This is a genomic window from Pseudomonas sp. TE4620 (assembly GCF_056279045.1).
This window is the reverse complement of the sequence record NZ_JBWBQO010000001.1, coordinates 3,910,182-3,966,860: the sequence shown is the minus strand read 5'-3', so window position 1 is coordinate 3,966,860 and position 56,679 is coordinate 3,910,182. Positions and strand designations below refer to the sequence as shown.

Here is a 56,679-nt window from a genome sequence, read left to right as displayed (position 1 = left end):
GTTGTTACAGCAGCTCGAAGCTCTGTTGTTGCACGGCCTGCGAATCGAGGCCGACCTGGACCCGGAACTCGCCCGGTTCCGCCGCCCATTGCAGCTGGCCGTTGTAGAACTTCAGGTCGTCGGCTTTGATGGTGAAGCGCAGGGTGCGTTCTTCGCCAGCCTTGAGCATGACTTTCTGGAAGTTCTTCAGCTCCTTGACCGGGCGGCTCATGGACGCGGTGACGTCCTGCAGGTACAGCTGCACCACGGTTTCGCCATCACGCTTGCCGGTGTTCTTGACCACGATGCTGGCTTCCAGGTCCTGGCCCTGTTTGACCGTCTTGCTCGAAAGCTTCAGGTTCGCCAGGCTGAAGTCGCTGTAGCTCAGGCCGTAGCCGAAGGGGTACAGCGGGCCGTTTGGCTCTTCAAAGTACTGCGAGGTGTAGTTGCCTGGCTTGCCTGGGGTGAACGGGCGGCCGATGCTCAGGTGGTTGTAGTACATCGGGATCTGCCCGACCGAGCGCGGGAAGGTGATCGCCAGCTTGCCCGACGGGTTGTAGTCGCCGAACAGCACGTCGGCAATGGCGTTGCCGCCTTCGGTGCCGCTGAACCAGGTTTCCAGAATCGCATCGGCCTGCTCGCGTTCCCAGGCCAGCGACAGCGGCCGGCCGTTCATCAGCACCAGCACCAGCGGTTTGCCGGTGGCTTTCAGGGCCTTGATCAGCTCGCGCTGGGCGGCGGGGATTTCCAGGGTGGTGCGGCTGGACGATTCGTGGGACATGCCACGGGACTCGCCCACCACCGCCACCACCACGTCGGACTGCCTGGCAGCCTTGACCGCTTCATCGATCAGCACCGCGGCAGGGCGCGGATCGTCGATGATTTCCGGGGCATCGAAGTTGAGGAAGTTCAGGTAGTCGAGGATGGCCTTGTCGTGGGTGACGTTGGAGCCTTTGGCGTAGATCACCTTGGCCTTGTCACCGAGCGCCTGGCGCATGCCTTCGCGCACAGTGATCGATTGCTGCGGGCGGCCGGCGGCGGCCCAGCTGCCCATCATGTCGATCGGGGCATCGGCCAGCGGGCCGACCAGGGCGATGGTGCCGGCTTTTGCCAGCGGCAGGGTCTGCTGGCGGTTTTCCAGCAAGACCAGGCTGCGGCGCGCGACGTCACGGGCCTCGGCGCGGTGCAGGCGGCTGTCGGCATAGGTGTCGGCCGGGTCGTCGCTGGCCTTGCCGATGCGCCGGTAGGGGTCTTCGAACAGGCCCATGTCGTACTTGGCGCCGAGCACTTCGCGCACGGCGTTGTCGATATCGGCCTGCTGGATTTCACCGGCCTTGAGCAGGCTGGCCAGCTCTTCGCCGTACAGCGAGTCGTTCATGCTCAGGTCGATGCCGGCCTTGATCGCCAGCTTGGCGGCTTCGCGGCCATCGCGGGCGACACCGTGACGCACCAGTTCGGTGATCGCCCCGTGGTCGCTGACGGTCACGCCTTTGAAGCCCCAGTCCTTGCGCAGCAGGTCGTTCATCAACCAGGTGTTGGAGGTCGCCGGTACGCCGTTGATCGAGTTCAGCGCCACCATGACCCCACCGGCGCCGGCATCGATGGCGGCGCGGTAGGGTGGCAGGTAGTCGTTGAACATCTTGGTCGGGCTCATGTCGACCGTGTTGTAGTCGCGCCCGCCTTCCACCGCGCCGTACAGGGCGAAGTGCTTGACCGCGGCCATCAGGCTGGTTGCCGCCGCCGGGCTCGGGCCCTGGAAGGATTCGACCATCACCTTGGAGATGCGCGAGACCAGGTAGGTGTCTTCGCCGAAGCCTTCACTGGTACGGCCCCAGCGCGGGTCGCGGGCGATGTCGACCATCGGTGCGAAGGTCATGTCGATGCCGTCGGAGGCGGCCTCGGCGGCGGACACCCGGCCAACCTTGGCGATCGCTTCCATGTCCCAGCTGGCGGCCAGGCCCAGGCTGATCGGGAAGATCGTGCGGTGGCCGTGGATCACGTCGTAGGCGAAGAACATCGGGATTTTCAGCCGGCTCTTGGCGGCGGCATCCTGCATCGGCCGGTTTTCTGCGCGGGTGATCGAGTTGAAGGTCCCGCCGATGCGGCCGGCAGCGATTTCCTTGCGGATCATCTCGCGGGGCATTTCCGGGCCGATGCTGATCAGGCGCAACTGGCCGATCTTTTCATCCAGGGTCATCTGCTTGATCAGGTTGGCGATGAACGCCTGTTTGTCCTGCAGCGGGGCGGCAGAGGTGTCGGCAAAGGCCGATTGACTGGCCAGGCTGACAACCAGACCCAGCAAACACAGCTTGTTCATGAATTCTGTTCTCAAGGCTTGCGGCAGTATTCACGGTGATACTGCCCAGCCGAAGTTGGGGAAGCGGCTATTGTTGTAGTTTGCTGGGGCATCTTTTAGCCGATTGGGCGATCCCGATCCAGCGGCGATGACGGATTATGCCTCAAGTCCGGTGAATCACGGCGATCAAGGAGCGTAGCGACATGCAGGTAATTCAATTCAAGGGCGTACGCCTGTGGCTGCTGCTGATGCTTGGCAGCCTGCTGGCCGGTTGCGGGATCAACAACATCCCCAACTACGACGAGCAGGTAAAGGCCGCCTGGGCTCAGGTGCAGAACCAGTACCAGCGCCGCGCCGACCTGATTCCCAACCTGGTCGAAACGGTCAAAGGCTACGCCAGGCAGGAGCAGGAAACCCTGACCGCGGTCATAGAAGCCCGGGCCAAGGCGACCTCGATCCAGGTCGATGCCAGTACGCTGGACGATCCACAAAAGTTGCAACAATTTCAGCAGGCGCAGTCGCAGCTGACCGGGGCCTTGAGCCGCTTGATGGTGGTGTCCGAGCGTTACCCGGACCTCAAGTCGAACCAGAACTTCCTGGCCTTGCAGTCGCAACTGGAAGGCACCGAGAACCGCATCGCCGTGGCGCGCAAGGATTTCATCGCCGCCGTGCAGCGCTACAACACCGAGATTCGCACCTTTCCCGGGCGACTCTGGCACAGCGTGATGTACAGCGACCTGCCGATCCGCGAGAACTTCGAGGCCACCAGCGCCGATGCCGAAAAAGCGCCTGAAGTGAAATTCTGATGCGCCTGTTCAAGCTTGCGCTGCTGCTAGCGCTGCTGATCGCTACGCCGCTGCGCGCCGAGCTCAGCTTCCCGGCGCTGAGCGGGCGGGTGGTGGACAACGCCGGCCTGCTCGACGGTGCCAGCCGCAGCCAGCTCGACAACATGCTCAAGGCCCATGAGCAGGGCACCGGCGAACAGGTCGTGGTGGTGACCCTGGCCGACCTGCAGGGGCAGAGCATCGAAGACTACGGCTACCAGCTCGGCCGTCACTGGGGCATTGGCCAGAAAGGCAAGGACAACGGCGCGCTGTTGATCGTCGCCCCCCAGGAGCGCAAGCTGCGCATCGAAGTCGGCTATGGCCTGGAAGAGCGCCTGACCGATGCGCAGTCGTCGGTGATCATCAACCGCATCATCACCCCGGCGTTTCGTCGTGGCGAGTACAGTCAGGGCATCGTCCAGGGCACGGCGGCGATACTCCAGGTGCTGGGCGGCAACCCCTTGGCCGAGCCTTCGCGGGCGCTGGGCAACGATGGCCAGGACGGTGCGCCGGCCTGGGGCATCGGTTTGTTCATCCTGCTGATCCTGGTGGTGTTCGCCCTGCAGTCGCTGGGCCTTGGCGGCAGCGGGCGCGGCGGCATGGGCGGCGGTTTCGGCGGTGGCTACGGCGGCGGTGGTTTTGGCGGCGGCGGTGGCGGAGGGGGCTTCAGCGGTGGCGGGGGCAGCTTCGGCGGCGGTGGGTCGTCGGGGGGCTGGTAAATGAACAACAACGGGTAGCGCAGCGCATGACTTTGCTCACTGAACAACAACAGCGCCAGGTCGCTGAAGCCATTGCCCGGGTCGAGCGGCATACCGATGCCGAACTGGTCACGGTGCTGGCCAGCCGCGCCGACGACTATGCCTATATCCCCTTGCTGTGGGCCAGCCTGCTGGCCCTGGTGGTGCCGGGCGTCGTCCATTACCTCAGCGGCTGGATGAGCGTGCACAGTTTGCTGATCGTGCAGTGGCTGACCTTTATTGCCTTGTGCCTGCTGTTTCGCATCCCGTCGCTGACCACCCGCCTGATTCCGCGCTCGGTGCGCCACTGGCGCGCGGCGAACCTGGCCCGCCGGCAGTTTCTCGAACAGAACCTGCACCACACCGTGGGTGGCACCGGCATGCTGATCTTTGTCAGCGAGGCCGAGCGCTATGTCGAGATTCTCGTCGATGAAGGCATCTCCCGGCACCTGGACAACAAGGTCTGGGACGCGATCGTCAAGCGCTTTACCGCACAGGTGCGCCAGGGCCAGACGCTGCAGGGGTTCGTCAGTTGCATCGAGGCCTGCGGCGAGCTGCTGCGCACCCATGTGCCGCAGACTCACGAGCGCAACGAGCTGCCCAACCGCCTGGTGGTGCTCGGTTAGCCGCGGCGGCATCGGTCGACAAAAGCTGTGCAGGGAAAGCGCATCCACGTAAAATTCCCGGCACTGCGCATCCCTGCGCCCCCTCCGCAACCCGAGGCACCCTTTCCCGATGTCCGATTCCCCCACCGCCCAGGCCGCGCCGGATGCGCGTGCGCAGTTTCTGAGCCTGCTCGCCACCAGCCTGGAACAGAACGCCCTGATCAAGCTGGTGCTGGCGCGCCATGTCGGCAACGAAGAAACCCTGCAGCGCATCATCGCCAAGCCGCTGACAGTCAAGGGCCAGGCTTGCGTGTCGTTCGTCTACCGCTACAAGACCCGCGACATCACCCGCAACCTGGGCAACGATGAAGCCCTGGCGCTGGTCGATGAGCTGCTGCCGGCGTCGTTTCGCAACGCCCATCTGCTCAGCCTCAGCGACGAAGCGCAGCTGGAATTCAGCAAGAAGGGCAAGCCGATGCTCCATCGCAGCGCCGTGCAGCAGGCGCGCCAGGCGCCGGCCGGGGAGCATGACCGCGAGAAAAAGCGCTACCTGGAGCTGAGCCGGCCGTTCTTGCACGACCTGGGCGTGACCGACAAGCAGCAGGCGCTGATCCCGGCGATGTCGCGCAAGTGGAAGCAGATCAACAAGTTCATCGAAGTGTTTTCCCATGCCCTGAATTCGGCGCCGCTGGCCGCCGACCAGACGCTGCGGGTGGCCGACTTCGGCTCGGGCAAGGGCTACCTGACTTTCGCCATCCACGATTACCTGCGCAATACCCTGCAGCGCGAGGCGCAGGTTACCGGCGTCGAACTGCGCGCGGACATGGTCGAGCTGTGCAACGCCGCGGCCTCGCGCCTGGAGCACCCGGGCCTGGTGTTCGAATGCGGTGACGTGCGCAGTGTGGTGCCCAGCGCCATCGAGGTGATGATCGCCTTGCATGCCTGCGATATCGCCACCGATTACGCGATTCATACCGGCATTCGTTGCGGCGCGGCGATCATCATGTGCTCGCCGTGCTGCCACAAGCAGATCCGCCCGCAACTGCACAGCCCAGGCTTGCTCAAGCCGATGCTGCAGTACGGATTGCACTTGGGCCAGCAGGCCGAGATGCTCACCGACAGCTTGCGCGCCTTGTACCTGGAAGCCTGCGGTTACGAAACCAAGGTTTTCGAGTTCATTTCCCTGGAGCACACCAACAAGAACAAGATGATCCTGGCGGTCAAGCGCCAGGCACCGGTTGAGGCTTCAGCATTGTTGGAGAAGATCCAGCAGCTCAAGGACTTCTACGGGGTCAAGGAGCATTGCCTGGAGACCTTGTTGCGCGCCGATGGCTTGATTCCTGCCTGAATCATCGCGGGGCAAGTCGAGGCGTCAGCCCAGGCCCCGCACAGGCGCAGGCTGCACCCGGGTCTTGCGCCCCAGCACCACCGTGGCAATCACCCCGGCGGCAAACAGCCAGGTAATCGGCTCGACCTGCTCGCCAAAGAACAGCGCCGAAAAGGCGATGGTGAAGAAGATCTGCAGCAGCTGGATCTGGCTTACCCGGGCAATGCCGCCCAAGGCCAGCCCGGCGTACCAGGCAAAGAAGCCGATGAACTGCGAGAACAGCGACACATAGCCGAACGCCCACCAGGCCTTGGCACTTACCGGCCCCTGGTGCTGCAGGGCCAGGTAGATCACCGGTCCGAGCAACAGCGGCGCCGACAGCACCAGCGCCCAGCAGATCACCTGCCAACCGCCCATTTCCCGCGCCAGCCGGCCGCCTTCGGCATACCCCAGGCCGCCCACGGCAATCGCCGCGAGCATCAGCAGGTCGCCGGCCTGGATCTGCCCGGCGCCCATGATCATCGCGTAGGCCAGCACCAGCGCACTGCCCAGCGCGGCGCAGGCCCAGAAGGCTTTCGATGGCCGCTCATGGGACAACCAGGCGGCGTACACCGCCACGCATAAAGGCTGCAGGCCGTTGACCAGTGCTCCGTGGGACGCCGGCACGCTTTGCATGGCCCAGGCCGAGAACACCGGAAAGCCGAGGATCACCCCCAGCGCCACCAGGCTCAGGCCCTTGATCTGCGCCCAGGTTGGCCATTTTTCCCGGCGCCAGAGCAGCAGCGCCGCAGCCGGGATCGCCGCCAGCAAGGCCCGCCCCAGGCCGTTGAGCAAGGGGTGTAGCTCCTGTACGACGATGCGCGTCATGGGCAGGGTCAGGCTGAAAATAATCACACCGAGAAGGCCAAGGGCCATCCCGGTGTTTTCGCGGCTGGACATACGGAGCGCCTGTGGCAGATAAGTGCTTTCATTGAGCCACAGGGCGGACGGATGATCTTGTTACAGTTGCTGACAAGTTCATCCGTACAGTTGCCTCAGAAGAAGCGGGTGATGCTGACCTTGGCGTTCCGGCCCTGGCTGTAGGCGTACTCGCCACTGAGCTCGGAGCGGTAGTCCTTGTTGAACAGGTTGTCCACCGTCAGGTTCACCTCGGTGCCTTTCAGGTAAGGCTGCTGCGGCTTCCAGTTGGCGAACAGGCCATGGATCTGATAGTCGTCGTTGGCATAGTGGTCGTAATAGCGATCACCCAGGGCGCTGGCCGGGCCTTCGCGGTAGTTGTCGCTCGGCAGGCGGTCGGTCTTGCGCACGAACTGCGCCTGCCAGCCGACCTTGGCGTCCCAGCTGGGGATCTTCACACCCAGGGTGGTGATCCATTTCGGTGCCGGAATGTCCTTGGCCCAGACGTCCGGCCCCCAAGGGTTGGTGTAGGCGCCTTCATGGCGGCCGGTCATCCACGAGTAGGACACCGAACCGAACAGGTAGGTCGAGTCGTAGAAGCTTTCGACCTCGAAGCCCTTGATGGTCACACCCTTGAGGTTGCGGTAGTTGGACATCAGGCCTTTACCGCAGGCGTCGGAGATGCTTTCGCCCTTGGCCAGCTGTGCTTCGCAGCCGATGCCGGTGGCCTTGAAGATCTCGTCCTTGATCTCGTTACGAAACAGCGTGGTGCGGATCTGCATGCTGTCGTCAGCGGTGAAGACGTTAGCAAAGTCGGTGACGTTACCGGCACGCAGGGCGGTGATGCGTTCCGGGTCGAGGTTGCGGCTGCTGGCGGTGCGGCTGCCGATGCCCTGGACTTCGTATTGCTCATCAAGCACCGGAGCGCGCCAGGTCTTGCTGTAGTCGGCAAAGAAGGCGGTGTTGGCGGTGGCTTTCCAGAACACTGACAGGCGTGGCGACCAACCGGTGTAGGTTTTTTCGCTGTAGTCGTGGCCATTCTCGGCAACGTTGTAGTACGGCGCCTGGTTCGGCTTGCCCTTGTTGGCAACATGGTCGTAGCGCAGCGACGGGGTGATGGTCACGTCACCGAGGGTGATGGCGTCCTGGATGAAATAGCCCTGGCTGTCGACGGTGCCGCTGGGCATGAAGTACGGCTGGTAGTGGCCGTTGTTGTACTTGGGAATCTCGTAGCTTTTGCCGGGCATCCACATCTGTGTGTCACGGTCGTGGTGGCGGATCTGAAAGCCGCTGGTGAAGGCGTGCTCCAGCGGGCCGGTGGTAAACAGGCTGGTGTTGCGCACATCGAGCATCTGGTCCTGGTATTCGGTGTCCATCTTGCGCCCGCCGGTGGACGGCTGGAAGAACGCCGTGGCATCGCGCTCATCGGTCTGCTTGGTGTCGGACTCGGAGTATTTGACCTGCAGGTCGATCAGCGGGTTGTTCACCGGCTGGTACTTGTAGGTGGTCGACCAGGTGGTGTCGGTGGTCGTGCGATTGGCCAGGAAGCGCTTGAGGGCATCCTTGTAGCCGAACCTGTTGATGTCCGACTGGGTCGGCGGCGTCGGGTAGGCGGTGGAAGAGAACGGCGCCCAGCGCTCACTTTCCGAGCGCGACCAGGAGAAGCCCAGGCTGTGCTCGTCGGTAAAGTGCATGTTGGCCTTGAGCAGCGCGCCGTCCAGGTCCAGGGCACTGTTGGGCAGGCGCTGGGGGTTGATCGGGTAGCGGCCCTCGGGGTCGGGCAGGGTACCGGCCAGTTTCATGTCATCGCCGTCACGCTTGGTCAGGTACACCAGGGCGTCCATGCGGCCATCGTCGGTGCGACCGAACAATGCCGAGCTGTAGACCTGCTGATGGTCGTTGCTGGCATAACCATACTTGAGCATGGCGCCGCTGTTGCGACCTTCCTGGAGCAGGTCGGGGGCGTCCTTGGTGGTCATGTTGACGCTGCCGCCGAAGCCGCCGTTGCCGGTGTAGATCGAGTGCGGGCCCTTTTCTACTTCGATGTTCTTGATCAGCTCCGGCTCGATGAAGATGGTGCCTTGCTGATAGCGCTCAAAGCCGCTCTTGGTCGCGCCGTCGACGGTCATCGGCACGTCTTCGGCATCGCCCAGGCCCCAGATGTTGATGGTCTGGCCGCCGGGCTTGGCCGAACCGCCCATGTTCACCCCGGGCAGGGTCGCGAGCACGCTGGGGATGTTGCTCGGCTGATAGCGGTCGATGTCTTCCTGGGTCAGGGTCGAGCGGCCGACGGTGCTCGGGTCGACCTGCTGGCCGTTACCCACCACGCTCACCGCGCCAAGCTGGATGCTGTTGTCGGCGGTAGCATCGTTGTCTTCACGCAGGCGCACCACATAGGTGTTGCCGACCTTGACCAGGGCAAAGCGGCTGTTGTGCAGCAACTGGCTGATTGCTTCGAGCGGTTCGTAAGCACCTTGCAGCGCCGGGGCCTGGACGCTGTTGAGCAAGGATTCGTCAAACAGCAGCTGCAGCTTGGCCTGCTGCGCCAGCTGGCTCAGCGACGTCGCCAGCGGCTGCGCCGGCAGGTTCAGTTGCACCGGTGCGGCCTGGGCCTGCAGGCTCAGGGCCAGGCACGCGGCCAGCAGCGAAGGACGAACAGACAACGGCTTGAAAGGAGCAAACGCACGCAAGATAAAACCCCCCAATACGGCAACAAAGGCCAGAAAAGGCCTGCAGTGATTACGCAGACGGGAGGAAGACGCAGGGCTGCGGAAAACCCTCACATGCGAATGAAAAATATTCTCAAATTACTGTTTGCGTTCGATCCGCACCCGACCGTCGGCAAGGTTCACCGCCTTGATCGGCAGCAGCACTGGCAGCGCAGTGAGCAGGGCGTCAGGGTCGTTGACGTCGAGATTGCCCGAGACCTTGTAGCGGCCCAACGAGGGATCGGCGAGCAGCACCGGTGCAGTACGGTAGAGCGATAATTCGTCGATCAGGCTGGCCAGTTCGCGGTTGCGAAAACTCACGTGGCCGCTGCGCCAGTCGGCGATTTCTGCTGCGCTCAGGTTGTGCACGTTGAGGCTGCCGCGGGCCAGGTCATAAACCGCTCGCTGGCCGGCGCTCAGTAGCAGCGGCGGGCGATTCTCGCCGGGGGTTTCCAGCGCTACCTGGCCGTGGGCGACGCTGAGCACCAGCTCCTGCTGGCCGCGGCGCAGGTCGAAACCGGTACCCACCACGCGTACCCGGGCGTTGCCGGCATCGACGAACAGCGGCCGCTCCATGTCGGGCGCCACTTCGATGTACAGCTGGCCCTGGTCGAGGCGAATCAGCCGGCGTTCGTTGTCAAAACTCAGGCTCAGCCGGGTGCGGGCGTTGACGTCCAGCTGGCTGCCATCGGGCAGGGCCAGGTGTTGTGGGCGTTCGCTCTGCGCGGCCAGTTGTTGCTGGTGATGGCGGTTCGGCAGGCCGAGGTTGGCCGCCAGCAGCGCACACACCAGCCCGGCGGCGATGGCCAGGGCCGGGCGCCAGCGCAACGGTTGGCGGCTGGGCAGGGCGACCGGTTTGTTCAGGCTCTTGAGCGCAGCCAGGTCGTCCCAGAGCTGTTCGAACTGGGCATAGGCGCGGGCATGCTCGGGGTTTTGCAGCCACTGAGCGAAGGCCTTGCGGGCTGTGCGCGAGTTGTCGTTGCGGTTACGGGTAAACCAGCTGGCCGCCTGGGCATCGATGCTGCGCTTATCGACTTCAGGAGTGGGGGTCATTCTGGCTGCTCCATGCCGTTGTCACTGTCCAGGCGATGCTTGCAATGCAGCAGGGCCGCGGCGATGTGCTTTTCCACCATGCTTACGGAAATGCCCATGCGCGTGCTGATCTGCGCCTGCGTCAAACCTTCGAAGCGGTGCAGCATAAGGGCTTCGCGGCGGCGCGGCGAGAGTTCGGCGAGGACAAGTTTCAATTGTTCCAGGCGTTGTTGCTGCTGGGCATGCTTGAGCGGGTCGCTGGCGGTGCCGGCCGGTGTCTGTTCGCTGGCCTGGGCATCCTCGTCGAGCACGCTGTGGCGCACCTTCTGCCGACGCCAGTGATCGCTGAGCAGGTTGCGCGCCATCTGGAACAGAAACGCCCGTGGTTGCTCGACCCGCGCCCGGTCGCGATAGCCCAGCCACTGGGTGAACACGTCCTGGGTCATGTCTGCCGCATCGTTGGCATTGTCCATGCGCTTGCGCAAAAAATGCAGGATGTCGGCATAGAACCCGCGGCAGGTGTCGTGGGCAAAAGGGTCGGGTTTGGGGCGCGGCATGCAAGCTTTCCAGGACGGACCGGAGAGAAAGGTTGCGAATGGTATCGAGAATAATTGTTATTTACCATGCCTGTTTTTGTCGCCGCTCAATGCCGCTTGCGGATCGGCACCGGCACCGGCACTTCCAGCCCGGGCGCTCCCAGCGGGTGGCTGCTGGCATCGAAGAAGTGCAATTGCAGCGTGGGCATATCGGCAAAGCGCTGCACGTAGTGCTGCTTCTGGCTGATGATCGAGGCTGCGCTTAACGGCCGGATGGCGATGGTCAGGTGCGCCGGGCGTGCTTGCTTGATCGCCTCCAGCAGGTGGCGGTCGGTGCTGTCCAGGTGCTGGCCGAAAATGCACAGGCCGCCTTGATGGCCGGCCAGTTCACCAAGCGCCCAGCTTAAGTAATCGGAACTGCGGATGGCCTTGAGCTTGTCGTCGCTGCTGCTTTCGTTGACGAACAGCGGCACATCACCGGGGGTGTTGACGGCAAAGCCGTCGAGCAACTGGCCGTCGCTGGCGCTGCGCTGGCGGGTGCTGCCGTCCTGCTGCTTGAGCAGGTGCAGGCCGCCGTGCAGGTACAGCAGGCGCGTGCCCGGGCCGCGAGTGCGGCGGATATCGAAGTTGCCGTCTTCGTCGAACAACTGCTGGAAACCTTCCGGCTTCTGGCTGGCGGCCCAATGGCAGATCAGGTCGTAGTTGCTGGAGTAGACGCTCTGGTAGTTGCCCAGCTCGCGGTTGATCTGTTGCAAGGTCTGGCTTGGCAGCATGCGCCAGGGGATGTGCACGCTGCGGATGGCGTGGATCAGCGCTTCCTTGATCGCGTAGTAGCGGTTCAGCGGCGCCGAGGAACTGATCGCCAGCGCGGCGTTGATCCGCACCGTGGTGTTCAGGGCACTGAGCACCGGTTCGAACAGCTCGCTGCCCAGCGACTTGAACAGCGCCTGATCGCTCAGGTTCAGGGGCTTGTGCCGCACCCGCTGGGCCTCCTCGAACAGCGAGAAGTAGCTGAACGGCCGCCACAGTGCACGGCTGGCGCCATTGCCCAGCAGCAGGCCGCTGCAGGGGTGACTGGCGTTCAGGTCTGGCCAGTGGTTGAGGCTGGCGTCGAGGTCGGCGTGGGGCATCGGGCATCTCTGTGGCAGGGCAGGCAATCGCCGGCGACTTTAGCATGCAACCGGTCTGTCATCAGCGTTGGCGACTATGCTGGATTCGCTGCGCAGCAAAGGAAGCCTGAAGATGTTCAAAACCGTTAAACATGTATGTTGCCTGGCGCTATTGCCGCTGGCGGCGCTGGCCGAGGCCGGGCCGGGCACTGAATTGGCCAGGGCGCAGGGCATTGCCTACCCGGCGGTGATCGCCCATCGCGGCGCCTCGTATGATGCACCGGAGTCCACGGCGCCGGCCTACCGGCTGGCACGGGAGCTGGGCGCCGATTACCTGGAGCTGGACCTGCAACGCTCCAGCGACGGCGTGCTGGTTGCTGTGCATGACGATAACCTGCTGCGCACCAGCGACGTGGCCGAGCGCTTTCCCGAACGCCAGGACCAGCCGGTGAGTGCCTTCACCCTGGCCGAGCTGAAATCCCTGGACGTCGGCAGCTGGTTCAACAAGGCCTACCCCGAACGTGCCCGGGCAAGCTTCAAGGGTTTGAAAATCCAGACCCTCGATGAAGTCATGGGCATCGCCGCGGCCAATCCGCAGCGCCAGCCCGGCTTGTACATCGAAACCAAGGTGCCGAACCTGTTTCCCGGTATCGAAGCCGACCTGAACAAAGCCCTGCAGGCCCGTGGCTGGCTCGAGCGGCCGGGCAGGGTGGTGCTGCAGAGCTTTGACCGCAACAGCCTGGCGCTGCTGCACCAGCACATGCCCCAGGTGCCCAAGGTGCTGTTGCTGTGGATCGGCAAGGGCAGCATCGAGCCCGCCTCGCAGCAGACCTTCGCCGAATCCGGTGAAACCGACAAGGCCGCCTTCTATGCCCGTCAGCAACCCCGGGACAAGGCCGAGTTCGTGCGCTGGCTGGATTACGCCAAGGCCGCCGGCGCCATCGGCACCGGACCTTCGGCGGCGCTGGCCGGGGGCGGCGCGCAGAGTTACGCCGACCTGGTGCAGCCGTGGATGAACCAGCTCAGCCACGACAAGGGCCTGCTGGTGCACGTGTACACCGTCGATGAACCGGTGGATTTTCGCCAGGTGCTGGAGGCGGGTGTGGACGGCATCTTCAGCAACCGCAGCGGCCAGCTGCTGCGCTATCTGGGCCGCCCCAGTGCCCGCAGCGAGGCGCAGATCCTGCGTGCCGAGGGCTACTGAGAGGCTGGCTGGCGCCGCGCGGCTGCCGTAGACTTCGCGCCTTGCACGGACTTTCAGGACACTGCCCCGATGACCTTTTCGCTGCTGCTCGCGGTAATCGCTTCCGGTTTTATCTACGGTATTACCCCGGGCCCCGGCGTGCTGGCGGTGCTCGGCATTGGCGCCACCCGCGGGCGCCGCGCCGGCGCGGGGTTTCTTTGCGGGCACTTGCTCGGCGATGTGCTGTGGTGCAGTACCGCATTGGTGGCGATCGTCGGTGCCCGGCAAATCGGCAGTTCGGTGTTCGACATCCTCGGTGTGATCAGCGGCCTGTACCTGTTCTGGCTGGGCATGCGCGCCTTGCGCAGCCGCCCGGGCAGTGGCGACGGCGAGCAGGGGCCGGTGCGCAAGCCGTTCTGGCATGGCGTGGTATTTGGCCTGACCAACCCCAAGGCCTACCCGGTGGCGGTGGCGACGTTCACCGCCTTGCTCTCGAGCCGCGCCGAAGCGCTGGACTGGTCGATGCTGCCAGCCTTGATCGCCCTGAGCTTTGTTGGCGGCTTGCTGGCCTACCTGATTCTGATCGGCGTGGTCGGTGCCCGTCATGTGCGCACCCTGTACACCCGCTACGAGCTGTGGATCACCCGCGCCTGCGGGGTGATGTTCATTGGCTTTGCCGTCAATGCCCTGGCCCACGCCTTGCCGGGGCTGCTGCCGCGCAACAGCTGAGGGCTGGCAGAAGGCCGCACAGGTATGTGAGAATGATATGAATTCCTATTCATGTTCATCTTCCACGCCGGACCTTCATGACTTCGCTCTCCATGCCCTGGACCGCCGCTGCTCCGGCCCTGCAGGCGGTCGTCGACGATCTGCTGGCCAATTACAGCGACCTGCGCCGTTACCTGTGCGGCCGTCTGCGCAACCCGGATGATGCCGCCGACATTGCCCAGTCAAGCTTTGCCCAGGCTTACGCCCATGCTCTGAACGCGCCAGTGGTCAACGCCCGGGCGTTACTGTTCCAGGCCGCGCGCAATCTGTGCATTGATCAGTACCGGCGGCGCAGCAACGAGCTGGCGGCGCTGGAAGACTGGCTGACCCGCGTCGATGTGCTGAGCCCCAGCGTCGAAGACATCATCATCGCCCGCGAGCAGCTGCAGCAATTGATCGAGCGTATCGAGCGCATGCCGCGCCTGCGCCGCGAGGTGTTCGTCCGTGTGCGTCTGCACGGCCAGCCCCATCGCCAGGTATGTGCTGAACTTGAGCTGTCGGCCAAGGCCGTAGAGCTGCACATCGCCCGGGCGGTGTTCGATTTGTCCGAGCTGAGCCTGGCGGCACGGCATGTCTGAGTCGTCGCCGGTTTCTCCACGCAAGGTGCAGCAAGCCCTGACCTACCTGGCCGCGCTGAACAGCGACGACCCGCAGCGGGTGCAGCAGACACGTGGCCAGCTGGAGCGTTGGCGCGGCAAAAGCAGTGAGCACGAACGGGCCTGGCAAGAGGCCGAACAACGCTGGCAACTGGTGCATCGGCTGACCCCGCAACTGCGCACGGCAGTAACCCCGGAGCCGGTTAATCTCAGTCGTCGGCGTCTGCTGCGCCAGGGCGGCGGCTTGCTGGTGGCGGTGGCCGGGGCCAGTTGGCTGGGCTGGTTGTGGCGGCGTGCGCCGCAGTTCGATCGCCTGCTGCAAACCGTGCATGCCGAGCCGCCGCGGCAGGAGATTCTGCCCGATGGCAGCCAATTGTTGCTGGCGGCCGAAACCAGCTTGCGCATCGAGTACAGCAACGGCTTGCGCCAGGTGCGCCTGCTGCAGGGCAATGTCTATTTCGATGTGGCGCGCGAGCGCTTGCGACCGTTTCTGATCAGCACCCGCCTGGGCGAGGTGGAAGTGCTGGGCACGGCCTTCAGCGTCAGCGATCGCGGTGGCGAGATTCAGGTCGCGGTGGCTCGCGGGCGGGTCGAGGTGCGTGGCCTGCGTGAGGGCTCGCAGGTGTTGCAGGCGGGTGAGCGCATCAACCTCGACGCATACGGGCGCCTGCTCGCGCGCAGGGCTGATGCGCATGCTGCAGCGAGTCTTGAGCATTGGCAGCGGGGCTGGTGGTCGTTTACCGATACGCCGCTGGCCGAGGTAATCGCCGAGGTCAACGCCTATGCCCTGCAACCGGTGACCCTCGCGGCTAGCGCCGCCCAGTTGCACCTGACCGGTAGCTTCCCCAGCAACCAGCCGGAAATGCTCCTGCAGGCGCTGCCGAAAATCCTCCCGGTGAGCCTGGTCAACCAGGGGCAGCAGCGCACCCTGCAACGGCGCTGAAAATAATTTTGAGGGGTAACGCCGAGGTGGCCCGTCTTCATCGCTGAACCCACCTCTGCAAGGACAGATCATGTCGCTTCCCCATGCCCGCCCGGCACACCCTGTGGCTTTTCCCGGCACCCTGCGTCGATTGGCGCTGGCCTGTGCCCTGGGCAGCGCCAGCCTGTTGCCGTTGAGCGCGGCCCATGCCGGCGCTCTGGCCGCCGATGCGCAGGCCTTGAGCCTGAACCTGCCGGGCCAGTCCCTGGAAGCCGCGGTGCATGCCCTGGCCCGCGAAGCCGGGGTGGCCATCGCCGCCGACAGCCAGTTGCTGGCTGGCCGTAGTGCCCCGGCCTTGCAGGGTCGGTTCACCTTGCAGCAGGCCTTGCAGCGCTTGCTGGCCAACAGTGGCCTGGTGGCCAGCGAAGAGAACGGCGTGATCATTCTGCGCAGCCTCGACAGCGATGGCGCCCTGACCCTTGGCGAGCTGAACATCAACGCCAACAGCAACGCCAACGGCATCCCCGAGACCTACAGCGGTGGCCAGGTCGCCCGTGGCGCGCGGCTGGGCATGCTGGGCAATCGCGAGGTGATGGAGACGCCGTTCAACGTCACCGCCTACACCGCCCAGCACATGGAAAACCAGCAAAGCGGCACGGTTGGCGCGGTGCTGCGCAACGACCCGTCGATCCGCTTCAGTACCGGCGAAGGCCACGCCTACGAGAACTTCATGATTCGTGGCTACTCCCTCGATTCCACCGAGCTTGCGCTGAACGGCCTGTACGGCCTGGCCCCGGACGGCCACGTGGCGACCGAGTTTCTGGAACGTGTCGAGGTGCTCAAGGGCCCCGGCGCCTTGCTCAACGGCATGGCGCCCAACGGCGGTGTCGGCGGGGTGATCAACCTGGTGCCCAAGCGCGCCGGCGAAGCACCGCTGACGCGCCTGACCAGCAGCTACGTGTCCGACGCTTATATCGCCAACCATATCGACCTGGGCCGGCGCCTGGGCGATGAGCAGCGTTTCGGCATCCGCTTCAACGGCGTCTACGGCAGCGGCGAAACCGGTGTCGACCAGCAGTCCAAGGACCGCACCCTGGCGTCGCTGGGCATGGACTATCGCGGCGATGGCTGGAAGCTCGAGCTGGACGCTTACGAAAGCCATGAAAAGCTCGAAGACGGCAGCCCGATGATGGCCGGCTTCAGCAAGCTGGGGCATGTCACCAAGGCGCCGAAACCGGACACCAACATCCTCGACGGCATCTACGCCAAGCAAGTCAGCAAGGCCGTGGTGCTGCGCGGCGAATACGACCTCAACGATGACTGGACCGCCTACGCCAGCGTCGGCAGCGCCCGCACCCGCTACAAGGGCTTTCTCAATGGCACCCGGGTGATCGTCACCGGCGCCAACGGCGATGCCAGCGGCGAGACCTACAACCAGGCCGGCTACACCCACAGCCTGTCCACCGAAGCCGGGGTACGTGGCAACTTCGTCACCGGCCCGGTGAACCACCAGGTGGTGTTGAGCACCACCTTGCTGCACCAGGACATCGGCCGCGCCGCCACCGTCACCAGCAAGAAATACGTGACCAACATCTACCACCCGGGCAAGCCGATCATTGCCGGCGATATCGGCTCCAGCGACAAGACCGGCGACAACACCCTGTCCAGCTTCGCCGTCGCCGACACCCTGGGCTTTATCGACGACAAGGTGCTGCTGACCCTGGGCGTGCGTTCGCAACGGGTGCGGCAGAAGATGAGCAACCCGGCCTACGACGAACGCGCCCTGACCCCGGCCCTGGGCCTGGTGCTCAAGCCCTGGGACGCGCCGGTGTCGCTGTACGCCAACTACATCGAAGGCCTGACCCAGGGCGGCATGGTCACCGACCTTGCCGCTGCCAACTACGGCGAGCAGTTCGCCCCGTACAAGGCCAAGCAGATGGAGGCCGGGGTCAAGTGGGACCTGGGCGACTTCACCCACACCCTCAGCGTGTTCCAGATCGAGAAGCCGAGCATGCTTCTGGACCGCGCCAGCAACCGTTACACCGACGATGGCGAGCAGCGTAACCGTGGCGTGGAATGGAACCTGTTCGGCTCGCTGACCCCGAGTGTGCGCCTGCTCGGTGGCGTCACCTACACCCGCGCCGAACTGACCCGCACCGCTGGCGGCAGCTTTGACGGCAACACCGCCCGTGGCGTGCCGGCCTGGTCGGCCAACCTCGGCGCCGAGTGGGACACCCCCTGGATCGAGGGCCTGACCCTGACCGCGCTGGGCATCCACAGCAGCTCGCAATACCTCGATAGCGCCAACGACCTGAAGATCCCGCAATGGACCCGCTATGACCTCGGCGGTCGCTACAGCACGCGTATCCTCAGCAAGGACGTGGTGCTGCGCGCAAGCCTGGAGAACGTCGAGAACCGCGCCTACTGGGCCGGAGTGTTCAACGACGGTTACGCCACGGTCAGCGAGCCGCGCACGCTGAAACTCTCCGCCAGCATCGATTTCTGAGGTGACCATGCAAATATTCAATCAATGGCGCTGCGCCCTGGCGCTGGCCCTGTGCATGAGTGGCAGCGCGATGGCCAGTAGCGGCAACCTCCTGCAACCTGGGCAAACCGTCAGCGCCAGCTTTGCCCAGGGCCAGCAACCGGTCTGGACCTTGCAGCTCAAAGCCGGCGACCTGGTTCAGGGGCGGCTGCAGGGCGATGCCAGCCTGCGCCTGCTCGATGCCCAGGGCCAACCTGTACGGCTGCTCATCGATGGCCAGGACCAGCCGCGCGAGTTCATTTTCATCGCCGAGCGCGATGGCGCCTATGGCCTGCGCGCCGAGGCGCTGGCCAGCCGCGCGCAAGCCACTTATGCACTGACCCTGAAGCAAGTAATCGCGGCCAGCGAGCAGAAGCGCACGGCCGCCCCGTTGCCAAGCCCGACCCTGCGCGAGTTGCAGCAACAGCTGGCTCAGGGCGCGAGTACCGAAGCCTTCTGGCAGGCCCGTCAGCAGCAGGGCACGCCGATGGTCGAAAGCGTGGCAGACCAGCCCGGCATGGCCCTGGTGACCTTCCTCTGGCGCGGAGCGCGGGACAACGTGCGGGTGTTCGGCGCGCCCTCGGGCAATCATGATGAACTGCAACGCCTGGGCGACAGCGACGTGTGGTTTCGCAGCTATCTGCTGCCGGCGTCTGCGCGCTTGAGCTACCAGATGGCCCCGGACGTGCCGGCCTCGGATGATCGGCGGATGATCCTCGCCAGCACCCGCCGCGATCCACTCAACCCCAACGGCTTTGCCGATGGCAGCGGCGACCCGTTCCTCTCGCGCTCACGCCTGGAATTGGCGGCAGCGCCTGCGCAACCCTGGGTTGCCGAGCGTCCCGGCATTGCTCGGGGCAGCCTGGAACGCAAGGTGTTGAGCAGTAAATTGCTCGGCAACGAGCGTGACGTTTACCTGTACCGCCCGGCGCAGTGGCAGCCGGGCGCCAAGGGCCAGGGTTTGCTGGTGCTGTTCGATGCCCACGCCTATACCCGCCAGGTGCCGACCCCGACGATTCTCGACAACCTGATCGCCGATGGCCTGATCGCGCCGACCGCGGCGTTGATCATCGCCAACCCCAGTGACCTCAGCCGCCAGCAGGAACTGCCGCCCAACCCGCAGTTCGCCCGCTTCATGGCTGAAGAACTGATGCCCTGGGCGCGCCGGCAAGGTCTTGCGGCAGCGTCAGAACGCACGGTGGTGGCCGGTTCCAGCTACGGCGGCCTGGCGTCGGCCTACCTGGGTCTCAAGCACCCGCAGCTGTTCGGCAATGTCTTGAGCATGTCCGGTTCCTACTGGTGGGGACGTGAGGGCGAAGAGCCGGGCTGGCTCACCCGCGAATACGTCAAGGCGCCCAGGCAAGCGCTGCGCTTTTACCTGCAGTCGGGCCTGTTCGAAGGGCCGAAAATCCTCGACACCAACCGCCATCTGCGTGACGTTCTGCTGGCCAAGGGGTATGCGGTGGAGCAGGTCGAGTACCCGGCCGGGCATGATTATTTGCAGTGGCGGGGCAGCCTGCCGTGTGGCTTGATCAGCTTGATCGGCGAGGTGCAGCAGTTGCCGAAAGCCTGTCAGCCAGGCTGACGGCGGGGCTCAGCGAGAAAGCGCCTCAAGAACATGTTCAGGGTCGTTGTGTATCGCCCTCAGCAAGGCTTTGGCCGGACCTGTGGGCTCCCTGCGGCCCTGTTCCCAATTGCGCAACGTGCCAACTTGGACGTCGATCATGGCGGCAAACTTGGCCTGCGACAGGCCGGTTGCCTTGCGGATGGTTTTGACCTGAACAGCATCGATAGAGAACTCGCGTGACGGCTGGCGTTCGCCGCGGACGATTTCGTCCATCTGCTTTACGCTCTCCATCAGTTCGTCAAAGAATGCACTCACGCTTACCTCCAGTTCTCGATAACGGCCTTCAGTGCTTTTCGTTGGTTCGGGTCGAGGTCCTGTTGTTCGTTCTTGGAGTAGATGAACAGCATTGCAATTTGTGACGCCGAAACAAAGTGGTAGTAGATGACCCGTAGCTATGACTTCATCTTTCGATACCGTCGTGTTTCAGCGTTCACCAGGAGCCCCAAGGCTAATAGCTCCAGGTCGGACACGTCAGAGGCGTGCATCCTGAAAAGATGTGGGACGGATCTTCATTTGTTCTCTTCCTTACGACTGCGATTGCGCCACAACCGATACGCCCGGATCCCCGAGCGTACCGAGCCAAACAACAAGCCGTTCTCCATCTCCCGGGCGATCCCCGAGCGCACCAGCATGCGCAAGAAGCGCCCGCGTGCCCGGGCGATACCGAAGTAGATGCCGCGGGCTGTCAGGGTATCGCGCACTTCGCGCAGGGCAGCAATGCCGCTGACATCGATGGAACTGACCGCTTCGGCATCGAACAGCACCGCGCGCGGCTGCTCCTCGCGCTGCACCGCCTCGAGCAAACGCATCTTGAAGTAGTCGGCATTGAAGAACAGGATCGCATCGTCAAAGCGATACACCACCAGCCCCTGCACCGTGCGCGCATCCTGGTGGCGGCGGATGTCGACCTGGCCCTCGATGCCCGGCACCCAGCCGAGCACCGCATCGGTAGGCTGGTAGATGCTGTAGAGCAAACGCAGGATCGCCAGGGTCACAGCGATGATGATGCCCGGCAGCACACCGACGCCGAGCACGCCGACGGTAGTCAGCACGCACAGCCAGAACTCGAAGCGGCTGAGGCGGTAGATTTTTTTCAGCGACTGCACATCGATCAGCCCCCAGCCGGCCATCAGCAAAACCGCACCGAGGGCAGCCTGGGGAATCCAGGCCATGGGCGTGGTGAAGGCCAGCAGGATCAGGGCGATGACCAGGGCGGCAATAATGCCGACCAACTGGCTTTTGCCGCCGACCATGTCGTTGACCGCGGTGCGCGAGTCGGCGCCGCTGATGGCAAAGCCTTGGGAAACCCCAGCGGCGATATTGGTGACCCCGAGAGCAAGGAACTCATGGTTGGCGTTGATCGCATAGCCATGGCGGGCAGCAAAGCTGCGGGCAGTCAGCATGGCGCTGCAAAAGCTCACGGTGGCGATACCCAGGGCGTCGCGCAACAGGCTTTTCATTTCTTCCAGATTGGTTTGCGGCCAGGCCAGTTCCGGCATGCCGGCCGGCACCGGGCCGAGGATCGCCACGCCAAAGCGGTCGAGGCCAAACAGCCCGACTACCAGGGTGGCCACTGCCACGGTGACCAACGCCGCCGGCAGGCGCGGGTAGCGGCGCGGCAACCAGATCAGCAAACCCAGCCCGGCAACGCCGATCACCAGGGTCAGCCAGTGGATTTCGCCCAGGCGCTGCAGCAGGTTGATCAGGCTGAGGACAAAGCCGTTGCCCTCGATCTGAAAGCCCAGCACCTTGCCCAGTTGCCCGGCCAGCAGGCTCAGGCCGATACCGTTGAGGTAACCGATAAGGATCGGTCGCGAGAAGAAACTGGCAATGAACCCGGCTCGCGCCAGCCCGGCACCGATCAGCATCAGGCCAACGAGGATGGTGACAATCACCGACAACTGCGCCAGCCGCGCCGGGTCGCCCATGGCCAGTGGCGCAATGGCCCCGGCGACCATGGCGCAGGTGGCGGCATCCGGGCCGACCATCAACTGCCGCGAACTGCCGATCAGCGCATAGACCATCATCGGCAGGATGCACGCGTACAGCCCGTACTGCGGTGGCAGGCCGACGATCTGCGCATAGGCGATGGCGATGGGAATCTGGATCGCCGCCACCGACAGGCCGGCCTGCAGGTCATGACGAAACCATTCGCGGCGGTACTGCAACAGATTGGCCAGGCCAGGCAGCCAGCGGGAGAGAAACATGCACGGATCCTTTCGAGTGTTTCGCGGTGGGCTATTAAAGCGCAGCGCGCGGCGCCTGGGCAGGGCGCCAAGTCAAAAACACTGCTGTTAAGTCTGGCTCAAGCCGTGGAGAATGCCGGCCGATTACAGGGACAGTGAATGGATACCGATGGAACGCAGGATCAATCGCTGGAAAAAGCGCGCAATGTTGCTGAGCCTGGCCTGGTGCTGTAGTGCCCAGGGCCAGGGCGACATCTTTGGTAGCGGCGGCGACGTCGATGGCATGTTGACCCTTGGAGCCACGTTTTATCTGCCCTTCATGCTCACTGGCGCAACCACTTATGGACCCACCATGGCCTCTGAGGCCAGTTCCGGCAAAGATGGCAAACGCGTGATGGCGCAGGCTCGCGACGATGCTGCGGCGTTCATTGCCAGCGACGGGGCTTACCGGGGTGTCTATCTGGAATCGGCGTTGAACTGGTTGCGTAGCGAAGGGCGTGCGCCAGGCGCAACGGATCGCGACCTGGCCCAGGGAATACTGGTGCTGGCAGCAGCCGAAGCGAAGGGGATCTAGCGAAACAGCCACCAGGGCGGTGGCCAAGGCCTCAGCGGCGCTGAAACCTGAAGGAAGCTGGAGCGGGTGAAGGGAATCGAACCCTCGTTATCAGCTTGGGAAGCTGGAGTAATGCCATTATACGACACCCGCTTTCAGGGCTGACTTTGTACCAGAACTTCGTCGCGATTTGAAGCCCTATGTTGCTTAAGCGTCATCTGCCGGTGGCCAGTAGCGCGAGGTCGTGCATCTTCTGTTTGGCCTTTTGGGCCGTTGATGCAGGAGGCTGCGCTACCGGCGACCGTGTCGCTCAGATAGCCAGTGCATGATGCTCCTGGGTGTAGCTGTAACGCGGGCGCGATTCCTTCAGGGCAGGTTTGAGAAAACCCAGCAGGGCTTCGCGGGTATCGCGGCAGGCGGCCTTGTGTTCCATGTCGAGGAAGTGGCCGGTGGCGCGGATCTCGCGAAAGTGGCTGTTGCGCACGTGTTGGCCGAACTGGCGGGCATCTTCGGTGGTGGTGTATTCGTCCCACTCGCCATTCATGAACAGCACCGGAATGTCGATCACCCGCGCCGCCCGCAGGGCATTGCCCAGGTCGTGGTCGAGCACCTGGTTGATGTGAAAGTGCATCTGCGCGTATTCGTGGTTGTCCAGGCTGCTGACGTGGCGGTAGTTGAAGCGCTTGAACAGCGACGGCAGGTGCTTGCCGATGGTGTCGTTGACCAGGTTGCCGACCCGGTAACGATCGCAAGCGCTCAGGTACTGGCAGCCGCGTTCGAGGTAGTCGCGCATCGGTTCGTTGATTACCGGCGAGAACGAGCTGACCACCGCCTTTTCGATGCGCCGCGGCTTGTGCGCCAGGGCCAGCAGGGTGCAGGCGCCGCCCCAGGAGAAGGACATGACATGATCGGCGCCAAAGTGGTCGATCAGCTCCAGGAGGATCTGCCCTTCGGTTTCCTTGGTCAGCAAGTGTTCGTTGCGGTTGTGCGCCTTGGACTTGCCGGCGTAGGGCTGGTCATAAAGCACCACGTTGAATTGCGGGTGCAGGTTGCGCACCGTCTGGGCAAACGAGGCCGTCGTGGCCAGCGAGCCATTGATCAGGATGATCGTCTTCTCAGCGGCATCTGCGCGATAGAACTCCGTGTAAACCCGATACTGACCTTGTATATCAAGCACAGCGATTTCTGGCCTCATGTCGTCGACTCCTGGCGCAAAAAGGGTGTTCGCACATGCAAGGATGCGCGTTCTTTATGACAGGTAGGCATACGCCTTGAAGAGAAGCTGAGGGCCCTGGTCGATCCATGTGGCACGTTGGTCGACCGGTATTGTTCTAGGAGGGCAATCTGCCGGACGCCGGGGCTTCGAGGCACTGGTCGCTGGCAAAAAGGTGTCTTGGACTACGATCGTGACTGGCTGGTCACATGCAGACCGACGATTGGATTCAAGCAGGCACCCGGCCAACCCGCAAGTGCCTTTCGGGCAATTGACGAAAATTTTCCGCCAGGCGGTCGCAGGCTCAGATTGCCCGGATTTCTTCAGGGTAGAGCGCGCGGTACTGACCGGGCTGCAGGTCGGGGTCCAGCTGCAACGGGCCCATGCGTTCGCGGTGCAGGCGCACGACCTTGTTGTCGAAGTGGCCGAACATGCGCTTGACCTGGTGGTAGCGGCCTTCGACGATGCTCAGGCGCGCGCTGCGTGGGCCGAGCAAGGTCAATTCGGCGGGCAGGGTGGTGAGGTCTTCAAAGGCGAAGTAGAAACCCTGGCGGAATTTCTCGATGTAGTGCTCGCCGATCTCCTGCTCGGTCTCGACGTAGTAAACCTTGGGCAGCTTGGTCTGCGGCTGGGTCAGGCGCCGCGACCACAGGCCATCGTTGGTCAGCAGCATCAGCCCGGTGGTGTTGAAGTCCAGGCGCCCGGCGATGTGCAAATCTTCGGTGTCGGCTTGGTCGATCAACTCGATCACCGTGGGGTGCTGCGGGTCCTGGGTGGCGCTGACGCAGCCCTGGGGCTTGTGCAGCATCAGGTAGCGCAATGGGCGCCCGGCCTGCAGCAGTTGCTCGTCGACCTCGATGCGGCTGAATTCGCGCACCTCGAAGCGTGGATCGCTGACCTGCTGGCCATCCACGCGCACGCGCCGTTCGACCAGCACCAAACGCACGTGCTGACGGCTGAAGCAGGGCAGGTTGCTGAGGAAGCGATCGAGACGCATACAAAACCAGGTGCAGGGCGCGACAGTTTAACCGGCTGGCGTGGCCTTGGCTGCCTGCAATTGCGCCTCGACCTCGGCGCAGCGCGGGCACAGGCAGGCCTGGTTGCGCAGTTCGGCGGGCAGGGCTTCGAGTACCTTGGGGTCGATGCTCACGCCGTAGCACCAGCAGGCCTGGGCGGCCGTGCGCGGGTCGGCCAGGCTGCAATCGTTGCTGGCGCCGCAGGCGGGGCAGCGGCGGCTGTCATTCATGATCGGGGCTGTTCATGGTCGGTTCGGGGTATCTCGCTGCAGACACGGTTGCGCCCACTTTGTTTGGCCCGGTACAGGGCACGGTCGGCGCGGGCGATCAGGCTGTGCAGGGTATCGTCGGCCTGCAGGTTGCTCAAGCCGATGCTGGCGGTCAGGTGGATCGGCTGCTCGGCATAGGTAAAGGCCAGGGCCTCGGTCTTGCTGCGAATTTTTTCGGCCACCGCCGCGGCGTTCTGGCTGTCGGTGTCCTTGAGCAGCACGATGAATTCCTCACCACCCCAGCGGCAGATGATATCAGCATGGCGCAGGCATTCCTCCAGCACCTGGGCGAACTGGCGTAGCACTTCGTCGCCGGCCAGGTGGCCATGGGTGTCGTTGAGCGCCTTGAAGTGGTCGAGGTCGATCAGCAGGGCGATCAGCGGCTTGGGTTCGCGCTGGGCTTCTTGCAGCGCTTGCGCGGCCAGCAGGTCGAAGCCACGGCGGTTGGGCAGGCCGGTGAGGCTGTCGAGGGTGGCCAGGGCTTCGATGTTGTCCTGATGGCGCTTGACCATGGCATTGAGCAGCGACAACACCACCAGGGTGATCATCGCGCAGATCGCCAGGTTCAGGTACAGCGACTGGCGAATGGCATCCATGGCGCCGTCTTCGCGCTTGTCGACGAACAGGTACCAGTTCAGCTCCGGCACCAGGCGCACGTTGAGGAAATGACTATGGCCATCGCTGCTGTTGTATTCATGGCTGCCGCTGACCGGTTGTGGCATTTGCCCGAGCCCGTCCAGTTCGACCAGCGGCTGCCCGGTCCTGGCGCCATGGGGACCGCCATTGGAGCCGGTAAGTACGATACGCCCCTGCGGATCGACGAAGAACACCTGGCGCTGGTAGCGCTGCTGGTAATCGTCGATCAGGCGGATCACCGCCTCGACCGTCAGGCCGATGCCGGCAACGCCGATGAACTTGCCGTCGTAATCGAACACCCGGTAGTTGATGAACACCGTGAGGCGGTCCTGGTTGGCCATGTCGAGGTCGACGTTGATCTCGTAGGGCGTGTTCATTTTCAGTACCCGCTGGTACCAGGCATCACGGGGTTCTTGCGGGTCGATTTTCTTCAGTACGCCTTTGGTCTGGTAATAGATACCGCTGTTGCTGGAGACGAAGAACGCCGTATAGGCGTGGTGCTGGCGCATGATTTCGTCCAGGTAACGGGTGACCTGGGCGGTGTCGCGCTCGCCGCCCAGGGCCCAGTCGCGCAAGAAAGTGTCGTGAGCCATCATCGACGAGATCAGGATCGGGCGTACCAGGTCTTTCTGGATTTCCGAATAGACCGTATCGGAGGTCAGCGGCAGTTCGGTGTTGACGATGTTGTCGCGAATCGAGCTGCGTGAGGCGAAGTAGCTGAGCAGAGAGGTCGCCAAGAAGCCGCAGGCGAGCAACAGCAGTAATGTCAGGATCAGCGAGCGCTGCGAAAACAGGGCGGAACGAGGCGGCATGACATTCCCGGTCTGTAGGCCAATGGCCTTCATTCTAGTGGTGTGGCAGAAAAATAACTTTACGATTTTTAAGGGTATCGGCCTTGTATCAATTTATTGCAGCAATGGCACCGGACCTGGTTTTGACAGTCTTATTCAATGTCGATGAACACTTGCCGATCGACGCCGACCAGCGCCGCTGGGATGGGCAGTTTCGCGGTCCGGGAGGCCGCCATGTATCGCCGACTTTTGCTGCTTGCAGTGTTGGGTTTGCTGACCACCGCCTGTGTCCCCTATGGAGGTAACGGTTACTACCGCACCGAGGTCTACACCGCCGATCGCTATGGCTATCCGGGTTACTACCGGCCGTCGTATCCCTACAGCCGCGGCTACTACGTAGCGCCGCAGCCGCGCTACTACGTGGCACCACCGCCGCGTTACTACGCGCCGCCACCGCATTACTACCGTCCGGCGCCCCACGGCTATTACCGGGAAACGCCGCATAACTACTACAAGCCTTACCCGGGGCGCGGCCATGACCGCTACCGCCAGGGATCGTCACGTCACGAGCGCAGCCGTGACGGCTGGCCGGATCGCAACTGGCGTCGCTGAGGCGCCATTCAGGCCAGGTCCGCCAAGGGGTGACGACCTTCCCACGCCTTGCTGAAATGCGCTTCAACCACCGCCGTTGGCACCTGGGCGATATCTGCCCAGTGCCAGCGCGGTTTTTGGTCCTTGTCGATCAGCCGCGCGCGCACCCCTTCGCTGAACTCCGGATGCTGGCAGCAATTGAGGCTCAGGGTGTATTCCATCTGGAACACCTGGGCCAGCGACAGGTACTTGGCACGCTGGATTTGCTCCCAGACCAGGTGCGCGGTCAGCGGGCAGCCTTCGAGCATGGTCTGCGCGGCCTTGGCCAGCAGCGGGTCGGCGTGGTTGCGCAGCTGGGCGATGGCACGCCAGGCGCACACCGGGTCGGCGACATCCAGCAACGCGTCGATCTGCTGGCGCCTGGGCAGCCACTGGGCTTCGGGCCTTTGCGCCTGGGCGCCGTTCTGCTGGGCCTTGAGCAGGCTGTTGAGCTGCAGGGCGGTCTGCTCCTGCCAGTTCAATTGCAGCAGGTCGTCGAGCAACTCTTCCTGCTGGCTTTCGCCCAGCAGACGGTCGGCCAGGCCCAGGTCGAGGGCATCGCTGGCGTTGATCGGCGCGCCGGTAAGGCCGAGGAACAAGCCCAGCTTGCCGGGCAGGCGCGACAAGAACCAACTGCCGCCGACATCCGGATACAGGCCGATGCTGATCTCCGGCATGGCCAGGCGGCTGCTGGGGGTGACCACGCGTACACTGGCCCCCTGCAACAAACCCATGCCGCCACCCAGCACATGGCCGTGGCCCCAGCAGATCAGCGGCTTGGGGTAGGTATGCAGGCGGTAGTCGAAGCGGTATTCGGCGGCAAAGAACTGCGCCGCCAGGGGCGGTACCCGGCCGGGGTGGTCAAGGCAAGCCTGGGCCAGGCTGCGCACCTCGCCACCGGCGCAGAAGGCCTTGGCGCCTTCGCCGCGCAGCAGCACGCAGACCACATCCGGGTCATCGGCCCAGGCCTTGAGCTGTTCGTCGAGTACCTCGATCATCGGCAGCGACAAGGCATTGAGGGTTTGCGGCGTATTGAGGGTGGCAACGCCGATGCGCGCGCCGTCGACGCCGGTGAGTTCTTCGCACTGTACTGCAGCCATGGGCGACCTCGTGGTTGATCCGCACAAGTATGGCCGCTGCTGGCGATTTCGGCGGTCGCCGGTCGGATCGATTGACAAGCGCAGGCAGCTTTCCTAGTGTCGCGCCATTGTTTTACGGACCCGACCATGACTGACGACGATCGCATCAAACTTGAACCGAGCTGGAAAGAGGCCCTGCGCGCCGAATTCGACCAGCCCTACATGCACCAGTTGCGCGAGTTCCTGCGCGAAGAGCACGCTGCCGGCAAAGAGATCTACCCACCTGGCCCGCTGATCTTCAACGCCCTCAACTCCACCCCGCTGGACCAGGTCAAGGTGGTGATCCTCGGTCAGGACCCGTACCACGGCCCCGGCCAGGCCCATGGCCTGTGCTTCTCGGTGCAACCGGGGGTGGCAACGCCGCCGTCGCTGGTGAACATCTACAAAGAGCTGCAGCGTGACCTCAACATCGAAATCCCCAAGCACGGCTGCCTGCAGTCCTGGGCCGAGCAGGGCGTATTACTGCTAAACACCACCATGACCGTCGAGCGCGCCAACGCCGCGTCTCATGCCAACAAGGGCTGGCAGTTCTTCACCGACCGCATCATCGAAGTGGTCAGCGAGCACCAGCCCAACAGCGTGTTCCTGCTTTGGGGCGCCCATGCCCAGAGCAAGCAGAAACTGATCGATGCCACCAAGCACCTGGTGCTCAAGTCGGTGCATCCATCGCCGTTGTCGGCCTACCGTGGCTTTCTCGGCTGCGGCCATTTCAGCCAGGCCAACCGCTTCCTAAAGCAGTGCGGACTGACCCCGATCGACTGGCGTTTGCCACCGGTTTAACGCCGGGTACCTAGCATTTTTGTCAGTTTCGGCCGATTTGAAATAGGCATCTAATACTTCCAGGTTTTCCACGGCAGCCAGCTACAGGCTCGCTGCCAGGGTGCTCTTCGCTGGAAGGAACTGTCGCCATGGGCTCGGACGATTCTGATGCTACTGATGAACCGGTAAATCCCCGGGAGCGCTACGCCGCGCCGTTCGTTCCGGCCGCTATGGAGTTGACGGAAGATGACGTGCTGGGGCATTTGGTCCGCAGGGAAGACCAGTTACGCCCATTGGAAATCAGCATCAGGGAGATCTGGGCGGATTACAATGCCGCTCCTCCGGGCGTGGATACAAAAGTTGAATTTCTCTGGCGAAACGACGTAGTTGAAACATTTACCTTTTCTCAGCCAGTGATCCCGGATGATGTGATCCCGGTTGTCTGCAAGATGCCCTCGGAGTACATGGCGGCGCCTGGCCCCGCCCGGGTCGAGTACCGCGTTACGGTATCGTTGAACCCGTCCACTTCGCACGCAACGCACCTGTTCATCGATAAGCAGGCGCCCAATGGCGACGAAGAAGGTACACCCCTGCAGTTTGACCAGGAAGTCCTGATCAGCGGCGTTACCGAGGATTATCTCAGCCGGCACGACACGGTCGATGCCCGGGTCGAGCCTTGGCCAGATATCAGGGTGGGCGACCTGCTGACCTACTACTGGGAAAAGTTGCCCGTTATCGATACGGATGAGCAACCACGCGAACTGCCCTATGCCGGTGAGTTGCGCATCACCGATGTCAATGCGCCGATCATTGTGCGATACGATGCGATGCTGGTCCGAGAGAGCGGTTCAGGCCCGCATAACGCCTACTATCGCCTGGAAGATCGAACCGGTAATCGCGGGCCAACGTCCGAGGTCCAGCCAATTGAGGTAGTGCTGGATGAATTGCCGGGCGACCTGCCTGACCCTCGGGTGCCCAGGTTCGATGTCGATGGGCTGATTGACCTGGAAGATGCCCGTGCAGGTGTCGAGGTTCACATCGACGTCATCAGCGACGCACAGCAAGGCGATCAGGTTCAGGTCTACTGGCGCGGGCTGGCGCTTCGCCTCATCACCATTGCCGAGAACCAGCAATGGCCTTTAAAGGCCCCGGTCAGTTGGGCAATTCTAGCGGCAGGAGGTTTTGCTGCACCTTTTGTTGATCGGGTGCACTACACCTGGCGACGCGGTGGGGCTTCGCTCACCTCTTCGACCTTATGGGTAGACATCGACCTGACGGTGGCCGGTCCGCCTCCCGGCCCGGATCCGGTCAACCCCTTGTTGCTACCGGCTGTAGTCAAGGGCACGACAGCCGATAATGTGCTCACAGGCGCCGATGCCGGGCAGGACGCGCGCGTCGAGATCCTTCTGTATGACAACCCGCAATTCGGTCAGGTGCTGGAACTGTTCTGGGGCAGTCATCCGCAGGCGGTGGATCGCTACGAGGTGAAGGCTGAGGATGTTGGCGGGCAATTGAGCGTGCTGAGGGTTCCTTGGGCGATTATCCATAGTGTCGGCAATTCACCTGCCTTGCCGATGCAGTACACCACGTTCAATGGGGTTAACCGGCAACGGTCACCCGTAACATCCGTGCGTGTCGAGGTGCGAGTCATCGAAGGCCTGGCGCCCGCCACCTTTCCAGATGCCAAGACCAATCAATGGATACGTTGCGAAGAACAGCCATGGTTGGGCGTTCGGGTAGAGATCCCCAAAGACCCGCAACTGCAGGTGGATGACAAGCTCATCCTGCTTTGGGAGGGCGACTACAACCAATCGGGCAATAACCCGATCCCTGGAACCCAGGGACGTTTCGAGCATGTTCTGACCCGCGAAGACCTCGAAGCCGAGCATGGCTACAGGTTCACCGTATTGCCCTACGACCCGCTGATCAAGTTGGCGGCTCGAAGTGCGCCGGGTGGGGGGGGCGGTAATGTCCGTTATCGGCTGGAGAAAGGCGACGGTAGTGGTGTGGGGGAGTCGGGGTTGGCCCGTGCGAGGTTGTCAGTCATCGATCTGAGTACGGGCCTGTATTGTGATCTAGAGGCGTGAATACTGTGTTCAAGGATGTTGACTCAATACGCTGAAGTGATTGCGCAGTTGCAATAAACAAGACGACGTTTTGCTCTGAAAAAAGGTTTGGCTTCGCCCCCGCAATGCCGTTGCTTGGCAGGACGGCGGCTGGGTCGACTGAGGTGCTGATGGTGTTCCAAGCCTATTTCTATTTGCAGGAGATACCAAGATGACCAAGTTTGAAGCGACAACCAAGGCGTCAGCCGAAAAAGCCAAAACACGGGCCCCACAGCCTAGAAGTTTTCGAAACTTGTATAATCCGCCGGTGCCTACTAACACAGAACCGAATATCCCCGGGGGGCAAATTAATTTACTACGAACACCGAAAATTCCAGAAGGGCTCAAGGTGGATATTCCGGCTTTCTCTACCGTGGGGCCGCCAAATTCGATCGATACGGTAACCGTTTATATTAACGAAAGGCCGGTTTATTCCTTTGAGAAACCTGTGCCCCATGCAGACTCGAACCCCACTCCCGTGCTGCTACAAGACCCGGTGCTTGAGTCGCACGGTGAGAAAATTGTCTATTTTGAAGTCGTCAACTCCAGAAACCCCAATAAGGGGACTTCGCAGAGTCTTAGGGTAACAGTAGACAGGCTCAATCCGACTCATGGTGGTTTCCCGGACGCCATCATTCTTCCGCTGGATCTGGAGGAGGCTACGGTGACGCCCGAGTATCTGGAAGCTCACGACAATAAGTTAGTGTTGCAGATTCCAGACTACCTTGACCCGCAAGTGGGTGATTATTGGGCAATCCTCTTTGGCGATGAGCAGTCCCAACCCAATAAGGGCGGGGTGGTCAGCGAAAGACCTATCATTGTAGAGATGACAAAGGACGAGCTGCTCCTTGCCGGGCCTGGCCTCAAACGGGTGACCTATATACTGGAGGACCGGGCCGGCAATCCGACTAGCCTGGCGTACCGCCAGCCAGTGTTCGTCATCCTTGAGCCAACACCCATCGACTTGCTGGCACCCAGGGTGGATGCTGCGCCCATTGATATTGTCGAAGCACGTGAGGGGGTGCTGATCGAGGTGGATGAGTATACCAATGCGGCGTCGAATGACGAAGTGCGCGTTTACTGGAATGAAATTTATGTGGGTCGGGTCTTGCTGCCGCCCACGCCTAACTGGCCTTTACCGTTCACCGCACCGTGGGCAGTTATCTCCAGTGGCGTCGAAGGGACCGCGCATACGGCCCAGGTGCGCTATGAAGTCATCCGTAGCAAGACCTATCACTCCCTGGTACTGGACGTGGAGGTAGACCTGAAGTTGATTGGGCCGCCTAACCCAGGCGAGCCCGATCCGGCCAACCCGGTGCTTGATGTTCCACTCCTGACCTCGTCGACGGGTGAGCTGAATCTTTTGCGCCCAGAGGATGCAGGCCAGCCTGCCGACGTCAGTTTTACCCTTTATGGTCCTGCGCAGATGGGGGAGGTTATTCGGCTTTACTATGGACCGGAAAACCTGTTGGTGGCCACTTACACAGTGCGGAGCACAGACAATCCCGGTGACCTGATCGAGTTGCAAATCAGCTGGGACGATATTGCCACGGTTGGCAATGGAACAGACATTCCGCTGTTCTACAAGATTTTTGCCAATGCCACTACCACCAATTTTCAGTCGTCGGGTAGTCAGTTGGTGGATGTCAGTGCCACTCCATTGGTAGAGGTCAACGAGCCAACGTTAGTCGTGGTACATTCACACGCTATTGCTTGCGTGGACACGCCGTGGAATGGGGTAACTGTCAAGATTGTTGATGCTCAAAATCTTCAAGTAGACGACACCGTTACGGTGCACTGGATAGGTCTGGAAGGCTTTGTCGATAGGGTACCTGTCGAATCGACGCGTTCTTCGTTTTCACGGCAGGTGCTTAATCAGAACGAAGTTGATACTGGGGTAAACCTTACTATCCCGTGGGTTCCCTGCATGGAGCCGCTGCGCAGCGGATATGTCGAGTTATATTGGATTCAGGAACGTGGTGGCCAGGATATTGGCCGTTCTCCAGTGAAATCTTACGATTACTATGGCGAAGAGGGGACCGGGCTTTGCCCAGGAAGGCCATAAGCTGAGTGTTTGATAATGAATGAGGCCGAGCAATGCTCGGCTTCATTTTATCTATATGGGCGCGACACTGCCTGTTGATTACGCCTACTTCTTATGAGGAATATTCCTACATAAGATTCTGTCAGAAGTTTCTATTCTGCGCTCCGAACAAACGGGGCTTGAACTAGTTGGCTCTGTTTAATCCGGAACTGAATAGTCTCAATGCTGCGGAGTAGAATCTCATGACCAAACCAAGCATCTTCAAACCCTCGGCGCTTTCGTGCGCCTTGCAGGCAGCCCTTGTCGCACCTTTGGTGATCGCATCGGCTCAGGCCCTGGCTATCACCAAGGTTGTCGAAAGCAACCAGACCTTTACCGCTACCTCGGGGACGCCGTCCTACAACTATCGCGTATTGGAAAATGCCACTCTGAATGTCCAGGGTGCGCGGACCGAGCACATTCAAGTGCGCAAGGGCCAACTGAACATCGAGGGTGGCACCGTCACTGCCGTCGGCTCGAACAACGCTGTTGCCCTGGTGAGCAGTACCGCCCGTATCGCCAACGCACGTATCGATAGCGCCCAGGGCAACGGCCTGACGGTTGGCCGATTGCTCGATGGTTCGGCGACCGGGTCCGAGGTCCAGGTCCAGAGCAGCGAAATCAACGGTGGCCGATTCGGTGCAACCCTCAGCGCCTATAGCAATCTGTCGCTCAAAGACTCGAGCCTGACCGGTGCTACGGCTGATGGTCTGTTGATGATCGGCGGCCAGGCCCAGGCGCACAACAGCGTGATCAAGGGCGCCGAGAGCGGTGTGCGTTTGTCTCATGAATACTATGGCTCTGAAGCCAACGAGCAGGCGCCGACTTTGCTGCTGGACAACAGCAAAGTGATCGGGGAAGCAGGGCCGGCCCTGGTGGTGGATTCTGCAACCACCGCCCGTATCGACGTACTCAATGGTTCGAGCCTGGAAGGCGCCAATGGCACCCTGCTTGAGCTCAAGAACGGTGGTTCGGCAGAGATGCAGATTGGCCGCAGCGACCTGGTCGGCAATATTCAGGTAGGCGATGGCAGCACTGCGCAACTGACCCTGAGCAATGCCAGCCTGGAAGGTGATGTGATTGTCGCCACTGGCGGCGCGGCGCAACTGAGCCTGAACGATCAATCGCTGTTCAAGGGGCGCCTGGAAAACGTCGACGCACTGGCGCTCAACGGCGACAGTACCTGGGCGCTGGTGGGTGACAGCCAGGTTGAACAATTGAGCCTGCAGGGCGGCCATGTGCAGTTTGGCGAGCCTGGCCAGTTCTATCGCCTGGACCTGGGAGAGCTGTCTGGCAACGGCACCTTTCATATGTCGGCTGACTTCGCCACTGGCGAAGGCGACCTGCTCAATGTCAGCGGTCAGGCCAACGGTCAGCACACCCTCGCCATCAGTGCCAGTGGTCACGACCCGGCCGCTGTCGAGCGGATCACCGTGGTCACTACCGGCGGCGGCGATGCCGAGTTCAGCCTGGTGAACGGTCCTGTCGACCTGGGCGCGTTTTCCTATGACCTGACCAAGGAAGGCAACGACTGGCACCTGGACACCGAGAAGAAAGTCATCAGCCCCGGCACCCGTTCGGTCCTGGCGCTGTTCAATACCGCACCGACCGTGTGGTATGGCGAGCTGTCGTCGCTGCGCACCCGCATGGGCGAGTTGCGCTACAACGAAGGTAAAAGCGGCGCCTGGGGCCGTGCCTATGGCAGCAAGTACAACGTTGCCGAGTCGTCTGGCACCGCCTACAAGCAAACCCAGCAGGGCTTCACCCTGGGTGCCGATGCCCAGGTGGGCGACAGCCAGTGGCTGGTGGGTGTGCTGGCCGGTCATAGCAAGTCCGACCTGGACCTGAGCCGCGGTACTACCGGTACGGTCGACAGCTACTACGCCGGTGCCTACACCACCTGGCTGGACCAGGACAGCGGTTACTACTTTGACGCGGTGGCCAAGGTCAACCGCTTCGACAACAAGTCCAAGGTGGCCATGAGCGACGGCAGCCAGGCCAAGGGCAACTACAAGACCAACGGCGTCGGTGCGTCGGCCGAGTTCGGTCGTCACATCAAGCTCGATGACGGCTACTTCGTTGAACCTTTCGCCCAAGTGTCGGCAGTGAGCATCCAGGGTGCATCCTACGACCTGGACAGCGGCCTGAAGGCTGAAGGTGACCGCACCATGTCGGTACTCGGCAAGGCCGGTGCCACGGTAGGTCGCAACTTTGATCTTGGCGAGGGGCGCTTTGCCCAGCCGTACCTGCGCGCTGCCGCGGTGCACGAGTTCGCCAAGAACAACCAGGTCAAGGTCAACGACAACGTGTTCAACAACGACCTGTCCGGCTCGCGTGCCGAGGTCGGTGCCGGTATTGCCGTGTCGCTGTCCGAGCGCCTGCAGTTGCATGCCGATATCGATTACAGCAACGGCGACAAGATCGAAAAGCCGTTCGGTGCCAACGTCGGCGTGCGTTTCACCTGGTAAGCGCGTAACTGAAAAGAGGACGCCTTGGCTTCCTCTTTTTTTGTTTCAGTCGCAGCGTTTGTCCCAGTGCCTGAATAACGGTTCGGCCAGAAACAGCACGAACAGCAAACGCATCACCTGTAGCGCCGTGACCAGTGGCACCGACAGTTGCAGGGTTTCGGCGGTCAGGCTCATTTCGGCGATGCCGCCGGGCATCATGCCCAGGGTCAGCGAGCGCAGGTCGAGGTTGGTCATGACACTGAGCACACCCGCCGCAAGGCCTGCGATCAACATGGTCAGCGCCGTGGCAATCAAGGTGCGGCCGAGAAACGACGGTGCCCGGCGAAAGAACGCGCGGTTGAAGTGACAACCCAGACCGCTGCCGATCAGCCATTGGCCGATCTGGCTGGCGCCATCGGGCAGGGCCACCTGCAGGTTGGCGCTGACACTGGCCACCGCCGCCACCAGCAACGGCCCGAACAGCCACGGGTTGGGTTGTTTCAAACGCTGCCAGCCCAGGGCCAGCAACACCCCCAGCGGGCAGATCACAACCAGCCAGCCCCAGTGCACGCTCCCGGCGTGGGTCAGCGGCACGCCATTGCCGAGCAAAAACTTGAACAGCGCCGGCACACACAGCACCACCGCCAGCACCCGCAAACTCTGCGCTGCCGCCACCTGGCTGAGCACCGCACCGTTACGGGCGCCGAGGTTGACCATCTCCCCGGAGCCACCGGGCATGCTGGAAAAGAACGCTGTGGCCCGGTCTTCGCCAGTACGGCGCAGCAACCACACCCCGACCACACTGGAAACACTGGTGATCAGCGCCCCGCAGAAAATCAGGCCGAAGTTGCTCGCCACCTGCTCGACCACCGCCGGGGTGAAGTGCAGGCCGATCCCGATACCGATGATCCACTGCCCGCATTTGCGCCCGCCGGGGATCTCGCTCAATTGCCAGGGCGTCAGGCAACGCACGAGGATGATCGCCAGCAACGAGCCGACCATCCACGGCAGCGGCCAGCCGACCCTGCTGGCGAGGTAACCGCCGGCCAGGCCGACCAGGCCGGTGGCCCAGTACAGTTTCAAGCGGCCATCAGACATCGGCCAGGGCACGACGCTGAAGGCTGCGCTTGCGCCAGATGCGCAGCAGCGGCAAAAGCATCATGGCGATGGTCAGGCCCCACACGCTCATGCTGATCGGGCTCGACCAGAGGATGTCCAGGGCACCATTGGAAATCGACAGCGCGCGGCGCAGGTTCTGCTCCATCAGCCCGCCGAGGATGAAGCCCAGCAAGATTGGCGACAGCGGGAAGTCCAGCTTGCGCAGGATGTAACCGAAGATACCGATGCCGATCATCAGGAACAGGTCGAAGGTGGTGGCATGCACCGCGTACACACCGATCGCGGTGATGATCGCGATCACCGGCACCAGCGCCCAGTTCGGCACGGCGAGGATGCGGGTGAAGATGCGGATCATCGGGATGTTGAGGATCACCAGCATGATGTTGGCGATGAACAACGACGCGATCAGGCCCCAGACGATGTCCGGTTGCTGGGCGAACAGCATCGGCCCCGGGGTGATGTTGTACAGGGTCAGGGCGCCGATCATCACGGCGGTGGTGCCCGAGCCGGGTACGCCGAGGGTCAGCATTGGCACCAGGGCGCCGCAGCAGGAGGCGCCGATGGCGGTTTCCGGTGCGGCCAGGCCGCGCTTGTCGCCCTTGCCGAAGGTGCCGCTGGCACCGGCGATGCGCTTTTCGGTCATGTAGGCCACGGCGCTGGCCAGGGTTGCGCCGGCACCGGGCAGCACGCCCATGATGAAACCGAGCAGGCCGCAGCGAATGTTGACGACGAATACCGAGGCCGCTTCCTTGAAGTTGAACAGCATGCGCCCGGTGGCTTTCACCGCTTCGTGGCCATGGTGGGTTTTTTCCAGCAGCAGGAGAATCTCGCTGATGGAGAACAGCCCCAGCACCAGCACCACGAACTGAATGCCATCGGCCAGGTGCACGCTGTCACCGGTGAAGCGGTACACGCCGCTGTTGGCGTCGATGCCGACACTGGAAAGAAACAGCCCGATCAGCGCGGCGATGAAGGTCTTCAACGGCCGGTCGCCGGCCATGCCACCCAGGCAGACAATGGCGAACACCATCAGCACGAAATACTCCGCCGGGCCGAAGGCAATCGCCCATTTCGCCAATAGCGGCGCGAACAGCACCATGCCGCAGGTAGCGATAAAGGCGCCGATGAACGAACTCCAGGCCGACAGCGACAGCGCCACCCCGGCCAGGCCCTGGCGGGCCATGGGGTAGCCGTCGAGGGTAGTCATGACCGTCGACGCTTCACCGGGGATATTGAGCAGGATCGAGCTGATCCGCCCGCCGTATTCGCACCCCAGGTACACCGCTGCCAGCAAAATCAACGCCGACTCCGGCGGCAGGCCGAGAGCGAAGGCAATCGGGATCAGCAGCGCCACGCCGTTGATCGGGCCCAGGCCCGGCAGCAGGCCGACCACGGTGCCGATCAGAGTGCCGGCGAGGGCGGTAACCAGGTTGTAGGGGCTCAGGGCGACGCCGAAGCCCTGGCCGAGATAACCAAGCGTATCCATGTCAGTTCTCCAGAACGTCGAGCAGGCCGAGGGGCAGGGGCACATCCATCACACGGTCGAACAGCCAGTACAGGGCGATGCTCATCAGGCCGATGATCACCACGCTGGGCAACCAGCGCCCGCCATACAGGCGCGCCATCGGCACGCCGATGAGGATGCTGCTGACAATGAAGCCCAGTGGCTCGAAGGTGGCGGCAAAGACCAGCAGCAAGGCGACGCAGAGGCCGATCTTGTTCAGGGTTTCGCGGTCCAGTTCGGGTTCGTCGTCCTTGTGCACGATCGGCGTGGGACGAAAGGCCAGGTACAGCAGGCCGGCGGCCATCAGGCCGAGCATCAGCAAGGGATAGGCACGTGGCCCGACCGGTTCGTAGGAAAAGGCTGCCTGGTAGGGCCAGGCCATGACGGCCAGGGCGGCGCACAGCGCCAGCAAAAACAGGGCGAAGAGACGTTGCAGGATCATTGCGGAATCCTCTTTTCGCGGGGCAAGTGGGAGCGGGCTTGCCCCGCGATGCGTTCGAAAGGGGAGAGGCTTATTGAATCAAGCCAAATTCCTTGGCCAGGGCCTTGTAGTCAGCCACCTGCTTCTTGACGTAGGTGTCCAGCTCGACACCGGTCATGGCGAAGGGGAACAGCTCGCGCTGATCGCGCAGCTTGGCGAACTCTTCGGAGGCCAGCAGCTTGTCGAACGAGGCTTTCCACCAGTCGTACTCTTCATCGGTGACTTTCGGCCCGAGGTAGAAACCGCGCACCACCGGCCAGACGATGTCGTAGCCTTGTTCCTTGGCGGTGGGGATGTCCTTCATTTCCGGCTCGTCCAGGCGGGTTTCGGCGAACACTGCAAGCAGGCGCATGTCACCGCTCTGGATGTGCGGCATGGAGTCGGAGATGTCGGTACTGCCGACCTGAATGTGCCCGCCGAGCAGCGCCGTGGCGATTTCGCCGCCGCCTTCCAGGGCCACGTAGCGCAGGTCGCGCGGGTTGATCCCGGCGGCCTTGGCGATCAGCGCGGTCTGCATCCAGTCCTGGCTGCCGACGGTGCCGCCGGAGCCGATCACCACCTTGCTCGGGTCTTTTTTCAGCGCCGCGACCAGGTCGTCGAGGGTCTTGTAGGGCGAATCGCTTTTCACGGCAATGGCACCATAGCTGGTGCCTACCGCCGCCAGCCAGCGCACGGCGTTTTCATCGAAACGGCCGAACTTGCCCTGGGCCAGGTTCAGCAACGAACCACTGGACCAGGCCACCAGGGTGCCGGCATCGGCCGGACGCTGGGCGACCACCGCGTTATAGGCCACCGCGCCGACACCGCCGGGCATGTAGGTGACGCGCATCGGTTTGCTGAGGATCTTTTCGTTGACCAGGGCGCTTTGCACCAGTTTGCAGGTCAGGTCGAAACCGCCGCCGGGCGAAGCCGGGGCGATGCATTCAGGGCGTTTCGGTTCGCCCGCCAGAACGTTGCCGGCCAGCAGCAGGCAACCGGTGGCGAGGGCAATGCGGCGCAGTGAAAAAGTCATCGTGTCTCTCCGTGAACGTTATTGTTATCAGGGATTACCACAGCGCAAGGCTGTAACTCACCAGCAGTCGCACTTCGTCGGCATCGCGGGCGAAGTTGGAGCGGAAGGTGGCGTTGCGCAGGCGCACGGCGACGTTTTTCAGGGCGCCACTTTGCACCACGTACTTGAACTCGGTGTTGCGTTCCCACTCCTTGCCCTCGCCACCATCGGCCAGGCTGACATTATCGCCGCTGATGTAGCGGCTCATGAAGGTCAGGCCGGGGATGCCGAGCTTGCTGAAGTCGTAGTCGTAACGGGCTTGCCAGGAGCGCTCGTCGGCGCCGGCGAAGTCGTTGATCTGTACGAAGTTGACCAGGTACGGGTCGGCGCCATCGACATAGGGTAAGGCGGTGTCGCCGGACAGGTGCTGGTAGCCGGCGCTGAGCTTGTGGCCGTTCAGGCCGTAGCTGAGCATGCCGTTGAGCGCGGTGTTGTCGATGTTGCCACCGCGGGCCTGGCCCTGGTCGTCACTGAAGGCCATGCGCAGGTCGGCGCCGAAGGTGCCCGGGCCCCACGGCTGGGAGGCGATCAGGCCGACGAAGTGCTGGCGGTAGACGTCATCGAGCTGGGCCCAGTGGTAGCTGCCGGTAATCTTGTCGGTGAACCTGTAGTCCAGGCCGGCCATGTCGAAATGGTTGCCGGCGACGGTGCCAAGAAATCGGCTGTTCTTGTTGTTGAGGGCGATGTCCTCGTTGTTGGTGCTGTCGCGGTCGCGGGCTTTTTCCAGGCGCCCGCCGGTAAAAGTCAGGTTTTTGATCTCGCCCGAGGTCAGCAGGCCGCCCTCGAAGGTCTGCGGCAGGATGCGCCCGTCGTTGGGCTGCAGGGTCGGCAGCTCCGGGATCAGCGTGCCGATCTTGAGTTCGGTCGCGGAAATCTTCACCTTGCCGGTCAGGCCGAGTTTGGAATACTCGTCGGCGGCGCGGCCATCGTCGTGGGTTGGCAGCAGGCCGGTGCCGGTGCGGTCGGGGCTTGAGTCGAGCTTGATACCGAGCATCCCCAGGGCATCCAGGCCGAAGCCTACAGTGCCGTCGGTATAACCTGACTCGAAATTGAGCATGAAGCCCTGGGCCCATTCGTCACGCTTGGATTGCTGGGCGCTGGTGCCATCGCGAAAGTCGCGGTTGAAGTACATGTTGCGGGTTTCGAAGCTCGCCTTGCTGTCATCGAAGAAGGCGGCCTGGCTCAACGGGGCGACGCCGGCAAGGGCGAGGGCGCTGGCAACTGCGGTCTGGCGGGAAGGTAGACGTCGGGTAGGCGCGTACGCCTGCGGCTGCATGGACAGCATCGTGGAGTGACTCCGTTATTGTTCTTATTAGTTCGGACCTTGGGTCCGGTTTTACGGCAAGCAGAGTGAGCCGTGAGAGGATGCTAGGGCGTGAACCTTTCGCTAACCTTTCAGCAGCTTTTGATTGCGCCGAAGGCTTCACAGGCGGGCTGTCGGCTGTACACTCCGCGCCATTGAACGCGACGCAAAGGGGAGAAATCGATGCGTGTGCTGCTCGTCGAAGACCATCTGCAACTGGCCGAAAGCGTGGCCCAGGCCCTGAAAAGCACCGGCCTGACCGTGGATGTGCTGCATGATGGCGTGGCCGCCGACCTGGCCCTGGCCAGCGAGGAATACGCCGTGGCGGTGCTCGATGTCGGCCTGCCGCGGATGGACGGATTCGAGGTGCTGGCGCGCCTGCGGGCCCGCGGCAAGACCGTGCCGGTGCTGATGCTGACCGCGCGCAGCGACGTCAAGGACCGGGTCCATGGCCTGAACCTGGGCGCCGACGATTACCTGGCCAAGCCGTTCGAGCTGACCGAGCTTGAGGCGCGGGTCAAGGCCCTGCTGCGCCGTAGCGTGCTCGGTGGAGAGCGCCAGCAGCGCTGCGGGCCACTGGTTTACGACCTCGATACCCGGCGCTTCACCCTCGGCGAAGAACTGCTGACCCTGACCTCCCGCGAGCAGGCGGTGCTCGAAGCACTGATTGCGCGGCCCGGGCGGGTGATGAGCAAGGAGCAACTGGCCGCCCAGGTGTTCGGCCTGGACGAAGAAGCCAGCGCCGATGCTATCGAAATCTACGTGCACCGCCTGCGCAAGAAACTCGACGGCCATGCCGTGGCGATCGTCACCTTCAGGGGGCTCGGCTACCTGCTCGAGCACAAAGATGCGTAACAGCGACAGCCTGCGCGGGCGACTGCTGTGGAACCTGGCAATTCTGCTGGTGGTGCTGATGCTGGCCAGCGGCCTGAGCGCTTACTGGAACGGCCGTGAAGCCGCCGACACCGCCTACGATCGCACCTTGCTGGCCTCGGCACGGACCATCGCCGCGGGCCTGTCGCAACGCGACGGCACCCTCAGCGCCGATGTGCCCTACGTGGCCCTGGACACTTTCGCCTACGACAGCGCCGGGCGAATCTACTACCAGGTCAACGATATTCACCAGCGCTTGATCTCCGGCTACGAAAACCTCCCGGCGCCGCCGCCCAATACCCCGCGCACCGACGATTACCCGGCCCTGGCGCGCTTTTACAACGCCCGTTACCTGGGCCAGGACGTGCGCGTGGTCAGCCTGCTCAAGGCGGTCAGCGAGCCGAACATGAACGGCATGGCCGAAATCCGCGTGGCCGAAACCGAAGAGGCGCGGGTGCGCATGGCCCGCAGCCTGATGGCCGATACCCTGCTGCGCCTGGGTATGCTCGCCCTCGGCGCGCTGATGCTGGTGTGGTTTGCCGTCAGCGCCGCCCTGCGCCCGCTGGAGCGCTTGCGCAGCGCTGTGGAGGAGCGCCAGCCCGATGACCTGCGGGCCTTGCCGGTGGTCCAGGTGCAGCGCGAGCTGAGCCCGCTGGTGCGCGCCCTGAACCACTTTACCGAACGCTTGCGCGGCCAGTTCGAGCGCCAGGCACAGTTTATCGCCGAGGCCGCCCATGAACTGCGCACGCCGCTGGCAGCGCTAAAGGCGCGGGTCGAACTGGGCTTGCGCTCCAACGAGCCGCAAGTCTGGCGCGAAACCCTTGAGGCCGCCGCGCAAGGCACCGATCGCCTGACCCACCTGGCCAACCAGTTGCTGTCGCTGGCGCGGGTCGAAAACGGCGCCCGGGCGATTGCCGAAGGCGGCGCGCAATTGCTCGACCTCAGCCAATTGGCCCGTGAGCTGGGCATGGCCATGGCGCCGCTGGCCCATGCGCGTGGCGTCGCCCTGGCGCTGGAGACCGAGGGGCCGGTGTGGGTGCGCGGCGAGCCGACGCTGCTCAATGAGCTGCTGAGCAACCTGGTCGATAACGCCATGGCGTATACGCCCAAGGGGGGCGATGTGATTCTGCGCGTGGTTGAGCCGGGCATTCTCGAAGTCGAAGACGACGGCCCGGGGATTCCTGAAAGCGAGCGCGAAAAGGTCTTCGAGCGCTTCTACCGGCGCGGCGCCCAGGGCACTGGCCTGGGCCTGGCGATTGTCGGCGAGATCTGCCGCGCGCACCTGGCGCAGATCAGCCTGCACGATGGTGAGCGTGGCGGCTTGAAGGTGCGGGTCAGCTTCAGCGCTGACTAGCGGAACATCGCCTTGGCATTTAGCAGGTCGCTGGCCTGCAGCTCAGTGCCGGTGGGCAGGCCAAGGTGGCGGTAGGCGGGCAGGGCGGCCAGCGGTCGCTCCTTGCTGTTGCTGCTGAGTACCTGGGCGATCTGCACAATATCGACGTAGTCGACCTTGTCGGTGCCGCGATCCAGGTCCTGGATCAGCCCGGGCAGGTGCACCAGTTGCTCGGGGAACTCCCAGACGCTGAGGATCTTGTCGCCCAGTGCCGGGTGAATCTGTTCGATTACATAGTTCAGGCTGACCGGGTCGGAGAGCAGCTCGTTGTGCTCTTCGGCATACAGCAGGATCGGCAGCGCGCCAATCTGATGAACCAGGCCAGCGAGGGCTGCCTGGTCCGGCTTGAGCTGGGTGAATCGCAGGCACAGCTCATAGCTGATGCCAGCCACTTCGAGGCTTTTTGACCAGATCTCGCGCATTTTTTGCTCAACCACATCCGAGCGGGCATGGAAGATCTGCTCGATCACCAGGCCGATCGCCAGGTTGCAGCTGTAGTTGATGCCCAGGCGGGTGATGGCCGTTTGCAGGTCGGTGACCTCGGTGGCGGCGCGCAGCAAGGGGCTGTTGACCACCTTGATCAGGCGCGCCGACAACGCTGCATCGCGACCGATCACCTTGCTCAGGGTACTGACGCTGATCTCGCTGTCTTCGGCGGCTTCGCGAATGCTCAAGGCCACTTCCGGCAGGGTCGGCAGCACCAGGTCATCGTTGTCGATGGCGCTCAGCAGGTGGGCCTGGATCATCTCGGCCATCTTGTTCATGGTGATTCTCTACCGCAATTGACGAGTGCCCCGCCCGTGCAGGGCGGGCGCAGGCTCAGCGCTGGATTTCGCGATCGCGGTCCAGTTCGTAAGGAAGCGTCAGCAGCTCCAGGCGCGGACCTTCGGCGCTGCCCAGGTGCAGGTTGTTGTCGGCAACCGCGTCGGCGGTCAGCACGGCCAGCAGTTCGCAGCCCTGTTCACTGCGGGCCGCCAGTACCACTTCACCAACGGAGGAGTTGTGGGTGGGCGAGAACACTTCGGTACCGGGCTGCGGCAGGTCACCCTCGGCCAGGGCCAGGCGGTATTGGCGACGCTTGAGCTTGCCCAGGTACTGCATGCGCGCGACGATTTCCTGGCCGGTGTAGCAGCCTTTCTTGAAGCTCACGCCACCCACGGCCTGCAGGTTGATCATCTGCGGAATGAACAGCTCGCGGGTTTGCAGCATGACCTGGCCGATTCCGGCGCGGATCTGTCCGAGCAGCCAGTCGTTGAGCCCGGCCTCGGCCAACTGCGCCGCCAGTTGCGCTTGCACCGCCAGGGCCTGCTCGGCAGGTACCCATAGCTCGATGCGCCCAGCCGATACGGCAATGGCGACCAAGCCGTTGTGACGGGTGACCGCGTCAGTCTGCACCGGCACTTCCAGGCCCAGGGCCGGCAGCGCGGCTGCACCGTCGTGCAGGCCGAAACGCACCCAGGCAGCGCTGTCGTCGGTCAGCTTGGCCTTGGAGAACACTGCGTACTTTTTAAGGTCGGCCAGTTGCGGTTCGAGCAGTTCGCGGGTCATCGCCAGCAAGTAGCCATCGCCCTCGGAGAGGATGCGAAAGCTCGACTGCATGCGGCCCTTGACCATGCAGCGGGCGCCGAGGCTGGCGGTATGCTCGTTGAGGTAACTGATGTTGCAGGTCAGCTGGCCTTGCAGGAACTTGCCGGCGTCCGAGCCGCGGACGGCGAGAACGCCTTCGTGGGAAAGGGTGCAGAAAAAAGCGGAATCGGCCATGGTTTATCGCAAGGTGATAGGACTGGGGCCCATGATAGAGCGCTGTCGGCAAAATAGGTAGTTGAGTACAGGCCTCTGTCATTATTTGCTCACATGTCCGGACCAACGTCGCGTGTCCCTCGGGCGCTGGCTCTGTATACTGGCGGCCTATTTTTGGAGGGCTTCATGGTCGAACAAATTGAACTCAACAAGCTCTTTTGGCACAGCCGCCGTGGCATGCTCGAGCTGGACGTGTTGCTGGTTCCTTTCAGCCAGGACGTTTTTCCAACCCTGAGCCCGGAAGACCGGGAACTGTACTGGCGCTTGCTCGGCTGCGAAGACCAGGACATGTTCGGCTGGTTCATGGAGCGCAGCGAGTCCGAAGACCCGGAGCTGCAACGCATGGTTCGCATCATCCTGGACCGTGTCCAGCCCAAGTGAGCGTTTCGAATGTCGCTGGCAGGGCTCAAGGGCACTGTTGGCGGCATACCTGGCCAGCCTGCTGCTGGCCTTGCTGGCCCTGAGCCTGCTGCAGGTGCCCCTGTGGTTGCGCCTGGCGGCCATTGCCTTGTGCCTGCTGCATGGCGCCTGGGTCATTCCCCGGTGCATCCTGCTGACCCACCCCAACGCCATTACCGCCCTGCGCCGCGATGCCCACGGCTGGCAGTTGTTCAGCCGCGCCCAGGGCTGGCAGGCGGTGCAGCTCAAGCCCGACAGCCTGGCCTTGCCCGGATGCGTGGTATTGCGCTTTCGCCGGGCCGGGCGGCGTTTCAACGAGGGCCAGTGCATCGCCTTCGACGCGCTGGAGCCGGTGCAGCACCGGCGCCTGCGTTTGCGCCTGAAATTCAGTCGGCGTAGGTGGGCGGCTGCAGGATAGTGTCGCGGGCCTCTGTGAGCATGCCCGGGTAATCCAGGGTGTAGTGCAGGCCGCGGCTTTCCTTGCGTTGCATGGCCGAGCGGATCATCAGTTCGGCGACCTGGGCAAGGTTCCTCAACTCAATCAGGTCGCGGCTGACTTTGTAGTTGCTGTAAAACTCGTCGATCTCATCGAGCAGCAGACGCACCCGGTGTTCGGCGCGCTGCAGGCGCTTGTTGGTGCGCACGATACCGACGTAGTCCCACATGAAGCGCCGCAGTTCGTCCCAGTTGTGCGCGATGATCACGTCTTCGTCCGAATCGGTCACCTGGCTGGCATCCCAGCACGGCAGCGCCCGGGGCATTGCGGTCTGGTCCAGGCGAGCGACGATGTCGTTGGCCGCTGAACGCCCGTAGACGAAACATTCGAGCAGCGAGTTGCTGGCCATGCGGTTGGCGCCGTGCAGGCCGGTAAAACTGGTTTCGCCGATGGCGTACAGGCCCGGCACGTCGGTCAGGCCTTGTTCATCGACCATCACCCCGCCGCAGGTGTAATGGGCGGCCGGTACTACCGGGATCGGCTGGCGGGTGATATCGATGCCAAAGCCCAGGCAGCGCTCGTAAACGGTGGGGAAGTGGCTTTTGACGAATTCGGCCGGCTTGTGGCTGATGTCCAGGTAGACGCAGTCCACCCCCAGGCGCTTCATTTCATGGTCGATGGCGCGGGCGACGATGTCGCGCGGGGCCAGTTCTTCGCGCGGGTCGAAGCGCGGCATGAAACGCTCGCCATTGGGCAGCTTGAGCAGGCCGCCTTCGCCGCGCAGGGCTTCGGTGATCAAAAAGCTCTTGGCCTGCGGGTGGTACAGGCAAGTCGGGTGGAACTGGTTGAACTCAAGGTTGGCCACCCGGCAACCGGCGCGCCAGGCCATGGCAATGCCGTCGCCACAGGCGCCGTCGGGGTTGCTGGTGTAGAGGTAGACCTTGGCTGCGCCGCCGGTGGCGAGCACGGTAAAGCGCGCGCCGAAGGTGTCGACTTCGCCGCTGGTGCGGTCCAGCACATACGCCCCCAGGCAGCGATCGCCGTCCAGGCCCAGGCGCCGTTCGGTAATCAGGTCGACCGCTACTCGCTGTTCCAGCAGCTCGATGTTCGGCCGCAGCCGCGCTTGCGCCAGCAGGGTGGTGAAGATCGCCGCGCCGGTGGCATCAGCGGCGTGGATGATGCGCCGATGGCTGTGGCCGCCTTCGCGGGTCAGGTGGAACTCGAAGCCGCTTTCTTCATCGCCGGCGTGTTCGTCGCGGGTAAAGGGCACGCCCTGGTCAATCAGCCACTGGATCGCTTCGCGGCTATGCTCAACGGTGAAGCGCACGGCGTCTTCGTGACACAGGCCGCCACCGGCATTGAGGGTGTCTTCGACGTGGGACTGCACCGTGTCGGTGTCGTCCAGCACCGCGGCCACGCCGCCCTGGGCCCAGAAGGTCGAGCCATTGGCGAGGTCGCCCTTGCTGAGCACGGCGACGCGCAGGTGACCGGGGAGGGTCAGGGCCAGGCTGAGGCCGGCGGCGCCGCTGCCGATCACGAGAACATCATGTTGGAATTGTTGGCTCATGTCAGGACACTAGTATCTGAAGGGGGGGATCGGCACAATAGTCAGGCGCTTATGGCATTGTGAAACTATCGTGAATCTGGACCGGCTGCCTTTATAGCAGCCCCAAGGCCCTGATTTCCAATGGCGCTTGTGCAGTCCAGGGAGCCTTTTGTGGGAACTTTCCGTGATGTACGGATATCCATAGAAGGATGCCCGCACGCCACAATGCCGCGGCGACGCATGGCAGGCGCCCCTTGAAGGCACTGTTTGCGTATTCGAGACCCGATTATCGACGCAGCCGGCCGTGACCGCGCTGCGTTTTTCGTGCGAGCCGACCAAGGGCCGCAGGAAACTTGCTTGGAGGGGAGAACTTTTGCGCAAAGCCCGAGTCTATGGTTGCAAGCCTGAACGATGGCAGGTGCAACGCTCCTTCGAGTTCACTGAGGAGTGTTCATGCTAACCCAGGAAGAGGATCAGCAGCTTGTCGAGCGCGTGCAGCGTGGCGACAGGCGAGCGTTCGATCTGTTGGTGCTGAAGTATCAGCACAAGATTCTCGGGTTGATCGTGCGTTTTGTCCACGACACCCATGAAGCCCAGGATGTGGCGCAGGAAGCTTTCATCAAGGCTTACCGGGCGCTTGGTAATTTTCGCGGGGACAGCGCCTTTTATACCTGGCTGTACCGCATTGCCATCAACACGGCAAAAAACTATCTGGTGTCCCGCGGTCGGCGGCCACCAGACAGCGATGTAAGTTCCGAGGATGCGGAATTTTACGACGGCGATCATGGCCTCAAGGATCTGGAGTCCCCCGAGCGCGCGTTGTTGCGAGATGAGATCGAAGGCACCGTCCATCGGACCATCCAGCAACTGCCAGAAGATTTGCGTACGGCGTTAACTTTACGTGAATTCGATGGTCTGAGTTACGAGGACATTGCGAGCGTCATGCAGTGTCCGGTGGGTACCGTGCGCTCTCGAATCTTCCGCGCTCGGGAGGCCATAGACAAAGCCCTGCAGCCGTTGTTGCAGGAAACCTGAGACAGCGGCGACAGCCAAGAGAGGAACCGCCATGAGTCGTGAAGCTTTGCAGGAATCGCTGTCCGCGGTGATGGATAACGAAGCGGACGAACTGGAATTACGACGGGTGTTGAATGCCGTCGATGATCCCGAAACCCGTGCCACCTGGTCGCGTTACCAGGTAGCCCGTGCAGCCATGCACAAAGAGCTGGTACTGCCACAGCTGGATATCGCCTCGGCCGTATCCGCAGCCCTGGCCGATGAAGCCGCTCCGGCCAAGGTCTCCCGTGGACCCTGGCGCAGCCTGGGCCGCCTGGCCGTTGCCGCTTCGGTGACTGTCGCGGTACTGGCCGGTGTACGCCTGTACAACCAGGACGAAATCAGCGGTGCCCAGCTGGCTGCCCAACAACCGGCGCAGCAAGGCCTGAGCTTGCCACAAGCACAGGGCCCGGCCGTATTGGCAGGCTATAGTGAAAGTGCAGAACAGCCAGGCCCGATGGCCAATGGCGTGCTGCAGGGGCAAACCGGCTGGCACGACCAGCGTCTGCCTGGCTACCTGCGTCAGCATGCTCAGGAAGCAGCCCTCAAGGGTACCGAGAGCGCTCTGCCGTATGCACGTGCAGCCAGCCTGGAAAATCGCTAAGTAAGGAGGATCATGCGCGCGCTACCTCTCATACCGCTGCTGCTGGGTGGCTGGTTGACGCTACCGGCCCTTGCCGCCAACTCCTCTGCGCAGGCAGGTGACTGGCTCAAGCGTCTGGCCCAGGCCGAGCAACAGCAGAGTTATCAGGGTACTTTCGTTTACGAGCGTAACGGTAGCTTCTCCACCCACGACATCTGGCATCGCGTCCAGAGCGGCAAAGTCAGCGAGCGGCTGTTGCAGCTCGATGGCTCGGCCCAGGAAGTCGTGCGTGTCGACGGGCAGACCCAGTGCGTAAGCGGGGCCCTGGTACCGGGAGTGGCCAACACGCCGGAGTCTGCGGCGCGAGTGCTTGATCCTCTGAAACTGATGAGCTGGTACGACCTCGGGGTCGCCGGCAAATCGCGGGTGGCCGACCGTGAAGCGGTAATCGTCACCCTTACCCCGCGTGATCAACACCGCTATGCCTTCGAGCTGCACCTGGATAAAGACACCGGGCTGCCGCTCAAGTCGTTGATGCTCGACGACGGTGGGCGATTGCTCGAGCGTTTCCAGTTCACTCGCCTGAATACCGCCGTCGCACCAAGCGATGAACAGCTCAAGGCCAGTGGCATCTGCAAGCCGGTTGCCCAACTGACCGCGCAGGCTGCACAACCTGTCACCGGCTGGCGATCGGACTGGTTGCCACCTGGATTCGAGCTGATCACCAGCTCCGTGCGCAAGGACCCGCAAAGCAAGAATGCCGTCAGCAGCCTGATGTACGACGACGGCCTGGCGCGCTTTTCGGTGTTCGTCGAAGCCCTCGACAAAGGCTCGGCCGCCGATATCCGCACGCAGCTGGGCCCGACGGTCGCCGTCTCGCGGCGCCTGACCACGCCCCAGGGCGAAATGATGGTGACTGTGGTGGGCGAGATCCCTATCGGCACCGCCGAACGCATTGCGCTGTCCATGCGCGCCCAGGATGCCCAGGCTAAAAAATGAGGCGCAGGCAATGAGGCTGACAGGTCGAGGATTGCTTGGCTGACATGATTGGCAAGCTTTGCAGTTTGCAAAAACTCCAGAATTTTTCTATAGGTCAGTCCTTTCGGGGGCTGGCCTTTCCTGCTTCTGCAGGTCCCTACTGCTAACCACGCTCGTTGTGACGGGAGCCGTATGTCAATACCACGCTTGAAAACCTACCTATCGATGGTCGCCGCCGTGTTCATGCTCGGTCAGGTGCTCACCGCCCAGGCCGAAGCCCTGCCGGACTTCACCACCCTGGTCGAGCAGGCCTCGCCTGCGGTGGTGAACATCAGTACCAAGCAGAAACTGCCGGACCGCAAGTACGCCGCCGGGCAGATGCCTGATCTTGAAGGCCTGCCGCCGATGTTCCGCGAATTCTTCGAGCGCAACATGCCGCAGACGCCGCGTTCGCCGCGCGGTGACCGCCAGCGTGAAGCGCAATCGCTGGGTTCGGGCTTCATCATCTCCAGCGACGGTTACGTGCTGACCAACAACCATGTGGTCGCCGACGCCGATGAGATCATCGTCCGCCTGTCGGACCGCAGCGAGCTGCAGGCCAAGCTGGTCGGCACCGACCCGCGCACCGACGTGGCCCTGCTCAAGGTCGAAGGCAAGGACCTGCCGACCGTCAAGCTGGGTGACTCCGAGAAGCTCAAGGTCGGTGAGTGGGTGCTGGCCATCGGTTCGCCGTTCGGCTTCGACCATTCGGTGACCAAAGGTATCGTCAGTGCCAAGGGCCGCACCCTGCCCAACGACACCTACGTGCCATTCATCCAGACCGACGTGGCGATCAACCCGGGTAACTCCGGTGGCCCGCTGTTCAACATGAACGGCGAAGTGGTGGGTATCAACTCGCAGATCTTCACCCGTTCCGGTGGCTTCATGGGCCTGTCGTTCGCCATCCCGATCGATGTCGCGCTGGATGTTTCCAATCAGCTGAAGAAAGACGGCAAGGTCAGCCGCGGCTGGCTGGGCGTGGTGATTCAGGAGGTCAACAAGGACCTGGCTGAGTCCTTCGGTCTCGACAAGCCGGCCGGTGCCCTGGTCGCCCAGGTGCTGGAAGATGGCCCGGCCGCCAAGGGTGGCCTGCAGGTCGGTGACGTGATCCTGAGCATGAACGGTCAGCCGATCGTCATGTCTGCCGACCTGCCGCACCTGGTCGGTGGCCTCAAGGATGGCGCCAAGGCCAAGCTCGACATCATCCGCAATGGCAAACGCCAGTCGCTGGACATCACCATCGGCGCACTGCCGGATGAAGATGCCGACATCACCACCAACGCCAATGGCGGCGTCGAGCGCAGCAGCAACCGCCTGGGTGTGTCGGTGGCCGACCTGACCGCCGAGCAGAAGAAGTCCCTCGAGCTCAAGGGCGGCGTGGTCATCAAGGAAGTCCAGGACGGTCCGGCAGCGCTGATCGGCCTGCGTCCGGGCGACGTCATCAGTCATCTGAACAACCAGGCGATCCTTTCGGCCAAGCAGTTCACCGAAATCGCCAAAGAGCTGCCGAAGAACCGTTCGGTGTCGATGCGCGTCCTGCGTCAGGGGCGCGCCAGCTTCATCACCTTCAAACTGGCTGAATAAGCCGGCTTGAGCAGAAAAGGGCAGCCTCGGCTGCCCTTTTTTCTGGGCGCCGCGCAGGTTTCCCGGGGCATGCACCGATTTCCCACAATCGCGGTACCCACAGTTCACGTGACGCCAACGTCAAGCTTCAGGTACAATTCCCGGCTATTTTTCGGTGGGCGTCCGGCCCGCAGCCTTTTTGAGTGTTGACCCGTGAGTGATTTGAGTCATATCCGCAATTTCTCTCATCATCGCCCACATTGACCATGGCAAGTCGACCCTGGCCGACCGCTTCATTCAGATGTGCGGTGGCCTGACTGCGCGTGAAATGGAGGCCCAGGTACTCGATTCCATGGACCTGGAGCGTGAACGCGGTATCACCATCAAAGCCCACAGCGTCACCCTGCACTACAAGGCGCAAGACGGCAAAACCTATCAGCTGAACTTCATCGACACCCCCGGCCACGTTGACTTCACCTACGAAGTCAGCCGCTCGCTGGCGGCCTGTGAAGGTGCCTTGCTGGTGGTCGACGCCGGCCAGGGTGTAGAAGCCCAGTCGGTCGCCAACTGCTACACCGCCATCGAGCAGGGCCTTGAGGTCATGCCGGTACTGAACAAGATGGACCTGCCCCAGGCCGACCCGGACAAGGTCAAGGACGAGATCGAGAAGATCATCGGTATCGACGCCACCGACGCCGTGGCCTGCAGTGCCAAGAGCGGCATGGGCGTCGACGAGGTGCTCGAGCGCCTGGTGCACACCATCCCGGCGCCTACCGGTGACATCGAGGCGCCGCTGCAGGCGCTGATCATCGACTCCTGGTTCGACAACTACCTGGGCGTTGTCTCCCTGGTGCGTGTCCGTCACGGCCGGGTGAAGAAGGGCGACAAGATCCTGGTCAAGTCCACCGGCAAGGTCCACCTGGTCGACAGCGTCGGTGTGTTCACCCCCAAGCACACCCAGACCGCTGATCTCAAGGCCGGCGAAGTAGGCTTCATCATCGCCAGCATCAAGGACATTCACGGCGCGCCGGTGGGTGACACCCTGACCCTGAGCACGACCCCCGAGGTCGAGGTGCTGCCAGGCTTCAAACGTATTCAACCGCAGGTGTATGCCGGTCTGTTCCCGGTCAGTTCCGATGATTTCGAAGATTTTCGTGATGCATTGCAGAAACTGACCCTGAACGACTCGTCGCTGCAGTACCTGCCGGAAAGCTCCGACGCCCTGGGCTTCGGCTTCCGTTGCGGCTTCCTCGGCATGCTGCACATGGAGATCATCCAGGAGCGCCTGGAGCGCGAGTACGACCTGGACCTGATCACCACCGCGCCGAGCGTAATCTTCGAGGTCAAGCTCAAGACCGGCGAAACCATCTACGTCGACAACCCGTCGAAGCTGCCGGACGTGTCCTCGGTCGAAGACTTCCGTGAGCCGATCGTATCGGCCACCATCCTGGTGCCGCAGGAGCACCTGGGCAACGTCATTACCCTGTGCATCGAGAAGCGTGGCGTACAGCGCGACATGCAGTTCCTCGGCTCGCAGGTGCAAGTACGCTACGACCTGCCGATGAACGAAGTGGTACTGGACTTCTTCGACCGCCTGAAGTCCACCAGCCGCGGCTACGCCTCGCTGGACTATCATTTCGACCGCTACCAGTCGGCTAACCTGGTCAAGCTCGATGTACTGATCAACGGTGACAAGGTCGACGCCCTGGCGCTGATCGTGCACCGCGACAATGCGCACTACAAGGGCCGCGCATTGACCGAGAAGATGAAGGAACTGATTCCTCGGCAGATGTTCGATGTGGCAATCCAGGCCGCCATTGGCGGGCAGATTGTTGCGCGTACGACTGTCAAGGCGCTCAGAAAGAACGTACTGGCCAAATGCTACGGTGGTGACGTTAGCCGTAAGCGCAAGCTGTTGGAGAAGCAGAAGGCCGGTAAGAAACGCATGAAACAGGTCGGTAACGTGGAAATCCCACAAGAAGCCTTCCTCGCCGTGCTCAGGTTGGATAGTTAGGTCCTATGTCGCTAAATTTCCCGCTGTTGCTTGTCATCGCCGTCGCCGTCTGCGGTCTGTTGGCCCTGGTCGACCTGCTGTTCCTGGCCCCGCGCCGGCGTTCGGCGATCGCCAACTATCAGGGCAGCGTCAGCCAGCCAGAAATGGCAGTGGTCGAGCGCCTGAACAAGGAACCGTTGCTGGTCGAGTACGGTAAATCGTTCTTCCCGGTGCTGTTCATCGTCCTGGTGCTGCGCTCGTTCCTGATCGAGCCGTTCCAGATCCCTTCGGGGTCGATGAAGCCGACCCTGGAAGTGGGCGACTTCATCCTGGTGAACAAGTTCTCTTACGGGATCCGCCTGCCGGTGATCGACAAGAAGGTCATCGAGGTGGGTGATCCGCAGCGTGGCGATGTCATGGTGTTCCGCTACCCGAGCGACCCGAACGTCAACTACATCAAGCGTGTGGTTGGCCTGCCGGGCGATCAGATTCGCTACACCAGCGACAAGAAGCTGTTCGTCAACGGTCAGGCGATCGCCGAGCAGCTGGTCGGCACCGAGCCGGGTACCCTGGGCAGCGCCGAGCTGTACAAGGAAAAGCTCGGTGAAGCCGAGCACCTGATCCGCAAGGAAATGAGCCGCTACCGCATGCCGCCTGACCAGCAATGGACAGTCCCGGCCGGCCATTACTTCATGATGGGCGACAACCGCGACAACTCCAACGACAGCCGTTACTGGGATGATCCCAACATTCCCAAGGAACTGCACGGCATGGTCCCGGACCAGAACATCGTCGGCAAGGCCTTTGCGGTCTGGATGAGCTGGCCAGAGCCTAAACTGAGCCACTTCCCGAACCTGTCGCGGGTCGGCCTGATCAAGTAACACTACAACGGCGCTGTCCTGGGACAGCGCCGAATGCGTTTCTGGCATAGGCTGTGTTCAGGGAAGCCTGGATGCAACCGATCACCCCGGCCAGCGAGCATGAGCCAAACAGTCTTTCAGGATGTTGATTTGAACAATGCGTTAAATCCGACGGTAGCCCCGATGGCGGCGTACCGAGTTGCAAAGTGTGAGCCCCGCGCCCAGGCGTGCGGGCTGAATTTCGGCCACGAACTGCGCGTGGGTACACTGTGAGCGTTTCCTTGAGCCGCCTCGAGCGCCAGCTCGGCTACACCTTCAAGAACCAGGAGCTGATGCTGCTGGCCCTGACGCACCGCAGTTTTGCCGGGCGCAACAACGAACGCCTCGAGTTCCTCGGCGATGCGATCCTCAACTTCGTCGCCGGTGAAGCGCTGTTCGAGCGCTTCCCCCAGGCCCGCGAAGGCCAGCTGTCGCGCCTGCGTGCGCGGCTGGTCAAGGGCGAGACCCTGGCGGTACTGGCCCGGGGCTTTGACCTGGGCGAATACCTGCGCCTGGGTTCGGGCGAGCTGAAAAGCGGCGGTTTTCGCCGCGAGTCGATCCTGGCCGATGCCCTGGAGGCGCTGATTGGCGCCATCTACCTGGATTCGGACATGCAGACCGCTCGCGAGCGGGTACTGGCATGGCTGGCGGGTGAATTCGAAAGCCTGACCCTGGTCGATACCAACAAGGACCCGAAAACCCGTCTGCAGGAATTCCTGCAGTCGCGGGCCTGCGAACTGCCGCGCTACGAAGTGGTGGATATTCAAGGTGAACCCCATTGCCGGACGTTTTTCGTCGAATGCGAAGTGACCCTTTTGACTGAAAAAAGCCGAGGGCAAGGCGTCAGCCGGCGTATCGCCGAGCAAGTCGCGGCCGCCGCAGCACTGATCGCCCTGGGCGTGGAGAATGGCAATGACTGATACCAACACTACCCGCTGCGGCTATGTCGCCATTGTCGGCCGCCCGAACGTCGGCAAGTCGACCCTGCTCAACCACATCCTCGGGCAAAAGCTCGCAATCACCTCGCGCAAGCCGCAGACCACCCGCCACAACATGCTCGGGATCAAGACCGAAGGTGATGTGCAGGCGATCTACGTCGATACCCCGGGCATGCACAAGAGCAACGAAAAGGCGCTCAACCGTTACATGAACAAGACCGCTTCGGCCGCCCTCAAGGACGTCGACGTGGTGATCTTCGTGGTTGACCGCACCAAGTGGACCGACGAAGACCAATTGGTGCTCGAGCGCGTGCAGTACGTGCAGGGCCCGGTGATCCTGGCGATCAACAAGACCGACCGGATCGAAGAGAAAGCCGACCTGATCCCGCACCTGCAATGGCTGCAGGAGCAACTGCCGAACGCCGAAATCGTGCCGATCTCGGCCCAGCAGGGGCACAACCTCGAGGCACTGGAAGGGCTGATCGCCAAACACCTGCCGGAAAACGAGCACTTCTTCCCGGAAGACCAGATCACCGACCGCAGCAGCCGCTTCCTGGCCGCGGAACTGGTGCGCGAGAAGATCATGCGCCAACTCGGCGCCGAGCTGCCGTACCAGATCACCGTCGAGATCGAAGAGTTCAAGCAGCAGGGCAAGATCCTGCACATCCATGCGCTGATCCTGGTCGAGCGTGACGGCCAGAAGAAGATCATCATTGGCGACAAGGGCGAGCGGATCAAACGCATCGGCTCCGAGGCGCGCAAGGACATGGAAGTGCTGTTCGACGCCAAGGTCATGCTCAACCTCTGGGTCAAGGTCAAGGGTGGCTGGTCCGACGACGAGCGCGCCCTGCGCTCGCTGGGCTACGGCGACCTCTGATCGCTCCAGGCCCGGTAGCGTCCGCCGCCGGGTCGAACCTTTTCTGAAGCGCCGCTCATGGAACTGCCAGTTGGCCAACCGGCCTACGTGCTGCACAGCCGGGCCTACCGTGAAACCAGCGCGCTGGTGGATTTCCTCACCCCGCAAGGACGCCTGCGCGCGGTCATGCGCCGTGCCCGTGGCAAAGGCGGCAGCCAGGTGCGGCCGTTCGTCCCGCTTGAAGTCGAGTTTCGCGGCCGCGGCGAGCTGAAGAACGTCGGCCGTCTGGACAGCGTCGGTGTCGCTGCCTGGCTGCACGGCGATGCGCTGTTCAGCGGGCTGTACCTCAACGAGTTGCTGATTCGCCTGCTGCCG

At 62.8% G+C, this 56,679-nt stretch carries 49 protein-coding genes, 1 tRNA gene and 2 pseudogenes (1 of these 52 cut by a window edge); 29 read left to right on the top strand and 23 right to left on the bottom strand.

The window, feature by feature from the left end; all coding sequences use genetic code 11:
- Nucleotides 1-4: 4 nt before the first annotated feature.
- Nucleotides 5-2,296, bottom strand: coding sequence for a beta-glucosidase BglX (bglX, locus tag ACZ9A3_RS18310; RefSeq protein WP_213603376.1), 2,292 nt, complete (start codon nt 2,294-2,296; stop codon nt 5-7).
- A 182-nt stretch (nt 2,297-2,478) separates the two neighbouring features.
- On the opposite strand from bglX, the gene ACZ9A3_RS18305 reads away from it, so the two are divergent.
- The 4 genes from ACZ9A3_RS18305 to ACZ9A3_RS18290 all read left to right on the top strand — a co-directional run bounded on the left by ACZ9A3_RS18305 (nt 2,479) and on the right by ACZ9A3_RS18290 (nt 5,789).
- Entirely contained in the window at nt 2,479-3,081 is a 603-nt protein-coding gene (locus ACZ9A3_RS18305) for a LemA family protein (protein ID WP_045197554.1), read from the top strand.
- Nucleotides 3,081-3,818 (top strand): TPM domain-containing protein, encoded by a 738-nt coding sequence (locus ACZ9A3_RS18300; RefSeq protein ID WP_093379987.1) that lies wholly within the window; start codon nt 3,081-3,083, stop codon nt 3,816-3,818. The genes ACZ9A3_RS18305 and ACZ9A3_RS18300 overlap by 1 nt, the downstream gene beginning before the upstream one ends.
- A gap of 26 nt (nt 3,819-3,844) precedes the next feature.
- A complete protein-coding gene (locus ACZ9A3_RS18295; RefSeq protein ID WP_093379990.1) occupies nt 3,845-4,462 on the top strand; it encodes a TPM domain-containing protein in 618 nt (205 codons plus the stop codon).
- 109 nt (nt 4,463-4,571) lie between these two features.
- A complete protein-coding gene (locus ACZ9A3_RS18290) occupies nt 4,572-5,789 on the top strand; it encodes a class I SAM-dependent methyltransferase (protein WP_093379993.1) in 1,218 nt (405 codons plus the stop codon).
- A 24-nt stretch (nt 5,790-5,813) separates the two neighbouring features.
- On the opposite strand, the gene ACZ9A3_RS18285 is transcribed toward ACZ9A3_RS18290, so the two are convergent.
- The 5 genes from ACZ9A3_RS18285 to ACZ9A3_RS18265 form a co-directional block, all read right to left on the bottom strand.
- Entirely contained in the window at nt 5,814-6,707 is an 894-nt protein-coding gene (locus tag ACZ9A3_RS18285) for a DMT family transporter (RefSeq protein ID WP_045197562.1), read from the bottom strand.
- Between the two features lie 95 nt (nt 6,708-6,802).
- Complete coding sequence (locus ACZ9A3_RS18280) at nt 6,803-9,358, bottom strand: TonB-dependent receptor (RefSeq protein WP_371128669.1); 2,556 nt, start codon at nt 9,356-9,358, stop codon at nt 6,803-6,805.
- 114 nt (nt 9,359-9,472) lie between these two features.
- Nucleotides 9,473-10,426, bottom strand: coding sequence for a FecR family protein (locus ACZ9A3_RS18275; RefSeq protein WP_476252980.1), 954 nt, complete (start codon nt 10,424-10,426; stop codon nt 9,473-9,475).
- Nucleotides 10,423-10,962 carry an RNA polymerase sigma factor gene (locus ACZ9A3_RS18270; RefSeq protein WP_093379999.1) on the bottom strand — a complete coding sequence of 180 codons (540 nt, stop codon included), beginning with the start codon at nt 10,960-10,962 and terminating at the stop codon, nt 10,423-10,425. The genes ACZ9A3_RS18275 and ACZ9A3_RS18270 overlap by 4 nt, the downstream gene beginning before the upstream one ends.
- Nucleotides 10,963-11,048: 86 nt before the next feature.
- On the bottom strand, nt 11,049-12,071 hold the full coding sequence (locus ACZ9A3_RS18265; protein WP_093380001.1) for a DUF4917 family protein: 1,023 nt from the start codon (nt 12,069-12,071) through the stop codon (nt 11,049-11,051).
- 112 nt (nt 12,072-12,183) lie between these two features.
- Between ACZ9A3_RS18265 and ACZ9A3_RS18260 the strand changes: the two genes are divergently transcribed.
- The 6 genes from ACZ9A3_RS18260 to ACZ9A3_RS18235 all read left to right on the top strand — a co-directional run bounded on the left by ACZ9A3_RS18260 (nt 12,184) and on the right by ACZ9A3_RS18235 (nt 19,628).
- Nucleotides 12,184-13,254: a glycerophosphodiester phosphodiesterase gene (locus ACZ9A3_RS18260; protein WP_093387320.1), complete on the top strand. Its 1,071-nt coding sequence runs from the start codon at nt 12,184-12,186 to the stop codon at nt 13,252-13,254.
- A gap of 69 nt (nt 13,255-13,323) precedes the next feature.
- The gene (locus ACZ9A3_RS18255; RefSeq protein ID WP_045197570.1) at nt 13,324-13,962 is read left to right on the top strand and encodes a LysE family translocator; all 639 of its coding nucleotides are present in this window, start codon (nt 13,324-13,326) and stop codon (nt 13,960-13,962) included.
- A 77-nt stretch (nt 13,963-14,039) separates the two neighbouring features.
- Nucleotides 14,040-14,579, top strand: coding sequence for an RNA polymerase sigma factor (locus tag ACZ9A3_RS18250; RefSeq protein WP_093380004.1), 540 nt, complete (start codon nt 14,040-14,042; stop codon nt 14,577-14,579).
- Nucleotides 14,572-15,540: a FecR family protein gene (locus ACZ9A3_RS18245; protein ID WP_093380007.1), complete on the top strand. Its 969-nt coding sequence runs from the start codon at nt 14,572-14,574 to the stop codon at nt 15,538-15,540. Before ACZ9A3_RS18250 ends, ACZ9A3_RS18245 begins: the two co-directional genes overlap by 8 nt.
- Nucleotides 15,541-15,610: 70 nt before the next feature.
- Nucleotides 15,611-18,025, top strand: a complete 2,415-nt coding sequence (locus tag ACZ9A3_RS18240; RefSeq protein WP_476252979.1) for a TonB-dependent siderophore receptor — start codon at nt 15,611-15,613, stop codon at nt 18,023-18,025.
- A gap of 7 nt (nt 18,026-18,032) precedes the next feature.
- Nucleotides 18,033-19,628 carry an alpha/beta hydrolase-fold protein gene (locus ACZ9A3_RS18235; protein ID WP_476252978.1) on the top strand — a complete coding sequence of 532 codons (1,596 nt, stop codon included), beginning with the start codon at nt 18,033-18,035 and terminating at the stop codon, nt 19,626-19,628.
- Between the two features lie 9 nt (nt 19,629-19,637).
- On the opposite strand, the gene nadS is transcribed toward ACZ9A3_RS18235, so the two are convergent.
- From nadS to ACZ9A3_RS18220, 3 genes and pseudogenes are all read right to left on the bottom strand, one after another.
- Nucleotides 19,638-19,925, bottom strand: coding sequence for a NadS family protein (gene nadS, locus ACZ9A3_RS18230; protein ID WP_093380013.1), 288 nt, complete (start codon nt 19,923-19,925; stop codon nt 19,638-19,640).
- 2 nt (nt 19,926-19,927) lie between these two features.
- Nucleotides 19,928-20,059, bottom strand: a pseudogene (locus tag ACZ9A3_RS18225) (type II toxin-antitoxin system RelE/ParE family toxin); the annotation flags it as partial.
- A 120-nt stretch (nt 20,060-20,179) separates the two neighbouring features.
- Nucleotides 20,180-21,877 (bottom strand): SulP family inorganic anion transporter, encoded by a 1,698-nt coding sequence (locus ACZ9A3_RS18220; RefSeq protein ID WP_093380016.1) that lies wholly within the window; start codon nt 21,875-21,877, stop codon nt 20,180-20,182.
- A gap of 148 nt (nt 21,878-22,025) precedes the next feature.
- On the opposite strand from ACZ9A3_RS18220, the gene ACZ9A3_RS18215 reads away from it, so the two are divergent.
- Nucleotides 22,026-22,430 (top strand): DUF2388 domain-containing protein, encoded by a 405-nt coding sequence (locus tag ACZ9A3_RS18215; protein ID WP_176794224.1) that lies wholly within the window; start codon nt 22,026-22,028, stop codon nt 22,428-22,430.
- A gap of 58 nt (nt 22,431-22,488) precedes the next feature.
- On the opposite strand, the gene ACZ9A3_RS18210 is transcribed toward ACZ9A3_RS18215, so the two are convergent.
- The 5 genes from ACZ9A3_RS18210 to ACZ9A3_RS18190 all read right to left on the bottom strand — a co-directional run bounded on the left by ACZ9A3_RS18210 (nt 22,489) and on the right by ACZ9A3_RS18190 (nt 26,355).
- Nucleotides 22,489-22,562, bottom strand: a tRNA-Gly gene (locus tag ACZ9A3_RS18210).
- A 157-nt stretch (nt 22,563-22,719) separates the two neighbouring features.
- Nucleotides 22,720-23,604, bottom strand: a complete 885-nt coding sequence (locus ACZ9A3_RS18205; protein WP_045197581.1) for an alpha/beta fold hydrolase — start codon at nt 23,602-23,604, stop codon at nt 22,720-22,722.
- Nucleotides 23,605-23,926: 322 nt separating this feature from the next.
- The gene (locus tag ACZ9A3_RS18200) at nt 23,927-24,619 is read right to left on the bottom strand and encodes a pseudouridine synthase (protein ID WP_476252977.1); all 693 of its coding nucleotides are present in this window, start codon (nt 24,617-24,619) and stop codon (nt 23,927-23,929) included.
- Between the two features lie 27 nt (nt 24,620-24,646).
- Nucleotides 24,647-24,868 (bottom strand): cysteine-rich CWC family protein, encoded by a 222-nt coding sequence (locus tag ACZ9A3_RS18195; protein WP_045197585.1) that lies wholly within the window; start codon nt 24,866-24,868, stop codon nt 24,647-24,649.
- Nucleotides 24,865-26,355 (bottom strand): sensor domain-containing diguanylate cyclase, encoded by a 1,491-nt coding sequence (locus tag ACZ9A3_RS18190; protein ID WP_045197587.1) that lies wholly within the window; start codon nt 26,353-26,355, stop codon nt 24,865-24,867. The genes ACZ9A3_RS18195 and ACZ9A3_RS18190 overlap by 4 nt, the downstream gene beginning before the upstream one ends.
- A 213-nt stretch (nt 26,356-26,568) precedes the next feature.
- On the opposite strand from ACZ9A3_RS18190, the gene ACZ9A3_RS18185 reads away from it, so the two are divergent.
- Nucleotides 26,569-26,946, top strand: coding sequence for a hypothetical protein (locus ACZ9A3_RS18185; RefSeq protein WP_045197905.1), 378 nt, complete (start codon nt 26,569-26,571; stop codon nt 26,944-26,946).
- 8 nt (nt 26,947-26,954) lie between these two features.
- On the opposite strand, the gene ACZ9A3_RS18180 is transcribed toward ACZ9A3_RS18185, so the two are convergent.
- On the bottom strand, nt 26,955-28,064 hold the full coding sequence (locus tag ACZ9A3_RS18180) for an enoyl-CoA hydratase/isomerase family protein (protein WP_045197589.1): 1,110 nt from the start codon (nt 28,062-28,064) through the stop codon (nt 26,955-26,957).
- A gap of 126 nt (nt 28,065-28,190) precedes the next feature.
- Between ACZ9A3_RS18180 and ung the strand changes: the two genes are divergently transcribed.
- The 4 genes from ung to ACZ9A3_RS18160 all read left to right on the top strand — a co-directional run bounded on the left by ung (nt 28,191) and on the right by ACZ9A3_RS18160 (nt 35,518).
- A complete protein-coding gene (gene ung / locus ACZ9A3_RS18175; protein WP_045197592.1) occupies nt 28,191-28,883 on the top strand; it encodes a uracil-DNA glycosylase in 693 nt (230 codons plus the stop codon).
- Between the two features lie 128 nt (nt 28,884-29,011).
- On the top strand, nt 29,012-30,949 hold the full coding sequence (locus tag ACZ9A3_RS18170; RefSeq protein ID WP_258594699.1) for a hypothetical protein: 1,938 nt from the start codon (nt 29,012-29,014) through the stop codon (nt 30,947-30,949).
- A gap of 190 nt (nt 30,950-31,139) precedes the next feature.
- On the top strand, nt 31,140-33,032 hold the full coding sequence (locus tag ACZ9A3_RS18165; protein ID WP_476252976.1) for a hypothetical protein: 1,893 nt from the start codon (nt 31,140-31,142) through the stop codon (nt 33,030-33,032).
- Between the two features lie 221 nt (nt 33,033-33,253).
- Entirely contained in the window at nt 33,254-35,518 is a 2,265-nt protein-coding gene (locus ACZ9A3_RS18160; protein WP_476252975.1) for an autotransporter outer membrane beta-barrel domain-containing protein, read from the top strand.
- Between the two features lie 45 nt (nt 35,519-35,563).
- On the opposite strand, the gene ACZ9A3_RS18155 is transcribed toward ACZ9A3_RS18160, so the two are convergent.
- The 5 genes from ACZ9A3_RS18155 to ACZ9A3_RS18135 all read right to left on the bottom strand — a co-directional run bounded on the left by ACZ9A3_RS18155 (nt 35,564) and on the right by ACZ9A3_RS18135 (nt 40,937).
- The gene (locus tag ACZ9A3_RS18155; protein ID WP_093380044.1) at nt 35,564-36,595 is read right to left on the bottom strand and encodes an AbrB family transcriptional regulator; all 1,032 of its coding nucleotides are present in this window, start codon (nt 36,593-36,595) and stop codon (nt 35,564-35,566) included.
- Nucleotides 36,588-38,102: a tripartite tricarboxylate transporter permease gene (locus tag ACZ9A3_RS18150; RefSeq protein WP_045197603.1), complete on the bottom strand. Its 1,515-nt coding sequence runs from the start codon at nt 38,100-38,102 to the stop codon at nt 36,588-36,590. The genes ACZ9A3_RS18155 and ACZ9A3_RS18150 overlap by 8 nt, the downstream gene beginning before the upstream one ends.
- A 1-nt stretch (nt 38,103) precedes the next feature.
- Nucleotides 38,104-38,562 (bottom strand): tripartite tricarboxylate transporter TctB family protein, encoded by a 459-nt coding sequence (locus ACZ9A3_RS18145; protein ID WP_045197606.1) that lies wholly within the window; start codon nt 38,560-38,562, stop codon nt 38,104-38,106.
- Nucleotides 38,563-38,632: 70 nt separating this feature from the next.
- Nucleotides 38,633-39,613, bottom strand: a complete 981-nt coding sequence (locus tag ACZ9A3_RS18140) for a Bug family tripartite tricarboxylate transporter substrate binding protein (protein WP_045197609.1) — start codon at nt 39,611-39,613, stop codon at nt 38,633-38,635.
- A gap of 34 nt (nt 39,614-39,647) precedes the next feature.
- Nucleotides 39,648-40,937, bottom strand: coding sequence for an OprD family porin (locus ACZ9A3_RS18135; RefSeq protein WP_476252974.1), 1,290 nt, complete (start codon nt 40,935-40,937; stop codon nt 39,648-39,650).
- Between the two features lie 201 nt (nt 40,938-41,138).
- On the opposite strand from ACZ9A3_RS18135, the gene ACZ9A3_RS18130 reads away from it, so the two are divergent.
- Both ACZ9A3_RS18130 and ACZ9A3_RS18125 read left to right on the top strand, forming a co-directional pair.
- Nucleotides 41,139-41,810: a response regulator gene (locus ACZ9A3_RS18130; RefSeq protein WP_045197613.1), complete on the top strand. Its 672-nt coding sequence runs from the start codon at nt 41,139-41,141 to the stop codon at nt 41,808-41,810.
- On the top strand, nt 41,803-43,182 hold the full coding sequence (locus ACZ9A3_RS18125; RefSeq protein ID WP_045197615.1) for a sensor histidine kinase: 1,380 nt from the start codon (nt 41,803-41,805) through the stop codon (nt 43,180-43,182). Before ACZ9A3_RS18130 ends, ACZ9A3_RS18125 begins: the two co-directional genes overlap by 8 nt.
- Here ACZ9A3_RS18125 and ACZ9A3_RS18120 read toward each other — a convergent pair.
- A complete protein-coding gene (locus ACZ9A3_RS18120) occupies nt 43,179-43,985 on the bottom strand; it encodes an HDOD domain-containing protein (protein WP_045197617.1) in 807 nt (268 codons plus the stop codon). The two genes, ACZ9A3_RS18125 and ACZ9A3_RS18120, sit on opposite strands and share 4 nt — an antisense overlap.
- 55 nt (nt 43,986-44,040) lie before the next feature.
- A complete protein-coding gene (gene ygfZ / locus ACZ9A3_RS18115) occupies nt 44,041-44,982 on the bottom strand; it encodes a CAF17-like 4Fe-4S cluster assembly/insertion protein YgfZ (RefSeq protein ID WP_476252973.1) in 942 nt (313 codons plus the stop codon).
- A 165-nt stretch (nt 44,983-45,147) separates the two neighbouring features.
- On the opposite strand from ygfZ, the gene ACZ9A3_RS18110 reads away from it, so the two are divergent.
- Together ACZ9A3_RS18110 and ACZ9A3_RS18105 are read left to right on the top strand one after the other, a co-directional pair.
- Complete coding sequence (locus ACZ9A3_RS18110) at nt 45,148-45,402, top strand: FAD assembly factor SdhE (RefSeq protein ID WP_045185642.1); 255 nt, start codon at nt 45,148-45,150, stop codon at nt 45,400-45,402.
- Complete coding sequence (locus ACZ9A3_RS18105) at nt 45,386-45,838, top strand: protein YgfX (protein ID WP_093380053.1); 453 nt, start codon at nt 45,386-45,388, stop codon at nt 45,836-45,838. The genes ACZ9A3_RS18110 and ACZ9A3_RS18105 overlap by 17 nt, the downstream gene beginning before the upstream one ends.
- Here the strand turns inward: ACZ9A3_RS18105 and nadB are convergent.
- Nucleotides 45,807-47,423 (bottom strand): L-aspartate oxidase, encoded by a 1,617-nt coding sequence (gene nadB / locus ACZ9A3_RS18100; protein WP_045197623.1) that lies wholly within the window; start codon nt 47,421-47,423, stop codon nt 45,807-45,809. The two genes, ACZ9A3_RS18105 and nadB, sit on opposite strands and share 32 nt — an antisense overlap.
- Before the next feature lie 432 nt (nt 47,424-47,855).
- Between nadB and rpoE the strand changes: the two genes are divergently transcribed.
- From rpoE to recO, 9 genes and pseudogenes are all read left to right on the top strand, one after another.
- Nucleotides 47,856-48,437, top strand: a complete 582-nt coding sequence (gene rpoE, locus ACZ9A3_RS18095) for an RNA polymerase sigma factor RpoE/AlgU (protein WP_010220971.1) — start codon at nt 47,856-47,858, stop codon at nt 48,435-48,437.
- A 31-nt stretch (nt 48,438-48,468) separates the two neighbouring features.
- The gene (locus ACZ9A3_RS18090) at nt 48,469-49,059 is read left to right on the top strand and encodes an RseA family anti-sigma factor (RefSeq protein WP_038999040.1); all 591 of its coding nucleotides are present in this window, start codon (nt 48,469-48,471) and stop codon (nt 49,057-49,059) included.
- Between the two features lie 12 nt (nt 49,060-49,071).
- Complete coding sequence (locus ACZ9A3_RS18085; RefSeq protein ID WP_045197627.1) at nt 49,072-50,037, top strand: MucB/RseB C-terminal domain-containing protein; 966 nt, start codon at nt 49,072-49,074, stop codon at nt 50,035-50,037.
- A gap of 204 nt (nt 50,038-50,241) precedes the next feature.
- On the top strand, nt 50,242-51,639 hold the full coding sequence (locus ACZ9A3_RS18080) for a DegQ family serine endoprotease (RefSeq protein WP_176794323.1): 1,398 nt from the start codon (nt 50,242-50,244) through the stop codon (nt 51,637-51,639).
- Between the two features lie 192 nt (nt 51,640-51,831).
- Nucleotides 51,832-53,632 (top strand): annotated as a pseudogene (lepA, locus tag ACZ9A3_RS18075) (translation elongation factor 4).
- 5 nt (nt 53,633-53,637) lie between these two features.
- Nucleotides 53,638-54,492: a signal peptidase I gene (lepB, locus tag ACZ9A3_RS18070; protein WP_045197633.1), complete on the top strand. Its 855-nt coding sequence runs from the start codon at nt 53,638-53,640 to the stop codon at nt 54,490-54,492.
- 248 nt (nt 54,493-54,740) lie between these two features.
- Nucleotides 54,741-55,430: a ribonuclease III gene (gene rnc, locus ACZ9A3_RS18065; protein ID WP_010220977.1), complete on the top strand. Its 690-nt coding sequence runs from the start codon at nt 54,741-54,743 to the stop codon at nt 55,428-55,430.
- On the top strand, nt 55,423-56,325 hold the full coding sequence (gene era / locus ACZ9A3_RS18060) for a GTPase Era (RefSeq protein ID WP_045197636.1): 903 nt from the start codon (nt 55,423-55,425) through the stop codon (nt 56,323-56,325). Before rnc ends, era begins: the two co-directional genes overlap by 8 nt.
- Nucleotides 56,326-56,382: 57 nt before the next feature.
- Nucleotides 56,383-56,679, top strand: the 5' end (the start) of a protein-coding gene (recO, locus tag ACZ9A3_RS18055; RefSeq protein ID WP_045197638.1) for a DNA repair protein RecO. The gene runs 387 nt beyond the window's last position; only the first 297 of its 684 coding nucleotides appear in the window; it begins with the start codon at nt 56,383-56,385; the stop codon falls past the right edge of the window.

Coding starts and splice junctions, on each gene's coding strand:
- lepB (WP_045197633.1), top strand. CDS start 53,638: ATGTCGCTAAATTTCCCGCTGTTGCTTGTCATCGCCGTCGCCGTCTGC.
- ACZ9A3_RS18150 (WP_045197603.1), bottom strand. CDS start 38,102: ATGGATACGCTTGGTTATCTCGGCCAGGGCTTCGGCGTCGCCCTGAGC.
- ung (WP_045197592.1), top strand. CDS start 28,191: ATGACTGACGACGATCGCATCAAACTTGAACCGAGCTGGAAAGAGGCC.
- ACZ9A3_RS18135 (WP_476252974.1), bottom strand. CDS start 40,937: ATGCTGTCCATGCAGCCGCAGGCGTACGCGCCTACCCGACGTCTACCT.
- ACZ9A3_RS18250 (WP_093380004.1), top strand. CDS start 14,040: ATGACTTCGCTCTCCATGCCCTGGACCGCCGCTGCTCCGGCCCTGCAG.
- ACZ9A3_RS18120 (WP_045197617.1), bottom strand. CDS start 43,985: ATGAACAAGATGGCCGAGATGATCCAGGCCCACCTGCTGAGCGCCATC.
- ACZ9A3_RS18165 (WP_476252976.1), top strand. CDS start 31,140: ATGACCAAGTTTGAAGCGACAACCAAGGCGTCAGCCGAAAAAGCCAAA.
- ACZ9A3_RS18260 (WP_093387320.1), top strand. CDS start 12,184: ATGTTCAAAACCGTTAAACATGTATGTTGCCTGGCGCTATTGCCGCTG.
- ACZ9A3_RS18130 (WP_045197613.1), top strand. CDS start 41,139: ATGCGTGTGCTGCTCGTCGAAGACCATCTGCAACTGGCCGAAAGCGTG.
- ACZ9A3_RS18145 (WP_045197606.1), bottom strand. CDS start 38,562: ATGATCCTGCAACGTCTCTTCGCCCTGTTTTTGCTGGCGCTGTGCGCC.
- ygfZ (WP_476252973.1), bottom strand. CDS start 44,982: ATGGCCGATTCCGCTTTTTTCTGCACCCTTTCCCACGAAGGCGTTCTC.
- ACZ9A3_RS18235 (WP_476252978.1), top strand. CDS start 18,033: ATGCAAATATTCAATCAATGGCGCTGCGCCCTGGCGCTGGCCCTGTGC.
- ACZ9A3_RS18160 (WP_476252975.1), top strand. CDS start 33,254: ATGACCAAACCAAGCATCTTCAAACCCTCGGCGCTTTCGTGCGCCTTG.
- nadB (WP_045197623.1), bottom strand. CDS start 47,423: ATGAGCCAACAATTCCAACATGATGTTCTCGTGATCGGCAGCGGCGCC.
- ACZ9A3_RS18155 (WP_093380044.1), bottom strand. CDS start 36,595: ATGTCTGATGGCCGCTTGAAACTGTACTGGGCCACCGGCCTGGTCGGC.
- ACZ9A3_RS18085 (WP_045197627.1), top strand. CDS start 49,072: ATGCGCGCGCTACCTCTCATACCGCTGCTGCTGGGTGGCTGGTTGACG.
- ACZ9A3_RS18200 (WP_476252977.1), bottom strand. CDS start 24,619: ATGCGTCTCGATCGCTTCCTCAGCAACCTGCCCTGCTTCAGCCGTCAG.
- ACZ9A3_RS18180 (WP_045197589.1), bottom strand. CDS start 28,064: ATGGCTGCAGTACAGTGCGAAGAACTCACCGGCGTCGACGGCGCGCGC.
- ACZ9A3_RS18295 (WP_093379990.1), top strand. CDS start 3,845: ATGACTTTGCTCACTGAACAACAACAGCGCCAGGTCGCTGAAGCCATT.
- ACZ9A3_RS18170 (WP_258594699.1), top strand. CDS start 29,012: ATGGGCTCGGACGATTCTGATGCTACTGATGAACCGGTAAATCCCCGG.
- bglX (WP_213603376.1), bottom strand. CDS start 2,296: ATGAACAAGCTGTGTTTGCTGGGTCTGGTTGTCAGCCTGGCCAGTCAA.
- ACZ9A3_RS18215 (WP_176794224.1), top strand. CDS start 22,026: ATGGAACGCAGGATCAATCGCTGGAAAAAGCGCGCAATGTTGCTGAGC.
- ACZ9A3_RS18285 (WP_045197562.1), bottom strand. CDS start 6,707: ATGTCCAGCCGCGAAAACACCGGGATGGCCCTTGGCCTTCTCGGTGTG.
- ACZ9A3_RS18080 (WP_176794323.1), top strand. CDS start 50,242: ATGGTCGCCGCCGTGTTCATGCTCGGTCAGGTGCTCACCGCCCAGGCC.
- ACZ9A3_RS18255 (WP_045197570.1), top strand. CDS start 13,324: ATGACCTTTTCGCTGCTGCTCGCGGTAATCGCTTCCGGTTTTATCTAC.
- ACZ9A3_RS18275 (WP_476252980.1), bottom strand. CDS start 10,426: ATGACCCCCACTCCTGAAGTCGATAAGCGCAGCATCGATGCCCAGGCG.
- ACZ9A3_RS18185 (WP_045197905.1), top strand. CDS start 26,569: ATGTATCGCCGACTTTTGCTGCTTGCAGTGTTGGGTTTGCTGACCACC.
- ACZ9A3_RS18205 (WP_045197581.1), bottom strand. CDS start 23,604: ATGAGGCCAGAAATCGCTGTGCTTGATATACAAGGTCAGTATCGGGTT.
- ACZ9A3_RS18290 (WP_093379993.1), top strand. CDS start 4,572: ATGTCCGATTCCCCCACCGCCCAGGCCGCGCCGGATGCGCGTGCGCAG.
- ACZ9A3_RS18240 (WP_476252979.1), top strand. CDS start 15,611: ATGTCGCTTCCCCATGCCCGCCCGGCACACCCTGTGGCTTTTCCCGGC.
- ACZ9A3_RS18270 (WP_093379999.1), bottom strand. CDS start 10,962: ATGCCGCGCCCCAAACCCGACCCTTTTGCCCACGACACCTGCCGCGGG.
- ACZ9A3_RS18090 (WP_038999040.1), top strand. CDS start 48,469: ATGAGTCGTGAAGCTTTGCAGGAATCGCTGTCCGCGGTGATGGATAAC.
- ACZ9A3_RS18110 (WP_045185642.1), top strand. CDS start 45,148: ATGGTCGAACAAATTGAACTCAACAAGCTCTTTTGGCACAGCCGCCGT.
- ACZ9A3_RS18220 (WP_093380016.1), bottom strand. CDS start 21,877: ATGTTTCTCTCCCGCTGGCTGCCTGGCCTGGCCAATCTGTTGCAGTAC.
- era (WP_045197636.1), top strand. CDS start 55,423: ATGACTGATACCAACACTACCCGCTGCGGCTATGTCGCCATTGTCGGC.
- ACZ9A3_RS18265 (WP_093380001.1), bottom strand. CDS start 12,071: ATGCCCCACGCCGACCTCGACGCCAGCCTCAACCACTGGCCAGACCTG.
- rpoE (WP_010220971.1), top strand. CDS start 47,856: ATGCTAACCCAGGAAGAGGATCAGCAGCTTGTCGAGCGCGTGCAGCGT.
- ACZ9A3_RS18125 (WP_045197615.1), top strand. CDS start 41,803: ATGCGTAACAGCGACAGCCTGCGCGGGCGACTGCTGTGGAACCTGGCA.
- ACZ9A3_RS18195 (WP_045197585.1), bottom strand. CDS start 24,868: ATGAATGACAGCCGCCGCTGCCCCGCCTGCGGCGCCAGCAACGATTGC.
- ACZ9A3_RS18305 (WP_045197554.1), top strand. CDS start 2,479: ATGCAGGTAATTCAATTCAAGGGCGTACGCCTGTGGCTGCTGCTGATG.
- ACZ9A3_RS18300 (WP_093379987.1), top strand. CDS start 3,081: ATGCGCCTGTTCAAGCTTGCGCTGCTGCTAGCGCTGCTGATCGCTACG.
- ACZ9A3_RS18190 (WP_045197587.1), bottom strand. CDS start 26,355: ATGCCGCCTCGTTCCGCCCTGTTTTCGCAGCGCTCGCTGATCCTGACA.
- ACZ9A3_RS18245 (WP_093380007.1), top strand. CDS start 14,572: ATGTCTGAGTCGTCGCCGGTTTCTCCACGCAAGGTGCAGCAAGCCCTG.
- ACZ9A3_RS18140 (WP_045197609.1), bottom strand. CDS start 39,613: ATGACTTTTTCACTGCGCCGCATTGCCCTCGCCACCGGTTGCCTGCTG.